Genomic DNA, 57,671 nt, shown 5'->3' on the forward strand with positions numbered 1-57,671 from the left:
TCAAGATGAGATTTCCCATAGCGTCAAGCTAGTAAGATCCCTGAAAGATGATCAGGTTGATAGGTCAGAGGTGGAAGCGTGGTGACATGTGGAGCTGACTGATACTAATCGATCGAGGACTTAACCAAGTCATTATGATTATTCGGTTTTATGTTTACTTCTTCTGCATTATCTAGTTTTGAGGGAATGAACCCTTAGTTTTTTTAAAAAACATAATTTGAATAACAAGGCACTTTCAAAGTCTGCTCCTGCGCCAAAGCTTATTCGAGGAAGCTGTTTTTCAGCTCGTCGCAAGCCAGCAGGGAAGATTATTCAGTGCAGTAGGCTCGGTAACAATGGCGAGAAGGTCACACCCGTTCCCATTCCGAACACGGAAGTTAAGCTTCTCAGCGCCGATGGTAGTTGGGGTGAAAGCCCCTGTGAGAGTAGGACGCTGCCGGGCAAGCGAAAGACAACCTGAAAAATGGTTGTCTTTTTTGTGTGTAGATATAATGTTTTTTCCTTTATACTATTGCTTGTACTCTGCATTATAAGAATTTTCCCCGGAATGAACAGATAGCAAGGTATCTGCATAACCGACAAGACGATTTACAATTTCATCTGCTAGGGCATATACAAGTTGATAAGCTTCATTTTTCGAGGGGTGTTATTTCCATCCATTTCACCATACTTTTATTATTCCAATAAGATCGAACGATATGATTTTAATTGCTCTGGGACAAACTAAGCTATCTGTAAATTAAGGAGTGAGTAAATGTTTTTGGAAGGAAGTATTATTGCAGGCGAATATGATTCTACTTTGAATGAATTTTCTTTGCAAAGGGTAAAAAGGTTCGAGACTGAATCGATTCTGAAAGAAAATCAGGTTAATCATATACATGAATATTTGAAAAAACATCAACATGAGGAAGATGGCCAAATTATTTCACTTTATGATCAACTGCTTGTCCCTTTATCATCAGATGAAGTTGACCAGTTAATTGAGGACTTGGAGAAAGTTAGATCGATGTTTCATTGAAATTTACAATATGATTTTTAGGTGCAAATAGCAGGTTAAATAGTTGTGCTACATATAATTAAATAAAATGCCTTATGTCAGGGAATGAATTTTTTAAAATAAATAGTCCGGCGGCAATTGCGAGAATGTCACACCCGTTCTCATCCCTAACACGGAGTTGAGCTTCTCAGCGCTGATGGTAGTTGGGGTGAAAGCACCTGTGAGAGTAGGACGCTGCCGGGTAAGCGGAAGACAACCTTAAATATGGTTGTCTTTTTTGCATTTTATAAAGGGTCATTGGCTTTAAAAATGGGGCATCGCGGATATATTGGAATGATCGCGGATATATTGAATTTAACGCAGATATAATCAAATTATCGCAGATATATCCAAGATTATCGCGGATATATGGAGAAACACCGCGGATATAATTTTCTTAGGGTCTGTTTTGTGAAAAGAACACCGAAATTCACCTCAAAATTACGTCAATAAATCTCTATGGGAGCTGTAAAGCTCCGATTTTTACCCTCCGACTACGCCAATAGAGCCTATTGATGCAGTAAACATCAATTTTCCCTCTTCGACTACGCCAATCGGCGATATTGGAGCAATTAACCACCCAAATTTCCTCTCATCTACGCCAATTAGTATACCTATAGCCAGTCAAGTATTTTTTAAAATCCACCCTATCAATCAATTAGTTTCACATTTAATTAAGGTCCATTTTTGGAAAATACCCCCATATTAAAACGAAGTAATTCCCTCATAATAGTCCATCTAAAATAAAAAATCCAATCAAAAGCATCTGAAATTGTTCGTTAACGGGAGATTATGAACTTTTTGTGACACATTTCACATTTCAATGTTTTTTTAATAAAAATGATTATAAGATAGTAATGCGAAGTGTGATTTACATCACTTACAAAAAACAATAATCGTAATTTTGTTATAAACCAAAAGAAAGGGGTATCGCCTTGAAACGAATAGGAGTTTTATTGTCTTTGATTTTTACTATTTTCACAGTGCTTACAGGTTGTGAGCCGTTGCTGGTTTTGGATCCCAAAGGACCACAGGCACAGGTTCAAGCGAATGACATAAAGATATCAATTATCATCATGTCATTTATTGTAATTGCCGTGTTTACCATACTAGCGATTATGTTATTCAAATATCGTGCCTCCAAGCAAAGCAAAGATTACGAACCGCCGCATATTGAAGGGAACGTATGGGTGGAAACGATTTGTGTCGGGATTCCGATTATTATCGTAGCATTCCTTTCCTTTATGTCGGTTAAATCCAACTATGCTGTGGAAGCAGCGCCAAATGGATACGGAAATAAGGAACCGTTAGTTATTTATGCGGCTAGTTCCAATTGGAAATGGCATTTTAGCTATCCGGAGGAAAACATCGAAACCGTCAACTATGTGTATATTCCGACCGATCGACCGGTTGAATTTAAATTATATTCCTACGGACCAATCACAAGCTTCTGGATTCCGCAGCTGGCCGGTCAAAAATATGCGATGTCTGACATGGTGAATACGTTGCATTTGGCAGCCGATGCTCCAGGTGAATATATGGGTCGGAATGCTAACTTTAGCGGCAAAGGCTTCGCAGAAAATACCTTCAATGTAAAAGCGATGCCGCAAAAGGAATTCGATGAATGGGTAGACGAAGTAAAAGATACTGCCAAGCCGCTTACCGAAGAAAAATTCACCGAGTTGTTGGAACCGGGCCATCTTGGCCAGTCCACATATACAGGAACACACCTGGGATTCATGCCGCCGCCTGAAGGGGAAAACGGGGGACACAGTCATGGTTCCAACGGTGAAGACAAAAATATGGAGCAGCATCATTCGAATGAAACTGCTTCGGAAACACAGCATGGACACCATTAATACTTTTAAATAAATCATCCGAAAGGAGCCAGAATAGGATGGAATTCTTTGAACGTTTTGCAATCCCACATCCAAGTGCGCCAATTTACGCTTCGATGGTAGCCATCGCGCTAACCATAGTAGCGATTATCGCCGGTCTTACCTATTTTAAAAAATGGGGCTATCTCTGGCGCGAATGGTTAACGACCGTCGATCATAAACGAATTGGGATTATGTATCTAATCTCAGCTTTACTCATGTTGTTCAGGGGCGGTGTCGATGCCTTGATGATGCGGGCGCAGCTAGCCGTTCCGGACAATAAGCTGCTTGACGCCCAGCACTACAACGAAGTGTTTACAACACATGGAGTGGTCATGATTATCTTCATGGCGATGCCATTCATTATGGCGTTAATGAACTTTGTAGTACCGCTGCAAATCGGTGCCCGCGATGTTGCGTTCCCGAGGTTAAATGCCCTGAGCTTCTGGTTATTCTTCATGGGAGCGATGTTATTTAACATCTCATTCGTTGTCGGCGGCTCGCCGGATGCCGGCTGGACATCGTATTTCCCGCTTGCAGGCAATGAATTCAGCTCATCAGTCGGTTCCAACTACTATATGATCGCGATTCAGATTGCCGGGCTCGGCTCGTTAATGACAGGGATTAACTTTATCACAACGATTTTTAAAATGAGAGCGCCGGGTATGACGCTTATGAAAATGCCGATGTTTACCTGGTCTGCATTAATTACAAATGCTATCATTGTTTTCGCGTTCCCGGTGTTAACCGTGGCGCTGGCTATGGGAACAATGGACCGCCTGTTCGGCACCCACTTCTTTACAACGAATAATGGCGGTATGGATATGCTTTGGGCAAACCTGTTCTGGGTTTGGGGACACCCGGAGGTATACATCTTGATATTGCCGGCATTCGGGATATACAGCGAAGTCATCTCGACGTTTGCTCGCCGGAATCTTTACGGCTATAAATCAATGGTTGTTTCGATGGTGCTGATTTCATTTATGTCCTTCCTTGTTTGGGTACACCATTTCTTCACCATGGGGCAAGGAGCATTAACAAACAGTATCTTCTCGATTACAACGATGGCGATTGCCGTACCGACAGGAATTAAGATTTTTAACTGGCTGTTTACGCTATATAAAGGAAAAATTGAAATTACGACACCAATGCTTTATGCGTTACTATTCATTCCGCTATTCACCATTGGTGGAGTAACTGGGGTTATGCTCGGGATGTCGGCAGCTGACTATCAGTACCACAACACGATGTTCCTGGTCGCTCACTTCCATATGGTTATCATTCCTGGGGTCGTGTTCGCGATGCTTGCCGGTCTTACCTACTGGTGGCCGAAAATGTTCGGTTTCATGTTAAATGAGCGCCTTGGGAAGCTTGCTGCATGTGTGATCGGAATCGGCACACTTGTCGCGTTTATGCCAATGTTCTTCTCCGGCTTAGACGGCCAGGCGCGCAGGATGTACACTTATTCGGCATCAACCGGGTTTGGACCACTTAACATGATTTCATTCGTCGGGGCTATTGGTCTTGCAATCGGATTTGCGATTATCGTTTATAACATCTACTATAGTGTCCGCTATGCATCACGAGATATTGGTGCGGATCCATGGGATGCGCGAACACTTGAATGGGCTACACATAGTCCTGTACCTGAATATAACTTTGCCATCGTGCCGCATGTCAAATCGTCTGAAGCCCTTTGGGATGCAAAGAAAAAGCGTCATATCTTGTTCCAGGGCAATTATGAAAAAATTCATATGCCGAATAACAGCGGCGTGCCGTTTATCATGAGTTCGATCTTCTTTGTTTGGGGTTTTGCGATGATTTTCAGCATGTGGGCAGTTGCCATCATTTCAACAATTGGGATCTTTGCTTGTATGGCTCTCCGTTCGGTGGAAATCGATAATGGACGTTATATTTCTGTCAGGGAAATTGAAGAAACTGAAACAAAATTGCGAGGTGCGAAATAATGAAACTGGATCACTCGCTGCCACTTGAATATCGTACAGAAGAAGGCCAATTGAAAATCTTAGGGTTTTGGATTTTCCTTGGAGCCGAAATCATGCTGTTCGGGACGTTGTTTGCTTCCTATTTTACATTGGTTGACCGCGTAGGAAGCGGACCGTCAGGAGCAGAGATTTTCGAAATTACGCCGGTCTTGATCGAAACGCTAGTGTTGTTAACCAGCAGTTTTACGATTGGGCTTGGAATTCACGCCATGAGGCTTGGCCGCAAAAAAGCGATGCTGTCGTTCTTTGCCATCACCCTATTGCTAGGCCTTGCCTTTCTGGGTGTAGAGATTTACGAATTTGTTCACTATGTTCACATTGGAGCTGGGCTGCAAACAAGTGCATTTACAGCCATTCTGCTTACCACATTGGGAACGCACGGTTTGCACGTTACGTTTGGTCTGTTCTGGGGTCTGTTTATTCTCCTCCAGGTGAAAAAACGCGGGCTGACTCCGGAGACAGCCAATAAATCATTCATTTTCTCGCTGTACTGGCATTTCTTAGACGTTGTTTGGATTTTCATTTTCAGCTTCGTCTACCTGAAAGGAATGATGTAAGATGAAAGAATTATTTCCAATGAAACAAATCATGGGCTTTGTTTTTTCCCTCATGCTGACCGTTGTTGCCCTTGCCGTCTACTTTTTAAATATGTCGTTTGCCACGGGTATGACCATTCTGGTGGTGACTGCATTTATTCAAGCGGCTGTTCAGCTGGTCGTGTTTATGCATGCAGGTGAAACGAAGGATAAAGGCGCGATTTATACCAATGTTTATTATGGTGTAGCGATTGCCTTGGTTACTATTTTTGGTACATTGCTTACAATGATCTGGGGTTATAATTAATTATTAAAAGGAGCGTCTTAACGGGCGTTCCTTTTTTGTTTGGATCGGTGTTATGGGTATTCCTTTAAAAGTTTTCTCTAGCATTTCCTCTGTGGCCACGAAAAATATTCCCATCAGAAAAATAAAAACTGCCCCGATGACTGTGCCAATACCAATGCCTGTAAGCGCACTGGAATTGCTTACAGATAAACTATAAGAAAGAATGATCAATCCGGTAATTAGTACGGTACCGCCAATTAATTTTGCTGCATGTAATATTTTTGTATTTGTCTTCATATTCAACATTCCCCCTTTCTTTATATTATTTATGTTTGTTCACAAAATTGTCAAACTCTTTTTTGCGATTCTCTTGACAATGCTCATATAATTGTTGAAATTGTTTAATTATGACACAATAAAAAGGAAAGGGGTAGATGTTAACAATGGAAACTACAATCAAGTGGACAGGTAAAATGGCTTTTTCCGGCGCTACGCCATCAGGTCATGAAATCAAAATGGATGCGGCAGAAGAAATTGGCGGGGAAAACTCTGGAGCAAGGCCCACGGAATTGCTATTAAATGCCGTTGCCGGGTGTACAGGAATTGATATTATTTCGATTTTACAAAAAATGCGCTTAGAGCCGACATCCTTCGAAATGCAGGTCAAAGGAGAGCGTGCTGACGATCATCCAAAGCGCTTCACCGCTATCCATATCCATTATGCACTAGAAGGTGAACTGCCAGATGATAAGGTGGTCCGGGCGATTCAGTTATCAAAGGATAAATATTGTTCAGTGTCACATTCCTTAAATGCGAATATCACCGTGAGTTATTCCATTAATGGCGTAGAGGGGAAAAATCATTTGTAGCCGAGAGTGCATAGGACAACTTGTACTTGGTTGTCCTCCTGCCCTTATAGGATAGGAGTGTTATACATGGAATTAAGACAATTACAGATGTTTATGGAAGTCGCCAAGCATAAGAGCATTACCAGGGCTGCGGAGCATTTGCATCTTTCCCAGCCGGCATTAAGTAAATCCATTATGGCGTTAGAGGAAGAGCTTGGGATGACCTTGATTATTCGGAGCAACAAAACGAGTGACCTGACCGACGGAGGAAAAGTTGTCCTGGAATATGCTCAAAAAATGACCGCCCTGATGGAGGAAATGAAAACAACATTAAATGATATGACCAACTTGACGAGGGGACAACTTAATATAGGACTGCCGCCGTTTATTGGCAGTTTATTTTTCCCAAGGGTAATGGCGAAGTTTCACCAGACCTATCCCAATATAGAGCTAAACATTGCCGAATATGGCGGGGCAAGGGTGGTCAAAAGCGTGGAGGAAGGGGAAGTGGAGCTTGGTGTCACTGTTCTACCAATTGATGAGGAGCCGTTTCATGTATATCCGATTGTGGAGGAGGAAATGAAACTGCTCGTTTACAAAGATCATCGCCTTGCAGGTAAAGGCGAAGTGAATGTCAGAGATTTAAAACGGGAGGAATTTATTTTTTATCATGAAGAATTTTCTCTCAATCAAATCTTGATGAATCATTTTCGGGCATTTGGTTTTGAGCCGAAAATATTGTTTAAGAGCTCCCAATGGGACTTAATGTCGGAAATGGTAGCAGCCAATCTCGGGATTACGATCCTGCCGCAGTCAATTTGTAACCGGGTGTTTAATAAGGACATTATGGTATTGGACTTAAAACCCACCATCCTCTGGAATCTTGCTGTCCTCACGAAGAAAGACCGTTATATTTCCAATGCCGCGAGAACTTTTATTGAATTTATTTTGCAGGACCCATTATAACTTATGGTTATGAAAATAATTCTAAATATGTATTTTACGAATGAGCGAATTCGTCGTACGATATACCTATCGATCATTTAAGGAGTACACGTGCTCCTTTTTGTTAATCAGGAGGGGTGGTACGATGAAATTCGGTGTAATTATTCTGCAGGTTTTATTGATTCATATCTTTTTATTTTTGGGTGCAGCCGCTAAAGCCATTATTCCACTGCCAATCCCTGCCTCCATGTTTGGCTTGGCGATCTTGTTTTTGGCGCTCTGTTTAAAAATTGTCAAATTGGAATGGGTCGAAAAAGGTGCCAATTGGCTGATGGCAGAATTGCTGCTGTTTTTTATCCCTTCAGCAGTTGGTATTGTGAATTACGATGAAATTCTCAGCTTTCAAGGGGCAGAGATTGTTTTCTTAATAGGAATTAGCACAATCCTTGTAATGGGCATGACAGCATGGATTGCTGAAAAAATAATCGGGAAGAAAAGAGGTGGGCAACATGATGACGGTAATCGTAACAGTCGTAACGTACTTCATGTACCGGTTGGCAAAACGACTTGGAGGTAAATGGAATTTCCCACTGTTTCACCCGTTGTTGCTTGCGCCGATTCTGCTAATTGGATTCATCTCTGTGCTGCAGATGCCGGCCGATGAGTATCTCGATGCGTCCAAATGGCTGACACACATGCTTGGACCGGCAACTGTTGCGTTTGCCGTGCCGATTTATAAAAACCTGCCGGTCGTGAAAAAATATATTTCAACAATCATCATTAGCATCACTTCAGGTACACTGGTGGCGATTTTTTCAACCTTTGCCTTGTCAAAATTATTTCACTTAAACGTGGAGTTTATTACCTCCATCTTGCCAAGGTCAATTACAACGCCGATTGCAATCGAGGTATCGAAGGAAATTGGCGGCCTGCCTGCATTGACGACGGTGTTCGTCATTATTACCGGGGTGATTGGGGGAGTAGTCGGCCCTAGCGTAATCAAATGGCTGTCGATTCAAACACCTATTGCAAAAGGGTTGGCTCTAGGAATGGGCGCCCACGGCTGCGGGACAAATAAAGCGCTGGAATATGGAGAAAAGGAAGCGACGTTTTCATCCTTGGCAATGATTTTTGCCGCCTGGATTACCCTGCTTTGGGGGGCATTATTGATTCCTGCTTTAATTTATATTCATTAACATAACGCTCGGGGGAAGAATCTCTGAGCGTTTTATTGTTCCTATGGGTGTTTAATTCCATTTTCGGTCTAATGATTATAGAAAAATTATGAACGATTAGGATTCAGAGAATATGCAGTTTCTTATGAGAAGTTTTTATAAAATCGACTCAGCTGCCCAAAGAAAAAGACAAACTGATTTCAGTCTGCCTTTTTTTGCTATACATTTTCCGCAAATTCATATTCCGGGGGTTTGACTTTAAAGCCTTTTGTCAACCAGGTTAGGTAAGCGAGACCGATAGCAAACCAGCATAGTCCAAAGCCTAGGGCCAAAGCATCCAGACTAAACCAAAGATAAATAAGGAAGGCCAGCCCAATCAGCGGGAATAGCACGTATCGCGTATAGCTTGCACCCTTCATGGACTGTTTATTTTTAAAATAATAAACAATAACAGACAGATTGACGAACGAGAACGCGGTAAAGGCTCCGAAATTGATCAGCGATGTTGCAGTGACAAGGTCAAGAAATAAAGCACTCAAGGACAAAACACCAATAAAAATAATATTAAACACCGGAGTTTGTAATTTTGGATGGACTTTACCGAACCATTTTTTCGGTATAACGCCGTCGCGGCCCATTGCAAATAGCAGCCTTGAGGCGCTTGTCTGGGCGGCAAGTCCGGAGGCCAGGACCGATATTAACGCACCGCTTGTAAAAACGGATTGGAACAAAAGCCCGCCAATATGAATCGCAATCTCTGGTGACGCGCCTTCAATATCATGAAAAATTGAAACATCGGGATATAGGACCTGCATAAAATAAGTGACTGTGATAAAAAAGGCCCCGCCTATCAAGGCAATCAAAAAGATGGCTTTTGGGATATTTTTCTCGGGTTGAATCGTTTCCTCGGATAGAGTAGTGACTGCATCAAACCCAAGGAAGGCTAAAGCAAGGATAGCGGCCCCGGAGAAAAGTAGATTCATGCTGATTTCTTCAGAGAAAAACGGATTCATGCCAAAGCTAGTTCCGCCGTCACCCAAAATAATTGCTCGGATCGTTAGAAAAACAAAAATAATAGCCACAAGCAGTTGAAATAGGACGAACAAAGTATTTGCGGAAACAGTGATCTTAATCCCGGCGATATTCATCACCGTTATGATGACAATCAACCCGACAACCCAAACCCAAGATGGTACTGCCGGGAAGCTGGCAGACAAATAAATTCCTGCTAACACGGCATTAATCATCGGCAAAAATAAATAATCGAGCAAAGCCGACCAACCGACAAGAAAGCCGAGTTTCGAACCCATGGTTTTTTTAGTATAAGTATAAGCCGACCCGGCATCAGGATAAAGTTTGACCATTTTTCCATAGCTAAGGGCAGTGAATAAAATCGCGATGGTAATTAATATGTAGGAAGCAGGTACATGACCGTGCGTTTCAGCTGAAACAACTCCAAATGTATCGAATACCGCAAATGGTGACATATACGCCAGCCCCAAAAATACGACAGGCGCTACCCCCAGTGTGCGCTTTAATGTTACTTGTGAAGACTCCAATTCTATCATTCCCCTCTCGTTGTGCATGAATATTATTTTAAAAGAATTATTATGCAATGTGAAGATGTTTTTTAAATAAATTTTTTGTGTGATTTTCGTTTATAATGGGGAGGAGGTGAGATTGTTGCAAATTGATCATATTTTGGTAATTAGCCCGATGTACAATCAATTAAGATTACTGATTGAAAAAGAGAACTTGCTAAATCAGTTTCGGTTTTTACCGGAAGGAGAACTGTCGGAGTCCGATTTGCGCTGGGCCGATGCACTGGCGGCGTTTAATTTGAAAGGTGACTTGGATTACAGTCATTTGAAATGGGTCCATTCGCTTGGTGCCGGTGTGGACAGGTTTTTATATCAAAAGCCATGGCCTGAAAATGTTTTGTTAACCAGAACGGTATGCTCTTTTGGCCAAAGAATTGCTGAGTATTGTTTAAGCTACATATTGAAGGATTTACAATTTCACGACGAATTTCATGCCAGACAGCGCGAGAAAAATTGGCAGCCGATGACCCCGAAAATGCTGGGTGAGCAAAAGGTGATCATCTATGGAACCGGGGAGATTGGACAAGAGACGGCAAAGTCTTTATCGCAATTCGGTGTGGAGGTATACGGAGTATCGTTAAGCGGGAAACCGAAGGAATATTTTAAAGAGGTCCTGATGGTTGACTCTCATTTTGGCAAGCTCAGTGAAGTGGATTACCTGATTAATACAATGCCGTTGACAGAACAAACGGCTGGTTTTTTCGATGAGAGGGTTTTTGAACAGGTTAATGATGCGGGATTTATAAATGTCGGCAGAGGGGCGTCAGTCAATGAGGGTGCATTGCTTTCAGCATTGAACAGGAAACAACTCCGATTTGCAGTCTTGGATGTGTTTGCGGTGGAGCCGCTGCCATCAGAGCATCCGTTGTGGAACCATTCTGGTGTAGTGATCACCCCGCATATTTCTGCGGTTACCACACCTGAAGAGGGCGCAGCCTGTTTCTTGGACACATTGAGAAAGCTTGAAGAGAGGAAGCCGCTCGGTAACGTAGTTGACTGGAATAAAGGGTATTAATTCAATGAAAAAGGTACCAGCATGGAGCCCGGTACCTTTTTTGATTTTTATTTCCTTATCCCTGCTTCTTCGGCCAATTTGGTAAATCTGTCTTTTTCCTTTTTTACACTTTTGGCAAAATCGGATGAATTTAAATAAGCAGGTTCAAGCTTGATTTTTTCCAGTTCCTGAAGAAACGTTTCATCTTTATGCATCTTTGCCACAGCTTCATCCCACTTCTTAACTATATCATCAGGAGTTCCTGGTGCGAAGGACAATCCTGTCCACCATTTTACGGTCAAGTTGTCAAAACCAAGTTCTTTTGTAGTAGGGACGTTTGGGAATAATGAATTTCGTTCATCTGAGGATACGGCAAGTAGTTTTATTTTTCCAGCCTGGGCGAGAGCTGCTAATTCTCCAACTGTATGCACGGCCAAAACCACATGGCCGCCAGCGACCTTCGCTGTCGAGTCAGAAGCTCCCTCAGAAGATACCATCGAGGTCTTTTTAAAGTCCACCCCAATGGATTTCAACCATTCCGCAACGCCAAATGCGGAAAATCCAGCTGGACCTACACTTGCCCAAGTTAGCTTGTCAGGGTTTTTCTTGACCCATTGTGAAAGCTCTTTTAGATCCTTCCATTCCGCATCTGATTTTACGCCAAAAGCCAGCGCCCCTTGTGCAACACGGGAAGCAAATTTATTGTCCTTAATAGTTAAAGTCGGATTGGAATTTCCTGCCTCATACATGGTAGTGGACGAATTGTTATTGACCAATACCGTATAGCCATCTGGCCTAGCCTCTTTCAAAGCATATTGGGCACCGATAATTCCGCCCCCGCCCGGCTTGTTTGTAACGACAATGGGCTGACTCCATTCCTTACTTAGGTAGTCTGCCACGGCACGGGCGGCCAAATCGACCCCGCCGCCTGCCGAAAACGGTACAACCAGTTCAATCTGTCTAGTTGGATAATCTATCTTCTTGTTATCATTCCCTGCAGTATCCTGTTTTGACGTTGAATTAGCTGAGCAGGCCGCCAGCATAACTGCCAGAAGGAAGGAAAAAACCAGCGTTTGAGACAATCTTTTTTTCAAAATAAATACCTCCCTACAGTATTTATGAAAATTCCATCTTTTCATTTGTTTCTTGCAGGAGTCGTTTCTTCGTTCGTTTCATCAAATAGATTGATAAAGCTAAGAGGATGACAGCCAATAGTAAAATCGTAAGCGAGATGGGGCGTTGCACAAAGATTAATAGGTTGCCAGATGACATTTCCATCGATTGAATGAATGAACTTTCAATTTTAGAACCTAGAACAATGCAAAGGACAAAAGGAATGATGGGCCAATGAAACTTATGAAACAAATAACCCAAAACCCCAAATATTATGCTAACCACCACATCAAACATGCTGTTACGGACGGAATAGGCACCTAATACGCTTACTAACAAAATGATAGGCGCCAATATCCCAAATGGGACCTCAGTCAGTTTTGCCCACAAACCAACCAAAGGCAAATTTAAAACTAACAGGATGACGTTCCCAACAAACATGGAGGCGATGACCATCCATACCATTTGACTGTTTTGCTCAAACAGAAGCGGACCGGGTGTTAATCCGTAAATCATGAGCGCCGCTAACAGAACAGCCAAAGGCGGTGATGCGGGGATTCCCAGTGCTAACAAGGGAATAAATCCGCCTGAACTGGTCGCATTGTTGGCTGATTCAGGACCGGCAACACCTTCGATTGCTCCTTTACCAAATTTTTCAGGATGCTTGGAAAGTTTTTTTTCAACATCATATGAGAGGAAGGAAGTGATGGTTGCGGAGATTCCCGGCAGGATTCCTAAAAAAAAGCCTAATAGACTTCCTCTTAAAATCGCAAATTTACTTTGATGCAAATCCTGTTTTGTCGGGTACACGCGTTTTATTTTGACTCGCTTAGTTTGCGTTCGGTTTTCCTCCAATCCCTTTAGAACCTCGGTAATGGCAAATAAGCCAATTATGATACTGACCATATCGAATCCACCGGTCAGAAAGCTGAATCCAAAGGTTAATCTTGGCATTCCCGTCGTCATCCCGATTCCAACCAAGGAAACAAAGAAGCCAAATAACCCCATCAGGACAGATTTCCGGAGTGAGTAGCCAGTCAAATTAAAGAGGACTAACAAAGCAATTAACATCAAGGTGAAATATTCGGGCGGACCAAACTTTAGCGCTTGGTCAGCTAAGAAGGGGGCAAATAGGACAAGGCCGATTAATCCGATAATGCCAGCAAAGAAAGAACCGATTGCAGCAATTCCAAGTGCTGAACCGGCCCTGCCCATCTTGGCGAGCGGATACCCATCCAAAGTGGTCGGAACCGAGGATGATTCACCGGGAATGTTCATTAATATGGCGGTTGTCGATCCTCCGTACATCGATCCATAGTAAATGCCAGCCATCATCATTAATCCCTGGGCGGGTTGGAGTACGGTAGTGACCGGTAATAACACGGCAATCGCTGAGGTGGGTCCAAGTCCGGGAAGAACACCGACTAAAGTGCCAAGCAATGAACCCAAGAGCACAATCAATAGATTGGATGGGGTGACAACTTCACCGAGACCACCCCATAAATACATGATGGTTTCCATATTAAGACAAACCTCCTATCAAAACGAAAAAATGCCAACGGGGAAAGGAGTTTTTAAGATAACGATGAAAAGGTAATACATAACAGCAGTAATCAATCCTCCAACCAGGAAGGCATTCATCCATCGGCTTTTGGCAATCAATCGTAACAGGGCAATCGATACAACGAGCGTACTTGCTACGTAACCGAAAAACTCAATGAAAATGCAATAGACAATGAGAGTGATAATGGAAGCAGATAAAGTATGAAGGGTTTTTCCTGTTGGCAATCGAGACATGCTTTCCTGTTTGGTTCTTTTGTCAAAAAACATACTGATCCCAACAGCCACTAAAAATAGTCCGATGAATCCGGGAAAGGCATGGTCACCGGTAACCAAATTCAGGCTATATGGGTATAATTTGTATGCTTCGTACAGGGAGAGCATTCCGATTAATACTGCGATGGAGCCTCCCACTTTTTTTTCAAGTTTAGCTTTGACTAACATATGGATACCTACAGCGTTCATCATACTTAAAAAAATAAAAAGACCGTGCAACGTTCGCTTCCATACATTGCAAGGCCTACAGTGGTCTGTTCGCACCTTTATTATTATAGTTTTATAGGAGGTATATAGCTTTGTATGGGCGCTGTCTAATTGAAATCAGTGGATAAAACGTATAATTATATTTATTTTATGAAGACTTATCTCATAACTAAATAAATGTAAATATCTCGTTAAATCCGAATGGCTTTCGTCTGCAATTTAAAAGGTACCAGCCGATGGCTGGTACCTTTTCCTGGGGATTATGCAATTATTTCAGTTGAGACTCCTTTTGCTTCCTTTTCTTCTGGAATAATGAAGTTTAACAGGAGTGTCGCCAACGCGCCAACTGTCATGCTCGAAGACAGGATGTAACCAACCCAGTCCGGTGTGCCAGCCAATGCTTCTTTAGGCAGAATCGTAACAGCAATGGTTAACAGGATCGGAATTCCGATAATCATCATATTACGGTCGTTAATAATAATGGGCTGAATAACCTTCATGCCATTTGTAACAATGGCAACGCAGACGATCCCAAAGATTCCATTGATAACTGGTTCAGGAATACACGTAATAGCAGTCGAAAGCTTCGGAATAAGACCAAGACAAATTAAGATCCCGCCGGCAACCATCACAACTACTCTGCTTGCAACACCGGTAATCGCCAATAAGCCAGCGTTTGAAGAATAACCTGTCATTGGTGTACTGCCGAACAAGGCACCGACAAAGCAGCCAAGACCTTCGCCGAATGAGGCACGGTTTAGGCGTTGTTCATCCAATTCCTTCCCGGTAACAGTGGAAACCACGAACCAAGTGCCTGTTGTCTCAATTAAAATAATAAAATAAACAAATGCTACTGTTATGATGGCACTAATATCAAAGACTGGCTTTCCAAAAGGAAAGAGAGAAGGGAATGAAAACCATGCCGCTTCCTTTATCGGGGTGAAATCAACCTGACCAAACAAACTTGCCGCTATGGTCCCCACGGCAATCGCCAATAAAACCGATACCAGACGGAAAAAGGTACCGACACCGTGCATTTTTCGGCCTAAAAGCATGCAAAGAACAAGAACCCCGGCAGAAATGGCGGCAATCAGAATGTTATCTCCGATTTTTCCTTCCGCATGATAAATACTATTCATACCAACTGGCATTAAAGAAATTCCCACGATGATAATGACGGTTCCGCCAACGAGCGGAGGAATAAACTTTCTGACGGCTTTTGCGAATAATTTAAATGGATAGCCAAGAATGGCAATCAGAATCGCACCCGGGATTAAGCTTCCGGCAATTGCTCCCAAACCAAGTTTACCCCCGATTGCTGCAATTGCTCCGATTGGTACATAGGAAGGGCCCTGAACTACGGGAAGTTTGATGCCAGTTCCAGTCTGTATCAACGTGGCAATGCCTGTGGCAAGAAAACACATCTGAATAAAAAAGGATGTGTTCTCCGTACTAAGGGAAAGTAATCCCGCAATAATAATTGGCGCAATATATAAGTCCATCGCTAATACATGCTGCATCCCCAAAATAAGGGCTTTTCCAAAACTGACTTTATCGTCGACCCCGACAATAATATTATTCTGTTTTTCCAACGAAATCTCCCCTTGTTCGTATTTAAAACAATTACATTAGGATTATAATGTAAAGTTGAATGGTTTTGCAACTGAAACACGAACATTTATTTTAAAAAAATATTTTGTATTCGTATTTTACTTGACCGATTGATTAGGTGCTAATACAATAAAAGTGAGTCAAACGACAGGGGGTTTCTAAATTGTTAGAGGATAAGGTATTGCAAGAAGATTGGTTAGTCGCTTGCCGTTCAAGTGATGTAGGGGAAAAGCCAATTCAAATCATGTTAATGGGAGAAAGGATTGCTGTTTTCCGGACTAGTGAAGGGGTAAATGCTTTCAAGGATTTATGCATTCACCGAGGGGCTGCTCTTTCATTAGGGGAAGTAAAAAATGACTGCCTCGTTTGTCCGTATCATGCTTGGGAATTTAATACGGACGGGGACTGTGTAGCGATTCCGCAATTGCCGGAAGGCCGGTCGATTCCGAAGAAGGCAAAAGCAATAAAGTATGCATGTATGGAAAAGTACGGATTTATCTGGATCAATCTTGGTAATAACAATCCGGAGTTATTTTCCTATAAACAATTTGAGACAGAAGGGTATCGCAATGTCATTTGGGGACCGCAAGAGGTTCAAGCGAAACCACCTCGTATTGTTGAAAACTTCTTGGATGTCGGCCATTTGGCGGTGGTGCACGAGGGATATTTAGGAACCGATAGCCACCGAGAGATTCTCGATTATCGCGTTCATTGGGAGGATGACCGGATTTATTCCGATGAAATTGCAATTTTTCAACCAGATCCGGATGGTACGGGAGTTCCAAAATATGTTTATTATACGTATGAAATTCTGCGCCCATTCACAGTGTTGTTTACTAAAATAGACAAAGAAACGGATCAAACGTTGACGATTTTATTAACGATTCGTCCGGTTGATGAAAATAAATCGATTGCCTATGGGATTCTTACTTATAGTTATGACCCAGAACTGTCCGATGAAGAAATTGTTGCATTCCAGGATATGATTTTTGCCCAGGATAAGCCGGTCGTTGAGAACCAGAAGCCCGAGGAGCTGCCGCTTGATCTACAGGTGGAGCTATCTCTTGTTTGTGACCGGATGAGCATTGCGTATCGTCAATATTTAAGAGAAATTGGTGTTTTGCTCGGAACTGCATAGGCATATAATTGCTTTAGGCACTGGATTAGATTGTGAACTTCAAAATCCCAATATCAGAACATCGCATATTAGACAACAAACGCTCACAGCATAAAAAGCTGTGAGCGTTTGTTATTTAATACATTCACCCTGATAAAGTGGTTGACTGATTTTCCTTTGCTTGATTTTGACTAAATTGCCTCCATAGGTAAACCGAAATTAGTACACAGCCGAGGAATACAAGGAATCCATGGGCTACTCGCAACGGCTGCCCGGCAAAGAACTGTGGGAGAAAGAGTGAAATACCTAAAGCAAAGGGAATACCGCTCCATTTTTTGTGCGTTCCCGATTTCCAAATGGTAATCGCAACTATAATGGAAGCAGCGGCAAGAAGGAGAAGACCGATTATGAATAAAATAAGCCCTGGACCAGAACGTACCACATTTGCCATACTGACTAATTCAGTATTATGTCGAGATAGGGCCTCTAACCCTATAGCGTGAAGGCCGTATGTTTCCCCTCCATAAAATGGTAATGTAAAACCAATGCCCAAAATACATAATACTAAAGATGATTGGGTCATTGATTTCAAAACAGTATCCTTCATTAAGATATGGAGGCCAAGTATCCCTAATGGTAATAAAGTAAATCCAATGATGGCACAAATATGGGCAATAAGCCATTCAGTTGATGCAAAAGCAGCAGCGCCTTCCAGTGACGATTCATCAGAGAAGGGACGAATTGCTGGATAGAGGACAAACAATATTCCAGAAATGAATAGCGATAAAGTACTAAAATACTTCCGAATCATGACTTTGGTTTCCTCCTGAAAAGTTACTAGAGAATTAATATTCTTTAAATATATTCTTCATTTGTAAAAAACTTCCTCTTTTTATTGAGCAGCTAATGGGAGATTTTTGTCTTGTTGAACTCGGTAGTCATTAGGTTGGCAGTTTTTTGTGCTTTGTTTATAATAATTAGTTAAAAGCTTGTCTAAAAAATGAGGTAATCGCGAATGAACTTAAAATATCAATTAACTCGTGCCTTTTTTGTTAGTCTTATTTCGTTAACGGCATTTGCTTCGATGGCCGCTCTTGTGAGTGCCGATAAAGTTGTCCGATTTGATATGGCGATCATAGCAACTGTTCAAGATTTGGAGTCTCCTTGGTTAACATCAGTGATGGAGTTATTTACATGGATCGGTTCAACGAAGGTTGTGGTTGTCATTTGCCTGGTGATTATCTTTTTTCTGTATAAAGTGTTGCACCATCGTTCAGAATTAATTTTGTTGATTGCTGTAGTGGTCGGTACGCCAATCTTGAACCACTATTTAAAAGCTTTTTTTCACCGGGCCCGGCCTGATTTCCATCGACTGATTGAAATTGGCGGCTACAGTTTCCCAAGTGGACACGCGATGAATGCTTTTTCAGTATATGCGATTCTGGCCTTCCTGTTGTGGCGGCATATTCCTACTCGGCTTGGGCGCAGTGTGCTGATTCTGTTTAGTGGTTTTATGATCGTAATGATTGGAGTGAGCCGCATTTATTTGGGGGTTCATTATCCGAGTGATATCATCGGTGGATACTTCGCAAGCGGGTTTTGGCTGACAGCCGCCATTTGGTTCTTCCAATGGTATAAGGAAAGGCAGCCGCATCTCAAGGCGGTGGAATTGCAGCGGAATGAAGGCTAGGTAATCTTTATTTTCTCATAAGTGGAGTAATTACGGTGAACAATAATAGGGATTCTATCCCTAGGAGTGAAACCAATGACAGAAAAAAATCCTATTGAGTTTACAGGTAAAGTCCTTGACCAAAGAAACAACCTGACTGGACCGGATGACGGTAAAGCTACATACCCTGAACGGCCAAAAAAAGTGGCGATCAAGCAGCAACATAATAAAAAATAGCGGTCAAAGGCTGTCGTTGTGGCAGCCTTTCGTCTATTCTGGCTGCAAGCATTAAAGTTTCTTTCCTGGGTTCACAAAGGTACTATAGAGATGTAACTTTTTAGAAAGGAAAAATTGTTATGTCAAACATTCATATACCATTATCAGTATTAAATCTGGCACCCATCCGCGAAGGACAAGGTCCGAAACAAGCCATTGATGCAATGGTCGACCTTGCTCAATCAGTGGAAAAAATGGGCTACAAACGCTATTGGATTGCGGAGCATCATAACTCCCCAACGCTCGTTAGTTCAGCAACAGCCATTTTAATAAAACATACATTGGAACACACAAGTACTATTTCAATCGGTTCCGGCGGAATCATGCTCCCTAACCATTCACCGCTGGTGGTGGCGGAGCAATTTGGAACGATGGCAACCATCTACCCTGGACGGGTGGAATTGGGGCTCGGGCGCGCACCTGGAACAGATATGCAAACCGCAAGTGCGTTAAGACGCTCCAAAAATGATTCTGTTTTTACCTTCCCGGATGATGTCCAGGCGCTGCTAACCTATTTTGGTCCTGAAGATGAACAAGGATACGTTAGGGCATATCCCGGAGCCGGGACCGAGGTTCCGATTTATATTCTTGGCTCATCCACCGATTCCGCCTATTTGGCCGCAAGCTTGGGGCTGCCTTATGTATTTGCTTCTCATTTTGCACCAAGATACATGGAAGAGGCGATTTCGATTTACCGCAACAGATTCCAGCCGTCCGAGTACCTAGATAAGCCATATATGATGGTTTGTTTAAATGTCATTGCAGCAGAGACGGATGAGGAGGCTAGATTCCAGTCTACAACGATGCAGCAATTTTTCTTGAACGTGGTCCGTGGGTCAAGGATGCCGCTGCGGCCGCCGGTTGAAAATATGGATTCTATTTGGAATCCAATGGAAAAGGAAATGGCCAGCTCCATGACGAGTGTGACGCTGTTAGGAAGCAAGGAAACGATACGGCAACAGCTGGCAAGCTTCCAGGAAAAATACAATGTTGATGAGATTATGGCTGTGACCTATATCTATGATCCGGAAAAACAAAAACGGTCGTATCAAATCCTAAAAGAAATAGTCGATGGGAGATAATCGAACTCAGGGTAAAGTGAAAAAACTCTTGAAAAATGAATCAGCTTGTACTAATATTTAACATAGTTTCCAATTCAATATATTGTTGGATTCTAAAATGATAAACCTATATATTGTGTCTGCGTTAAGAAAAGATGCCGATAACGGCTTAATAGGGAATCCGGTGAGAATCCGGAACTGCCCCCGCAACTGTAAATGCTTACGAAATGAACAAACCACTGTATAAGAATGCTGGAGAATAGGCGCTTATACGGGAAGGGTTCAAAGTAGGATGATGCATGAGTCAGGAGACCTGTCTTTCTTAATATGTTTCAACTTCTTCGGGGATTGAGAAGATGAAACGGTTGCGACAGGGGGCTGCAGTATTGTGTTTCATGCACTCTTTTGTTCGAATCGTTTCATCCGCTCAAGAACCGCTTGAGCGGATTTTTTTATTTAAGGGGGAAGAGAGTCATGAGAATTCAGATTGAGAATGAAAAGAATGATGTAATCGAAACTATCAAGAAAGCGTCGGAAATCTATCAATTAGATATGACCGAGCTTCAAAACCGTATCCACAAATTGGATGTCACCCAATCGGAAGCCAACGAGCAAGCATTATTTTATGCCGTTAATCAAATTTCGATGGATCAGCCAGATTGGACTTATGTTGCAGCCAGACTTTATTTAAATGAATTGTATCATAAGGCGGCTGAGAACAGAGGATGCGACCCAGCAAAAAAATACGGAGACTTTTACAGCTTAATTCAACAGTTGACTGAGAAGGGTATTTATTCATGCGATCTAGTAAACACATACAATAAAGAGGAAATCGACGAATTGGCGAAGGAAATCGTTCCGGACCGTGATTATTTTTTTAATTACATTGGTTTATTTTTACTTGCAGACCGATATCTGGCAAAGGATCACGAGAAAAATATATTTGAACTGCCTCAGGAACGTTTCATGATCATTGCTATGACGTTAATGAAAGACGAAAACAAACCAAGAAGGCTAGAACTGGTCAAGGAGGCCTATTGGGCGCTTAGTAATTTATACATGACTGTCGCGACTCCGACGTTAGCCAATGCCGGAAAAAGTTTCGGACAGCTGTCATCTTGTTATATTGATACCGTCGATGACTCTTTGGATGGGATTTATTTAAACAATTGGGACATTGCCCGTCTTAGCAAGGATGGCGGCGGCATCGGGATATACTATGGTAAAGTTCGTGCTCTCGGTTCCAATATTAAAAAATTCAAAGGCAATTCCTCCGGTATTGTGCCATGGATCAAGTTGGTAAACGATACTGCAGTAAGTGTTGACCAATTGGGACAGCGACAGGGAGCTATTGCCGTTTATTTGGATATTTTTCATAAAGACATCATGAACGGGTTCTTAGATTTAAAGACGAATAACGGCGATGAGCGACGCAAGGCACATGATATATTTACCGGTGTGGCTGTACCAGATTTGTTCATGGAAAAATTGCAAGAGACCGATGAAGCTGGCAGAAGTATCGGAGAATGGCACACCTTCTGCCCGCATGAAGTAAAGCAGATAATGGGATGGAAGGATGAGGCGGGTAACCCGCTCGGTCTCGAAGACTTTTATAATGAAGTCGACCGAAACTATTTCTCGGAGAAATATCAAGAGGCGGTCAATCATCCGCTCCTGCAGCGAAAAACGTACCGAGCGATGGATATCATGGCGCGCATCATGATGGCACAGTTGGAAACAGGTACCCCTTATATGTTTTACAGAGATGAAGTAAATAGAGAAAATCCCAATAAGCACGTAAGAGGCAGGGGCCGTACCTCGATTTATTGCAGCAACCTATGTACGGAAATCACACAGAATATGTCTGCAACAACGATTATCAGTGAGTTCCAGGATCAGGACGGAAATATTGTTATAGTCCGGAAGCCAGGAGAATTCGTCGTTTGCAATTTGTCTTCTATTAATCTGGCAAAGGCGGTACCTGCTAATGTATTAGAACGATTGATTCGTATTCAAGTCAGAATGCTCGATAATGTAATTGATGTGAACAACATTTCTGTTGGCCAGGCCCGGCATACAAATCAAAAGTACCGTGCCATTGGTCTTGGTACCTTTGGCTGGCATCATTTATTGGCGTTAAAAGGCATCTATTGGGAGACAGACGAAGCGGTTCAATATGCCGATGAACTATACGAACATATCGCCTACCTGACGATTCGCTCCTCAATGGAACTGGCTAAGGAAAAGGGAGCATATAGTCAATTTCACGGTTCGGAATGGCAGACGGGAGTTTATTTTGAACGGAAAAATTACCACACCGAACGCTGGCTCTCGCTTAAGAAGGAGGTCGCCGAATTTGGGATGCGGAACGGCTGGTTAATGGCAGTTGCACCGAATTCTTCTACTGCAAAAATTGGCGGTTCGACGGATGGGATTGATCCGCTCTATTCCGTTGAGTATGCAGAAGAAAAGAAAAATTTTAAATTGAAGGTGACGGCACCGGATTTAAACCATCGGACCTACGATTACTACCGAAGAGCCAGACATGATTTGGATCAAATATGGAGTATCAGGCAAAATGCTGCCCGCACTCGTCATATTGATCAGGCAATCAGCTTTAACCTTTATGTTCGTCATAATATCAAGGCCAAGGATTTGTTGAACCTTCATATGGAAGCTTGGAAGCAGAGGTTAAAGACGACTTATTATGTACGGAGTACGTCACAGGCTGAAATAAACGAATGTGAGGCCTGCCATAGCTGATAGGGGGAAATCGAATGAAACGTTTAAACAAAATAAAACTGTTAAATCCTCAATTTCCAAACAAATCAACAGGGATTATTAATGGGCAGTCATCTGGTCTGCTTAACTGGAATGATATTGCCTACCCGCAAATGTATGACTTGTATCAGACCTTGTTATCGAATTTTTGGAAGGCGCAAGAAATTAATATGCAGGATGATATTAAGCAATGGGGCCTGCTTACAGATGTAGAAAAAGATGTGTTTTTACGAATCAATACCCAGCTGGCGTCGTTGGACAGTCTGCAAACACCAACGATGACACAGGTGATGGATTATGTGACAGATTCCAGCTTTAAAGCGATTTTTGCGGTCATTGCCCAGCAAGAGGCGGTACATAACGAATCCTATTCGTATATTTTAAGTTCGCTGGTGCCTTTAAGTGAACAGAATGCCCGGTTTAATCAGGCCAAAACCGACCCTATTGTTCAAAAGCGAAACAGCCTGATTTTAACTGCTTATGAAAGATTCCGTGAGGAGCCGACAGCCAAACACCTTTTTGAATTGAGTGTAAATTCAATCAATTTGGAAGGGATTTATTTCTATGCAGGGTTTGCCTTTTTCTACAATCTTGCCCGACGTCAAAAAATGCTGAAGACGAGTACAATGATCAGTTACATCCAGCGGGATGAAATGCAGCATGCCTATTTTATGGCCCAGTTTATCCGGATCCTGTTAACAGAAAACCCAGAGTTGTATACGGAGGAAAATATTCATTATGTTTATCAGGCAATTGGACAAGCGGTGGAGCTTGAGAAAGAATGGGCATCATTTATATTGCGGGATGTGGAGGGGATAAATTTAGAAGAATACAAGCGCTATACTGAGTATCTTGCAAACAAACGGCTACGGCAGCTGGGGCTGGACAATTATTATGAAGAACACCAGAACCCAATGCCGTGGATTCATGTATTTTCTGATGAAATGCTAAATGGCACGAAATCCGACTTCTTTGAACAGAAGCCGCGGACCTATGCAAAAGTGACGCAATCGAATGGTTTCGATGAACTATGACTTTAGCGATTGTCTATGCATCCAAGACGGGGAACACGGAAGATCTGGTTCATTTACTTCATGAGTTATTTGCTGAAAAACAGATTGCGGTCAGCATATATCCTGTGGAAGAATTTCTTATTTCAGAGCTAGGCAGGCTTGATGCAATTGTGGTTGGAACATATACATGGGGAAATGGTAATATTCCGACTGAAATGCTCCCGCTATATCGAGCCTTCGAGCATTATGGGGGGATAGAATTAGTGACGGGAGTTGTTGGCACTGGAGACAGTGGATATCCGAGCTTTTGCGGTGCAGTCGATGAATTCAGGGATATGCTGTTTGTACAGAGTAACTTGGCGGCTACTTTAAAAATTGAAGTACGGCATCAGGAGAGGGATCTTGATCGTTGCAGAAAATTTGTGGACCTGATAGTGAAACGGGTATGTAAGAAGCTTGGTACAAGTTGACTTAAGGGTATTAAAGGTCCTCCATATTTTGGAGGACCTTTTCTGGTTAATTCATGATGCGCATTAACTCCTTTTCCAAATCCACCGGTTCGTTTGCATAATTATAAATACCCAAAAACTTTTCGACAGCCACGGGATGGGCAGAAATAAGCTTGTTCACCATGTCTTGCTGCTCGGATACCCGCGCATTCTTGGAAATCTCACAACCCATATAAAAACGGACCATAAATTCCTGCTCAAGTGCCGATTGGTATTCTTCCACCATTTTCTCCCAAGGAGTTTCAAATTCTTTATTTTTAATAAGAATGGAAGATAAGATTTTTGCTCCGTAGACAGCGTCATGAATCCCCTGGGCCATGCTGGGGTCTTTAAAGCAAACGGCATCCCCAACCAATGCCCAGCCCATTCCCATGGCTGTGTACCAATAGTTATCATACCCAAGGATTCCTTTGATCGGTGCTGTTAATGTGGCACCACGTAAACGAGAGCCAAGACCGGTGTTCGGAAACTCTTCGATTAGCAGTTTTCTCAACGCTTCTTCAGGGTGACTCTTCATCCTTTTTACCATTGCCACATTTTCTAATGGAAATATCCCGACAACAGTGCAAAGGTCATGATTGGTCGGAAACAGAATGGCAGTATGGTCCTTAACTCTATATACCTCAAATTTCCGAACATTATCATATTGAAACCCGCTGAAATACCCATAATAGATCCCCAGTTTGGCAGGTGCGCGCATTTTTTCCTTGCTGCCGACCAGTCCTCGGATAGTAGAGTTGCGTCCATCACCACCGACTACAAGGTTGGCATGAAACTCGTGTATTTGGCCCTGACGGTCGGTCCCTTTCATGCCTGTAACGGTTTCATGATCGTATACGATATCTGTTACCCGAAAGCCCTCGAGAACAGTCACATTTCGAGACGATTTGGCTTCATCAACGAGTATGGAGTCAAGGAGGGTCCTCTTGATGCAATAGCAATTTTTCTCACCTTCCACTTCAGGCATTTGTCCTTCGATGATGGTATCTTCAAATTGAAATTTAATATCGCGAATGGGTGGCGCATTTGTTTCCAACAACTTGTCCAGCACACCCAGTTCCCGAAACAGTGCAGTGGTGTTATTGAAAAAGGTGTGGGTGGATAACGTATCGCTGGGGAAAACGGCTCGATCCACCAATAATATTTTGAACCCTGCTTTCGCGAGGAAAATGGCAAGAGATGCTCCAGCACACCTCGCACCTACAACAATCACATCATATGTAGTATTCATTGAATCACTCCCGTGAATAAACTCTCCATAAATCGTATGGGAATTTTCCGAAAAAAGTACTTCATGATGAAAATGTCGCAAGCATAAAGTTGGAAAAATTTAAATCACGTTTAACACGGGAAAAAAATCGATAAACTTCGATTTCCTTTTTTATTTTCGAGGCGATCTTGCTTGACAATTCTGACTATTTATCACATTGTTTATATTAATGAAAAAATGGGGGGAGGAAAAGAAAAATAACATGGGATTACATCATAATTTTGAAAAGAAACAGATAGCTGAATTCCCAAGACAGGAGGGGATCTTTCAAAACCTGAACAGTCAAAACATATCCTCTGGGCTGATTTCCAGTACGCTGGTCATGACAGGGCCAGCGATCATCATTTTAGAGGCAGCGGCCGCCGGTCATTTTACTGCCCAGCAGACCATCAGCTGGATGTTCGCCGTCTATTTCTTTGGCGGACTATTCGGCATCATCATGCCGCTTGTATTTCGTACCCCGATTACGGGTGGTCACTCGATAACAGGGGTGGCTTTCTTAGCAACAATAACTTCGCAATTTACCTACCCTCAATTAATCGGAGGTTACATCATTTCAGGTTTGTTGATTTTTCTCATTGGCATTTCAGGCCTTTTTACAAAAATTATGAACTGGGTTCCAAAAGAAGTGATTGCGGCCATGCTGGCTGGATTGGTGACAAGTTATGTTGTCAGGATAGTCCCATCACTGAAGGAAATGCCATGGGTTGGGGGAGCGGCGCTGATCAGTTTTATTCTGGCATCGAAGTATGGTAAACGGATTCCGCCGATCTTGGCCGCCGTTGTGGCTGCCTTTGTCGTCCTTTTATTTACAGTAGACTTGCACATCACATCAGCAGCAATCGCCTTTTCTTTACCTTCACTGCAAACTCCGGAGTTTTCATGGATGGGAGTTGTTACCATTGCCATTCCACTGGCGATGCTCGTTCTGAGCAATGATGCGGCTCCTGGAATCGGAGCGTTAAAGAGTTCTCATTTTGAGCCACATACTAGCAAGGTCATTACCTTTAGCGGAATATTTTCGATTTTCGCCGGTTTGTTCGGAGGACAAAGTGCAAATATAGCGGGAATGATGACGACCATCTGTGCCGGACCGGATGCGGGGCCAAAGCCGAAACGGTACATCGCCTCCATTGTTTCCGGAATCGTGATTCTAATCTTCGGCATTTTTGCCTGGAAGATTGTCCCGTTCATTCAGTCCTTGCCACAGGCCTTTGTTTCGATGCTAGCCGGTTTTGCACTGATTGGGGCACTGCAGTCTAGCTTGCAAATGGGGTTTTCCGAAGCGCGCTATCGATTAAGCGCCTTGTCTGCCTTTGTCATCGCCCTTTCAAATGTCTCTTTCTTGCAAATCAGTTCTCCTGTATGGGCGCTTTTGTTTGGTGCCATGATTGCGCGGAGTGTTGAAAATAAGGAAGTTGCCTAGCAATGATAGTAATTATCAGACTATATTCTCAATTCTAAAAATTATTTTGAAAAATTACCCAATTCATGATTAAATAAAAGCAGACATATCAGATATGTGATATCTGACGGGAAGGTGGTGATTAGGTGAAGGTAGAAAAAATCTCAACGAAAAAGGTGTCAGAATCTGTTGAAGAACAACTGGAAAAAATGATCCATTCTGGCATGTTTAAGGCTGGTGAAAAACTTCCTTCCGTTCGTGAACTTTGTGACCTGTTTGGGGTCGGCCGATCCGCTGTGCGTGATGCGATTACAACCTTAAGCGGCAAGGGAACAGTTTATGTGAAACGAGGAGAAGGAACCTTTGTTTGTGAATTCGATTCGAGCAAATTGTTTAATCAGCATATGCTGCTGTCCAGCTCAAGGGATATAAGGGAAGTTTTTCAAGTAAGAAAATTATTAGAAACTGGAATGGCTGAAATGGCTGCAGTTAATCGCACAGAGGATGATTTACATATTTTGAAACACACACTCTCCGGTCAAGCATCAAATCCTTGGGAATCCGATTACCAGTTTCATTTAACAATCGCCAAGGCAACAGGCAACGAGATCCTCATCCAATTAGTCCAATTTATTTCCACTACCATGAAAAAAGTGATGATGGATTTTCATCACTACATCCAAAAAGACGATAATACAGTGAACTTAATTTCCTGCCAGCACCAGCAAATCATCGAATCGATTGAAAAAAGAGATCCCAAAGCAGCAAAGCAGAGTATGAGCAACCACTTAAATACTGTGGAAGAGCTATTACAAGGCAGTGTATTGTCAAACCAATAAAGGCAGTGCTTTTTGAAACTGTTAGAAACGATGTTTCTTATTGCGGAACAAAGAGAGGTGTGTGTGAATGATAACAGCAGAACTTCTGGGAGACTTGAAAGCTATTTTACCAGAGGAGCGAATAGCAGCGGAGGAAGAGCAGGGGCATCCTCTAGGTAATAGTGCAAAAATAACAGTCTATCCGAATTCAGAAGTGGAAATCGCCAACATTTTACGATATGCCAATGACAATGGAAAAAAAATCTCCGTTGTCGGTGGTGGAACAAAAAGAGGTTTTGGCGGGTTAGTGGAGTATGCCGATATCGGGCTGTCTTTAGCAAATTTTAAAGGCATCGTCGAGCATGTTGTTGGGGACATGACCCTGACCGTGAAAGCGGGAACCCCTGTGAAAGAGTTGCAGGAGTATCTGGCCCAGTACAATCAGAAGATAGCCATTGATGTCAATTGGCCTGAATATGCCACCATTGGCGGTGTCATCGCCGCAAACGATTCCGGTCCCAAACGTCTTGGCTATGGTTCAGCAAGAGATGCCGTGATTGGCCTCCGGACTGTATACCCCGATGGAACCGTCATCCGGTCCGGAGGAAAAGTGGTAAAAAATGTGGCCGGCTATGATATGAATAAGCTGTTTATTGGCTCAATGGGAACACTTGGCGTGGTATCGGAAGTGACCTTAAAGCTCCGGCCGAGGCCAAAGTACGAAAGTCTTGTGCTCCTGAGTTTCCCAGAAGGGGACCTTCAGGGAATCCGTTCATTCGCGGTCAAACTATTAGACTCGATGATGGAACCGGTGGCGCTGGAGCTATTGAACCCATCACTTGCAAAAAAATTAACGGGCCAGCACCGTTATACGTTGGCCATAAGCTTTGAGGATATCGAAAGCTCTGTCCACTATCAAGGGGAGATGATTATAAAGATTCAGCCGGCACAAACGGAACTAAAAATTCTCTCGACAGAGGATGCGCTAGTCTTTTGGAATCAATTCTATCAAATTTCACCAAACGGTGCAGCAGACCCGGACAGCCCGCAAACCGAGGCTGCTTTAAAAATCGGTGTTGTGAACCTGGATGTTGTCAATGTCATCAGCGAGTGCCAGCTGCTGCAGGATTCCCATCACGTATCCGTTCTGGCACACGGGGGGCTGGGGCATGGTCTCTGTCAGGTGAATTTAAAAGGACCTAGCGATGATATTGTGTCAGTTATCAATTTATTAAGAAATGCAGCGGAACAGCTTGGCGGGTATGCCGTTGTGAAGCATTTGCCTTTCTCACTTCGCCAAAAGGTGAATGTTTGGGGAGAAAAACCATCCCATTTTTTCCTCTTAGAAGGGATTAAGACAAAAATTGATCCAAATAGAATCCTGAATCCTAGCAGATTTGTAGGAGGGATATAAAAAGATGAGTTTAAAAGATATGGCATTAAAGCAAAGTCCGGCGTGTGGAACAGGCAGTTTGGGAAATTATCTTTGGAGTGACCCGCCAGATGAGAGCAAATGGGCAGACTGCGTTCACTGCGGGATGTGCCTGGAATCCTGTCCTACCTACGAACAAACTGGAATGGAGCAGCACTCCCCACGCGGACGTGTTTATTTGATTAAGTCTGTTGCAGAAGGAAAGCTGGAAGTGAACGAGCAATTCATGGATCCCGTCTTTGCTTGTCTAGATTGCCGTGCTTGCACAACGGCCTGTCCGGCGGATGTTGATGTTGGTGGATTAATTGAAGAAGCCCGCGGCCAGATTCGCCAAGCGATGCCGCTTACAGGTGTAAAAGGGGCGGTCAATAAATTTTTTCTAAAAGGCTTGTTTCCAAATCATAACCGCTTGAATGCCGTGGGAAGCCTGTTGAAATTTTATCAGAAGAGCGGAATGCAAAAGGTGGTTCGTAAAACCGGACTAATAAATGTTATGCCCCAGCATTTGGTGGATATGGAAGCCATCATGCCGGAGGTGAAGGAGCCAGTACGCAAAAAGTACAAAAATCAACGTGTCATTAAAGCAAAAGAGGAGACCAAGAATGAAGTCGGTTTCCTGACAGGCTGTGTCATGGATGTCATGTTCAGTGATATTAATCAGTCCACGATAAACGTATTAACCCGTAACGGCAATGATGTGGTGATCCCGCAAAGCCAAACCTGCTGCGGCGCTCTGCATATTCATGCGGGTGACCGTGAAACAGGGAGAAAACTGGCAAAACAGAATATCGAGGCGTTTCAAGATGTTGAAAAAGTGGTTGTCAACGCAGCAGGTTGCGGTTGCATGATGCAGGAATACACGGAATTGTTCCGCGAAGACCCTGAATGGCGCGAAAAAGCCGAAGAATTTTCTGCAAAGGTCGAAGATATATCTAAATACTTGCATGACACAGGCTATGAAAAGCCCAAAGGGGAAATCAACACGCGAATTACCTATCATGATGCCTGTCACTTGGCGCATGGTCAGGGAATCCGCCAGGAACCGCGTGATTTGTTGCTGGATATACCTGGAGTGGAAATGGTCCACATGCCTAATGCGGACCGTTGCTGCGGAAGTGCCGGAATTTACAATATTACGAACCCTGAAATGGCCGGAGCCGTTCTTGAAAGCAAGATGGAAAATGTACCGGATGACGTTGAAATGATTTCGATGGGGAACCCCGGATGCATATTGCAAATGTCCATAGGTGTCCAAAAGTACGGCAGGAATCAAAAGATTGTCCATACGATCCAGCTTCTTGACTGGGCTTATCAAAAAGGCGATGCTGCTGCAAACAAGGAGGGGAAGTAAATGGCTGCAAAGGGCATTGAATCAAACGATAAGCATATCCTTAACCTGGCGGCAATCGTGGGCGGGGAACGGTCGATCCTTTACCACAAGGAAGATTTGGTCGCTTACGATTGCGATGGCTTTACACTTCATAAGCATTTGCCGAAAGCAGTTGTGTTCCCGAAGAATGCTCAAGAAGTGGCGAAGTTAGTAAAATATTGCTCTGATAACCATTTGCCTTTCCTTGCCCGCGGGGCTGGTACGGGTTTAAGCGGCGGCGCGATCCCCTTAAACGGCGAGGTCATTATTAGTCTGGTCAGAATGAAGCGCCTGCTTAGCGTCGATTTGGAAAATCGCCGTGCCGTTGTTGAACCAGGCTTTGTCAATTTGAAGTTGACGAATTCGATTTCCGATAAAGGCTATTATTATGCACCGGACCCTTCCAGTCAGTATTGCTGTACGATTGGCGGAAATGTCGCCGAAAATGCCGGCGGAGCCCACTGTTTGAAATATGGGGTCACGACCAACCACATTCTCGGGCTTGAGGTCGTGCTGCCCAACGGGGAAATTATTGAAATTGGCAAAAACGGAATCCCGGATTCTCCCGGATATGATTTGCTCGGGCTTTTGACTGGCTCAGAGGGAACGCTTGGGATTGTGACTAAAATAACGGTTCGCATTTTGAAAAATCCGGAGGCGAAGCAGACGGTCCTCGCTTACTTCGATAAGGTTTCGGACGGAAGCCAGGCCGTATCAGACATTGTCTCAGCAGGGATTGTTCCGGCAGCTCTTGAAATGATGGACAAAATCGCCATCGAAGGGGTGGAAGCGGCTGCGTTTCCAGTCGGGCATCCAAGGGACATCGAGGCAGTTCTTCTAATCGAGGTCGACGGGATTTCCGCAGGAATTGAAGAGCAAATTAACCAAATTCTTGAGGTTTGCAAAAAAAGAAATGTCCGCGAAGTGAAGGTCGCCCAAGACGAACAGGAGCGCGGCAGATGGTGGGCAAACCGGAAAACAGGCTTTGGCGCGATGGGAGCGATATCGCCAGACTATTTGGTACAGGACGGCGTGATTCCAAGAAGCAGGCTGCCAGAAGTGTTGGAGCGGATTAACAAAGTAAGTGAGGAGTACGGCTTGCGCATTGCTAACATATTCCATGCCGGGGACGGCAATCTTCACCCGCTTGTGCTGTTCGATGCACGGATTCCGGGTGAGTCCGAAAAGGCTTTAAAGGCTGGAAGTGCCTGTCTGCAGGCGTGCGCCGATGTAGGCGGAACGATTACGGGTGAGCACGGCGTTGGCATTGAAAAAAGAGAAGAAATGCGATTTGTGTTTAAGGATGAAGAAATTATTGCGCAAACCGACATTCGTGAAGTGTTTAATCCCGATAATCTATTAAATGCCGGGAAACTTTTTCCGTCACCCGGTCGCTGTGTAGAGATAAAGACGGAGATGAAAACGGCAGCTTCAAGGTAAAAAGACAGAAATAGCACAAATTTTGCAATTATTATTGAAATGGACGCAAGAAACGTGCTATCTTTTTTTAAAGAGGAAAAGAAACGGTGTTTCGTAATAACAAACACCAAGATATTTTTCATATAATAGAAAAAGAAACCCGAAAAATTTTAGGGAGGAGCATTTAAAATGACAAACTATGTAAAAGCGGGGAATCTTCAAGTAGCGTCAGAACTCTATGACTTTATTAATCTGGAGGTGCTGCCAGGGAGCGGAGTGGAACAGAATCAGTTTTGGGCAGATTTTGGAACATTGGTCAAAGATCTGACGCCAAAAAACAAGGATTTATTGGCACGCCGTGATGAAATCCAAGCGAAACTGAATGCATGGTATCGTCAAAATACTGGAAACTTAGATTTCGCCAAGTATAAAGCATTTTTAGAAGAAATTGGCTATCTCGAACCAGAAGTGGAGGACTTCCAAATTGCCACTGAAGGAGTAGACGATGAAATTGCCCTTCAGGCCGGCCCGCAGCTGGTAGTGCCTGTTAACAATGCCCGCTATGCTATTAATGCGGCCAATGCCCGCTGGGGAAGTCTGTACGACGCTCTTTACGGAACAGATGCGATTAGCGAAGAAGATGGCGCAAACCGCGGCGGCGGCTACAACCCGGTTCGCGGGAATAAAGTAATTGACTTTGCGAAAGAGTTTTTAGACCATGCGGCACCGTTAAGTGAAGCATCACATAGGGATGCTGCCCAGTACAGCGTCTCAGGCGGCAAGCTATTCGTTACGCTAAAGAGCGGCAAAACAACAGGCCTGGCAGATGAGTCCCAATTTGTCGGCTATAACGACAATCCTGAAAGTCCATCTGCGGTACTATTGAAAAATAACGGTCTTCATATCGAGATCCAAATTGACCGGAGTCACCCAATCGGAAAAACAGACGCTGCTGGGGTAAAAGATATCCTTATTGAAGCAGCAATCACAACCATTATGGATTGTGAGGATTCCGTTGCCGCCGTCGATGCAGAAGATAAAGTGCTTGTATACCGTAACTGGCTTGGCCTGATGAAAGGTGACTTGTCTGCCACATTCGTGAAGGGCAACAAAACGATGACGAGAACCCTTAATCCGGACCGCACTTACACCTCACCGGATGGCAAGGATTTAAGCCTGAACGGCCGTTCGCTATTATTTGTCCGTAATGTCGGTCACCTCATGACGATTAATGCGATTCTAGATGAAAACGGCAAGGAAATCCAAGAAGGCATTTTGGATGGTGTTGTTACAAGCCTGATTGCGAAACATACCCTTTTAGGCAATGGTCAATATCAAAACACGTCAAAAGGTTCTATTTATATCGTTAAGCCGAAAATGCACGGTTCAGAAGAGGTGGCCTTTGCAAATGAATTATTCGACCGTGTCGAAGACATGCTCGGATTGCAGCGGAATACACTGAAAATTGGGGTCATGGATGAGGAACGCCGGACTTCCTTGAACTTAAAAGCATGTATTCGCCAGGTAAAGGATCGAATTGTCTTTATCAATACCGGCTTCCTGGATCGTACGGGAGATGAAATGCATACTTCTATGGAAGCAGGCCCGATGATCCGTAAAAATGACATGAAAGGGTCAACATGGCTGCAGAGCTATGAACAGTCAAATGTTAGTGCGGGTTTGGCGACAGGACTTCCAGGCCGTGCCCAAATCGGGAAGGGAATGTGGGCAATGCCTGATTTGATGGCAGAAATGCTGAAGCAAAAAATCGGCCATGTGAAAACGGGTGCTAATACGGCATGGGTTCCGTCACCTACTGCCGCTACCCTGCATGCTCTTCATTATCATCAGGTTGATGTAGTAGCCGTGCAGGAGGAGAAGAAGCAGGAAATCAAGGACTTAACCGATGAGATCTTGCAAATCCCGGTTGCAGAAAATCCAAATTGGAGCCCGGAAGAAATCCAGCAGGAGCTTGACAACAATGCCCAAGGGATTTTAGGATACGTAGTCCGCTGGGTAGAGCAGGGTGTCGGCTGCTCAAAGGTACCGGATATTAACAACATCGGATTAATGGAAGACCGTGCTACGTTACGGATTTCTAGCCAGCACATGGCTAACTGGCTTCACCACGGCATTTGTTCAAAAGAGCAGGTATTAGAGACATTAAAACGCATGGCTAAGGTCGTAGACGAGCAAAACGCCGCTGATTCTGCCTATCGTCCTATGGCGCCTGATTATGAAACATCAGTAGCGTTCCAGGCTGCGTGCGACCTTGTTTTCGAGGGATATAATCAGCCAAATGGCTATACAGAGCCAATTTTACATCGCCGCCGCATTGAGGCGAAGGCCCAATTTGCGGTTAAACAGTAATTGATTATTGGATAGTAAAATGGAGCAGCTTTCCTTTACGGGCTGCTCCATCCTTACATAAGCTAAAACAAATAATCCAGCATGTTTTTTCGAGGAGGAAGAAGAAAACGATGAAATTTACAAGATTTAAAGTAAATGGTGACGTGTATACAGGGGTCATAAGTGAAACGGTTATCAAAGAAATCAACGGAGATTTATTTGGAGACTGGGAGTACACGGGAATAGAATTTTCTATAAAAGATGTAAAGCTGCTTGCACCGCTTGAGCCTAAGCAGATTATTGGAATCGGGGCCAACTTTGTTTCTAAAACTGAAGATCTTCCAAGTGATTTGCCGGAAATTCCGGTTTTCTTTTTCAAGCCGACTACATCTGTTATCGGGCCTGAGGACGAAATCATCATTCCTCAGGGAATACAACAAGTGAAATTTGAGTCAGAGTTAGCGGTTGTCATCGGTAAAGAAGCAAAAAATGTTCCTGAATCAGATGTATTGGATTATATTTTTGGCTATACAGTGGGCAATGACGTTACTGCGCCGCAATTTTTCCATCAAGATGGTCATTGGACGATCGGAAAGTCGTTTGATACGTTTACCCCGCTCGGCCCCGTAATTGAAACAGAGCTCGACCCATTTAATATAAGGGTAGAAGCAAGGCTTAATGGGGTTGAAAAGCAAAACAGTCCGACTGAACTGATGATTGTTCCGCTTCGTAAAATGATTTCGTATCTTTCCAAGGTGATGACTTTAAAACCTGGGGATGTAATCTTGACGGGAAGTCCTTTAGGAGCAGAATTTGTTGGTGAGGGCAGCGTAATTGAATGCGAAATTAAAGAAATCGGCACCCTTCGAAATACATTTATTACCGCAAAGGAAACCGTAAAAGTTTAATCGCGTTTTCGTCAATGTCCGGCAGTTATAGACTTTGTGCTATAATGATAGGAAATTTGCTTCTTCAATTACGGGTGCTACTAGAGCTAGAGGTGAAGATTTTGGAAAGAGAAAATATGGTAAAGTCTGTGAGCCGGGCATTGGATATTATTAATATAGTAGGTTTAAAAAAGGATGGACTAGGTGTCACAGACATTTCTAAGCAGATGGATATTAATAAAAGCTCCGTCTTTCGTATTCTGGCTACACTTGTCCGATATGGATATATAGAGCAAGATGAAGAAACAGGGCGCTATAAACTGGGATATAAGTTTTTGGAGATTAGCTCAAAACTATTAGAGTCGATTGATTTGAGGGCAGAGGCGAGACCGTTTTTACGGGAACTGGAAAAAGAAACAAACGAGGTCATCCACTTGGTTGTTTATGATCAGGGTGAGGTCGTGTACATCGAAAAATTAGAGGGAAATGAAACACTACGGATGCATTCCAAAGTCGGAAAAAGAGCCCCAATGCATTGTACCTCGGTGGGGAAAGCCATCCTTGCTCATTTGCAGGCAAGCGAAGTTGCGGATATACTTGATCGCAAAGGGCTTCCGGTGCATACGGATTATACCATTACCGACCGTGACATGTTCCTGCAGGAATTGGCCAGCGTTAAACAAAAAGGCTATGCACTTGACTTGGAAGAAAATGAATATGGGATTCGCTGTATCGCCGTCCCAATTTTTGATCATCTGGGAAAAGTTTGTGCAGCCATTAGCCTTTCCGGACCTACAATCCGCATGACGGATGAAAGGTTAGAACAGCTGAAGCCAAGAATGATGAAAATCGGAAGACAGATTTCGGGGAGACTTGGTCATTCAGGACATATTACTTAATTCAGGAGTCAAATACGGTAAAAAAATTATTCGGTTAAAGATCGAATAATTTTTTTGTTCGTTTTTGTCGAAACTCTATGACGAAATAACTAAATATTTGGAATATTGTTGCAACTGTCGACAGGCATTTGTATAATGAATTATATAAATGCATAATTTTTCATAAAAATGAATGAAAAGTTATGATTAAAAATAGAGTGGGGGATGGTTAATGGGTACGGGAATGTTATCTTTTTTATCACTGCTGCCAATTATTGTTGTTGCTATCTTTTTAGTCGGACTTAGGTGGCCAGCAAGTAAAGCGATGCCGATTTCTTTTATCGTTGCAGTGGGTTTGGCCTTATTTGTCTGGCAAGTGCCGGGAGCTCAGGTAGCTGCCGCGTCTATTAATGGACTTGTGACAGCAGGTACGCTCTTATACATTATATTTGGGGCGATTTTGTTATTGAACACGCTGCAGGAAAGCGGCGGAATTAGAGCCATTCGTCAGGGATTTACAGATATTTCACCAGACCGCCGTATTCAGGTTATTATCATTGCCTGGTTATTTGGTTCCTTTATTGAAGGGGCTTCGGGGTTCGGTACACCAGCAGCTGTAGCAGTTCCGTTAATGGTCGGACTAGGGTTTCCGGCAATGGCAGCTGTTATCGCTGGAATGGTGATTCAAAGTACACCAGTTTCCTTTGGTGCTGTTGGTACCCCTGTTCTTGTTGGAATTCAAACAGGTTTATCCGCAGACCAGGGCATCACAAATGATTTTTTGGCACTAGTAACGGCAATTGGCGGGAAGGTCTCCATCCTACATATGATAGCCGGTACACTTGTTCCTCTTTTCGTCGTTGCATTAATGACGAGATTCTTTGGTAAAAACAAATCCTACACAGAAGGAATTAAGGTTTGGAAATTCGCCTTATTCGCCTCATTCTCCATGACTATACCATACGTAATTGTAGCAAATACACTAGGACCGGAGTTCCCATCGATGGTCGGGGGATTAGTTGGTCTAGCCATCGTTGTTTCAGCAGCCAAAAAAGGCTTCCTTATGCCTTCAAAAGAAGAGGCTTGGGACTTCGAGGGAAAATCAAAGTGGGACCCAGAATGGACGGGCAACATTGAAATCAAGGATATTGCCCACAAAAGTGGCAACATGAGCATAATGCGTGCCTGGTCACCGTACATTTTAGTAGGCTCGTTCCTAGTATTAACAAGATTGACAGTACTTCCTTTAAATGGTTGGATGAAAGCTTGGACTGTTTCTTTTAATAACATTTTTGGGTCAGAAATCAGTGCCAGTTTTCAACCGTTATATCTGCCGGGAACAATCTTTATTCTCGTTTCCATTCTTACCTATTTTATTCATGGTATGAATGCAAGCGCATACAAAAAAGCGTGGGCTCAGTCCGGTAAAACCACTGTCGCCGCTTCAACAGCATTGATTTTTACGGTGCCGATGGTTCAGGTGTTTGCAAACACAGGCGGTGGAGCGGCGGGCTTTGACAAAATGCCAATTGAATTGGCCAATGGCGCCGCTGCGCTAGCTGGTGAATTCTGGCCGTTCTTCGCCACCTTCATTGGCGGGTTAGGTGCTTTTATTGCCGGCAGTAACACGGTAAGCAATATGATGTTCTCATTATTCCAATATGACGTCGGTTCCCAAATTGGTGTTGACCCAACGTGGATTGTCGCTCTTCAAGCAGTAGGTGGAGCGGCAGGCAATATGATTTGTGTCCATAACGTGGTGGCTGCTTCAGCAGTAGTCGGCTTGGTCGGTAAGGAAGGGACAGTCATCCGAAAAACACTATTGCCATTTGCATATTACGCATTAATTGTAGGAGCTATCGGATACTCGATTGTATGGTATTCAGAAAAGGGCTTCTTTAATGTTGGTACATTTGTGGCAGCAGCCATCGCCGTTGCCGCGATTTACATTATTGCATCCAATAAAAAGAGGGCGGAAATTCTGATTAGTAATGGGAACTCATTTGGCGCGAAATAAAAATAATATTTACTGACTGGACGATTTCAGCCGTCTAGTTTTTTGAAAATCATGATTAGCGATTTTAAAATGGGAATCGATTCATTTCGATTTCCTTTTTTCATGCTTTGAACTGGGGACAACTGATATAATAAGGATAATTTTAAGTAAGATAATGAAGGTGAAGAGTGTGGGGCGTTCATTTGCCAAATGGTATGATTTTTTTATGGGGCCATTAGAAAGAAACAAGTTTAAAAGTATTCGAAAAGAACTGTTATCACAAGCGACAGGCACCGTTCTTGAAATAGGAGCGGGGACTGGGATTAATTTTCCGCTTTACGGAACCGTTGAAAAAGTGACGGCGATTGAGCCAAGCCCGTACATGATAAAGAGTTCCCAATCTAGACGAGAGCAAGCAGTGGTCCCCATTGAAATGGTACAGGCGGGTGCCGAAGTTCTTCCATTTGGGGCGGACACCTTTGATACCGTCGTAGCAACATTGGTTATGTGTACGATCCCCAATCCGGAAAAAGCCTTTCAAGAAATGAGGCGGGTATGCAAACCAGGAGGGAAGATTCTTCTATTTGAACATATCAAAATGGAAAATCGGTTTTTAGCCACGTTGCAGGACTGGTTAACTCCGGCATGGAAAAAAATCTGCGATGGCTGCTGTTTGAATCGGACCACTCTGGAGTTGTTGGCTGATACTGAAATTATTGAATTAAAAAAGTATTATAATGGCCTGTTTGTTTTGGCAGTGGCCGAAAATGGTAAGTAGGATTTTTTAATTACAATTTATTTCAATATATTTTTTGCAATAGAAAAAAGGCGTAAATATTTATCAAGATATTTACGTCTTTTTTGTTACCATTTTTCTATATAGTTTATAGTGAGGTTTGTGTAAGAAAGGAGATAGGAAAATGGGGGATAGGCGTTCAGCATTGCTGGTCATTGATGTCCAAGTAGGGCCAATGTGGGGAACATATAAGAGGGATGAAACGTTTTCGGTGATCAAAACTATGATTGCGAAAGCAGAGCGGAAGGGTGTGCCTATTTTTTATATTCAATTTGAGGGGCCGGAACATGATTTGTTGGCTAGGGGATCGCAGTTCTGGCAGTTTGAACCGGGTATTGCTCCGCGAAAGCAGGATTTCGTCATTCATAAACGGGCTGCGGATTCTTTTTTTCAGACAGAATTACAGGAAGAATTACAACGGCAAAACGTAACGCATCTTTTTGTGTTAGGGGTGCGGACGGAATATTGCATAGATACGACCTGCCGCGCCGCCTTGTCGTTAGGATTTGATGTTACGCTTATCGCTGACGGTCACACGACGGTTGACGAGCTCATTCCAGCGGAGCAAATAATTAACCATCATAATCATGTATTAAGCCGTGTCAGCACTCCTGAAAGGAGCATTATGGTGCAATCAGCGAATGATGTTGAATTTGATTGAAGAAGAGGCAAGCCTGCCTCCTGTTTTTATCGAAACGCACGTAAAAATAATTCCTTAAAGGCATCGGTGGCTGGTGAAAGTATACCTTTTTTGTTAAGAATATAAAAATACCGCGTTAAAGGAACTCCGATGATTCTTGCTTGTTTGAAGATGCCAAGTTCGGTTTCTTTTTGGATGGCGGTTCGGGAAAGAATCGCGACCCCCAGACCGGATTGAACAGCGGATTTGATTGATTCGGTATTTTCTAGTTCCAATACAATGTTCAAATTTTCCGGATTGAGCTGTTTTTTTAGTAGATTGGCTTCGAGAACCTGCCTTGTTCCCGAGCCTTTTTCTCTCATAATAATCGGCAGGCCAAATAGTTCCTCGGCAGAAATCTCGTCAAATAAAGAGCTCACGGATTGCGAAATAACAACTAGTTCATCCTCTACAAACGGGATGCTGTCTAATTTTTCGTGGGGGATTGTTACTTCGATAAACCCTAGATCAATTTCACCGTTCAACAATTTTTCCACGATTTGATGAGAATTATCGACTTTCATGCTGACATGGACGTGGGGATATTTTTTTAAATAATCTCCCAGATAATGCGGCAATAAGTATTCGCCGATTGTCAGGCTGGCACCAAGGCGAAGGTCGCCGTGAATCGTTTCCGAGAGCAGGACGAGCTCCTTTTCGGCTTTGTTCACCAGCTGAATGATGTCTTCGGCATAATGAAAAAGAATTTTCCCCGCATCGGTTAATTCCATTTTTTTTGTGTTGCGGTCAAACAAGCTTGTATTTAAGTAGTCTTCGAGATGTTTGATTTGCAGGCTGACGGCTGGCTGTGACATATGAAGAATTTTCGCCGTTTCGGAAAAATTCTTTTTCGTGGCAGCCAGGTGAAACACCTTTAAATGTTCAAGATTCAATGCACATTCCCCTTATAGAAGGTACAAAAGAAAAGGACCAAGAGCCGCTAATGCAGCAAACCCAATAATCCCGATATACACTGGTTTTACCCCGGTCCTTTTTAATTGTGAAAAATTGATACCTAGTCCAAGTCCGGCCATGGCCATTGACATCAGCAGGACACTTGTTGATTCAATTCCATGGACGACACCTTGCGGCAATTTGATGAAGGTATTTAGCAGGCTAAATCCCAAAAATCCAAAAATGAACCACGGCACGGGTAAATCCTTTAACCTTCTGCTTTGTTTTTGGTTGTCGTCCTTATTATAAAGGAAACCCATGACAAGTGCGACAGGAATCAAGAGTGCAACTCTTCCAAGCTTGACGACGATTGCCGTTTCGCTGCCAACATCACCGGCGGGAGCGGCAGCAGCCACGACATGCGCCAATTCATGAAGCGTCGAGCCGACTAATACGCCATATAGCTTGGCATCGAGCCCTATCATGGGAAATAGGATGGTATAAACAATAGTGCCGATCGTGCCTAAAATGGCAACGATGGCAACGGCAAAGGCAGTTTGGTCTTGTTTTGCTTTTATTAATGGAGCGACGGCGACGATGGCCGCTGCCCCGCAAACCGCGGTACCCACCCCGACCAGGGCGGAAAGATTCCGGTCGACACCCGCCAGTCTGCCTAAGCTGACAATGAGTACAATAGTAAAAATGATAACAATCATATCAATTAAAATAACTGAAAGACCGGTACTGATGATTTGCTGCAGGTTCAATCGGATTCCCATTAGAATAATTCCAGCGCGCAATAATGTTTTACTGCTAAAAGCAATTCCTGGTGTGTAGTCCGTCGGTATGTTCATCATCCTGTTCCACGTCATCCCCAGGAGGATGGAAACAATCATAATACCCATAATCGAGAAAAAGGGCAATGCGGCGATTTGATTGGCGACAATAGCTAGAACAAGAGTCAATACTACTCCTCTGGAAAGGGTTTTTACTTTTCCCTGTTTTGCATTTGTGTTTGATTTGACTTGATGTGTGGGTTTGACTGCTTTCAGTTCCCCATAAGACAACGAATTCATCTCCCTTGAAGTTGTGTAAATTAACCATACCATGGGAAACGCGGGCTTTTTATACGAATCTATAATTGCGGTTATAAATATTATTTATAGGTTGAGGGGAGAGGGATTGCGACAGGGAGAGCTAGGATGAAGGAAAGAATCGCCGGATTGCAGCTGAAAATGTCCTTCATCATTGGGATGAAGGACAAATTAGTAAGGAAACTAGTTTAAAATGTCCTTCATCAGCCTTATGAAGGATAAAATCTTAGTGGAACAATGTCCAAATGTCTTTCATCGGCGTTATGAAGGACAAATTAGGCCGTATGCTTCTTGAAATTGTCCTTCATCGCCTAGCAATACCTAACTAGTGGACATCAAATGAAAGTTTTTGAACTCGAGTCTTTTTGAATGGTCTAGCTGGATTATCTCTCCTAGCTCCAGATGGATTCTGGTTTTAAATAATGGGCCGTCAAACACGAAGGTATGGTATTCACCAGATTCGCCCATTGGGCAGATTGGCGCATGTTGAACATCCTGTAAAAAGGATTCATTTACTAATCTTCCAAGCCAGGATTCATCTAATACATCTTCACGAACACGAATTACTACTGCTTGATACCGGGATTGGACAAATTGTTGCAGCGATTGTAAGGCGGCATCCTTTGTTGTCCATAGTGGATACAGCGCTTCGACTCCTGCTACGGCAGCCACCTTTTCGCCCCATTCTCTGTGGCCTTCCAAATATAGGTCCCCAAAAGCAATTCCGGTAATCTGATAGTTATTTTTTAATGATATTATTGCATTGATGAACTGCTCAGTATAGGTTTCAAACGTGGATTCGATAAAGTGGACAGGGATGGATAATGCTTGCCCTTGTAATTGAATCATTTCTGTACGTTCATCATGTGCAAAGGTCCTGTCCCCATCCTGCGGCTTGGTTGTGACTAACGATATAACTTCATAGCCTTGTTGAATTAGTGTATCCAAGGCCAAGCAACTGTCCTTTCCTCCACTCCAAGACAAAACAATGCGCTTATTCACAAAATCACCCTTATAAAAATTGTTTATTGATAGTTTAACATAAAAACAACACTTGTTCGGAAAATAAAGGTAAATTTGAAGTTTTGTAGAAGTAATATAAATACTAGTTTTTAAAGTGAGGTGGGCAATGGTGACCGATTTAACTTATGCATTTTTAGATGAATATGGAAACTATAGTTTTGATTTTAATAAAAATGGCGTTTCGACCCACTTTATTATTGTTTCCATACTAGTGAAAGATTCAAATAAAGAAATGCTAGAATTGGAAATGGAAAAGGTTGGTCGAGAGTTTTTTCAGAATCGAAAAATAGATAGCGATTCCCTAAGAATCCAAATTTTAAACGAGCTAAAGGACTTGCCTTTTTCAATATACGCCTATGTTGTTGATAAAAGAAAAATAAGGGGAGACAGCGGCATCATGCATAATACCCCCTTTATCAAATATGTAAATCGAATGGTGTATGAAGACTTAAATAAAACATTTAAACAGCTTGATTTGGTGACGGATGAAAAGGAACCGAAACCATTTATCCGTGAGTTTAAAAATTATATCGAAAAGCGGACAATTCCGGATTTATTCAATTATTCCTTATTTGGATTTAACAATGGTCAATCCACGAATCTCATAAAACTGGCCGGCTTTATTGCAGAAACCATAGCCAAAGGCTATGACCGTACTTATTTTTCCGAACAATATCGTACCTTCCTCAAGATCATCAGAAATAAAATAGCTGCTATTAATCTTTTGCCTCTAGATTATAAACACTTTCTTTATGATTATAAATCCGAAATCCCAGACTCCAGATTTGATGAAATTATTATTAAGCAAGCTGTAAATTTGACCTATCAATATATTGAAAAGAATCGTAAAAGTGAAGAGGATGAGGAAAAACTCCGGCTTGATTTTCTTAAGTTTCTTTTATTTAACTTGAAAGAAAATCCAGTTGAATATGTGTATACACAGGAAATATTGGATAACTTGAATGCCATCCGCGATGTGAAAATTAATCAGCATTATTTTCGCTCCAATATTGTTTCGAAGTTGCGCGACTGCGGGTTATTAATTGCGAGCAGTCATAAGGGTTATAAGTTGCCCGTTTGTTTGAATGACTTGTATGACTTTGTCAATCTTTCAAGCTTAACGATTCACCCGATGCTTCAACGAATATCTAAATGCAGGGATCAGATTCTTGTTGCGACCAATAATGAAATCGACATTCTTGAACAAAAGGAATATGGATATCTGAAACAAATTATTGAATTGGGGAAAATGAGGGTAACTTAAATTTCAAGACATTCACAAAGCTGGAAATAGGATAAGTACTCCTTTTCCAGCTTTATTCTTTAAGTAAGGCAGGTAATTTCCGATTCATGAACTAATTCTACCTTGTAGAGGCCGCCTATTTCTTTGATTTCGCAATAACCGGAGCTGTATTTAAATAGAATTTCATATTTTTTTCCATTATAAACTACTAAACCTTTATTCTTCATAATTCTCCATCCTTTATCTCTCTTAAAATAATTGTAAAGTGCTTACCTTTAAGATTTATGAAGTCTGCTTAAAGATTATGTTAATTTTTTGGGGAAAAATGAAGAATAGTGAATGTCGTTTACCGGACTATTCTGTTTTAACTTTAATTTGTGTAACTTCATTATAGCCATACCCCTTACGATTCCAGAATGCTTGGTCGGGCTGTGATTGGCCGTTTGAGTCGAATGCGCGAACTTTGATTGTGTACTCCTTATTTTTTTCAAAAACAGTGGGATGGGACCATTTCACCCATTGGTATCGTTTTGGATTTTCGGATAGAGCAGCCTTTGTCCAAGTTACTCCATTGTCTAGACTAATTTCGACAGCGGTAACCAAGCCTTCACCGGTCCAAGCCAAACCAAAGATATCGTGTTGGCCAGGTTTCAGGATTTGCCGATTCAGGGGCTGTTGAATAATCGTATTGACATGGTTCGTCGTGACTGGAAATGAATCCAGGTTATCATCCTTATGTGGGTGATAGACATAATCATCAGTTTGGAACGGACCGGTAAAAGCGTCATCAATGACATGAATAGTTTTTAGCCACTTTACCGAGGCCATTCCATACCAACCCGGTACAATCAATCGATAAGGAAATCCATGCTTCGGTGGTATCGGCCGCTGGTTATATTCCCAGGCTACAATGACATTCGGAACCAATGCTTTTTCTAGTGGAAGACTTCTCTCAAAATGAACATGCTTTCCTTTCTTGTTGCCGGCATCTGCACCACGAAACACGATTTCACGGGTCCCATTGTTGATTCCTGCCAAGGACAGGAGATAGGAAAGGGGGACACCCTTCCAAGTTCCTTGACTGATGGCCCCGTCTTTCCATTGGTCGCCAAACACCTTTGGCTCAAAGTAGGCCCGCTTGTTTCCGGAGCATTCCACTATGCTAGTTACAGTTCGGGAGGGCAATGATTTAATTTGGTTGTAGTGTAAAGTAATCGGAGTCTTGACAGAACCGATGATGGAAAGGGAGTAAGACTGATCGGTGATGGCGGGATAGGGAAAATGGTTCCTCCGGTACATTTTTGATATGGGTGTTTCTAGCCCTTCTAGAAAATGAATCGGCGTTTCCTGGTTTTCAGGATATAAACTATGTGTCATCAGGTGTGGCTTCACATTAAAGAACTGTTCGTTTGGATCCAATAAACACACTCCTTTCCTTCAATAATTGTATTTACTAGATAGAAATTTTATCCTAATAAAAAAATCCACCTTGAGGGTGGAAATGTTTTAAAACAACTTCATTTGCTCCGGCTTAGGCAGCGTCTTGGCATTGTTATCCAATTCTTTATAGCCCATCGATTTATAGCCTTTTCTTCTTTTTTCAAACATTGCTTTCAATATTGGTTGTTTATGGTCGACATAATCAATGACTTTCACCCGTGATTTGTCATCATGCAACCGATGCAGCCTGCCGACATACTGCTGCAATGTGCCTTCCCATGAGAGTGGCATGACTAAGAATAAGGTGTCTAATCGTGCATGATCGAAGCCTTCGCCAATATATTTTCCCGTTGCAATGACTAATCTTTCCTCGTCATCAGCTAATTCCTCTAGCCTTTTTAAGTTTTCCCTTTGCTCCTTTTTGCTCATTTGTCCGTTCAAAAGAATTATATTTTTAGCGAATCCGGTAAACTTGTCCTTTAAATCGTTGGCATGCTTGACTCTTTCAGTTAATAACAAAGGTACTGAGCCTTGATCCAATTCTTTTAAAACATCATCAAAAATCATCTGGTTTCGATGGTCGTTTTTTATGAGTTCATTAAAAATGAATTGGATATCTTTATTTTCTTCTTTCATTTTAAAGTTTGTGTACCGTGGTACCAGGATATGTTCAAACGGACGAACCTTTGCCTGATTTTTTGCCGTAACTTTATATCGAATTGGCCCCAATTGCATTGTCATAATCGGTTGCAGCCCATCTTTTCTTTTTGGAGTTGCTGTTAAACCGTAAATATATTTTGCATTAACCGCCTTTAATACTTGCTCAAAACTAAAGGCAGAAATATGATGGCATTCATCAACAATGACTTGGCCGTATTGAGTAACGAGCTCTTTTATTTCTCCGTTATAATATAGACTCTGAATGGTTGCAATATCAATTATTCCTGTCTGCTTATTTTTCCCGCCGCCAATTTGGCCAATTTGCTTCACTTCTAAATTTAAAAAGCTGGACAAACATTGTTTCCATTGGTCGATTAATTGCTTTCGATGAACGATTACCATTGTATTGACCTTTCTTTCGGCAATCAGGGCAGCGGCCACTACTGTTTTTCCAAATCCGGTGGTGGCGGACAAAATTCCATTATCGTGTTCCAACAATCTTGAAACAGCATTTTCTTGTTCAGGTCTCAATGTTCCGTGGAAATCAACGGATATTTCCAGTCCATGATTAGATTCATTAAGAAATTCTATATCGATTGAGTGCTCAGTTAACAGGGAAATTAATTCCTCCTTACACCCACGAGGCAAAATAAGGGAGTACGGGGTTTCCTCGTAACATTTTATGGTTCTTGGAATTCTATTTGTAGATAGTCGTTTTGCTTGGGCTTTGTAAAATTCAGGGTTGTTACAAACGGCCAAACCCATCAGTTTTTGAACAAATGAAGCAGGCAGTTTCGCTTTCTCAATATATATGCCATTTTTTTCGATGACAATTAATTTTTTGGGACGTTCATTTATTTCTTGTTTTGGTCTTATTTCTGTTTCTGGTTGACGATAATCCTCTATTATTTTCAGAACTTCATTTAGAGTCATTTTTCTGACCTGTTGTATATAATGCCACTGATCTTGGTAGGGGACAAAGTCTTCGTTAACAAAAACGCTGTTTCCGCTTTTTCTTGAATTTCCCTGTAAAGGCAGGGCAATTAAATTTCCAAGCCCCACTTTAGAAAGAGTATCTTGATTCGGAAAAAATCTGTCAAACGATTTCATCCCTAAATCATGCTTATTTTCAATAGTACGAGATAATAAAAAATTCCCCAGTTTTCGAGCAGTTGCAGCCGGAATGGCTTGTTCGAAAAAAATCCAGATATGACAGCCGTTCCCTGAACGCGAACGTTCCAAACTTGCCGGTACATTCAACGCTTTGCACATTTCAACGAAGGCCAAAGCATCCCGATGCCAATTATTTTTATCAAAATCAACTGCCAAGAACCAACATGTTTCATCTTGTAATAGGGGGTATAGGCCGATAGTTTGTTTCCCTAATAAATGATTATAGAGGACCTGATCGGTTAACGGCAGATATTGGCCAGCGGCCTTTTTAGCTGGGGAGTACCCCTTCTTTCCATCGCTTGTTTCCCAGCGGACCGCGTAAACATCAGTTCTCCCTCTAAAAAATCTTTTATAAATCTGGATACGTTCCATGATTTTCGCCTTTTTGGCTTGCTGCTTCAAATCATCCGGTGGAGATGTTGGAAACTTTATATTATGAGATTTTAATATTTCTTTTAGTCGGTAATTTTCTTGCCTTAAATTTTCGTTTTCTATTAATGCTTGCTGAAGCTTTAGTTCAAGGTTTTGCATAGGTATCCCTCTATTAAAATGGTATACAATAATTATAGCCAAAAATTGCATAAACTAAAATTGTAGATAATGGAATGGCGCAATAATGCAAAGGCTGCGGCCGATTACGTGCAAATGAAAAGTTCAGTATGAACAGCAAATAGGAAAATCTTAATTAACACTTGAAGAAATTGAAGGAAAATTAATAGAGAAGAAAAATAAAAAGCGAAGGCACGGCCAGGTTATTGGCAGTATCTTAGCTTTTTTTGATGCCAGACCATGAAATCTAGATTGTGAAATTTTAATCCATGCGAAATTAAAGTTTACCATAAAGGAGTAAAATTGGAAAAAAATACTTGAAAATGAATCGAGTGTCATTTATATTATAAATAAATGACACTTGATTCATTTATTTTCTTGGAGGGTATTTAGCAATGCCAAAGGTGACTGATGAACATAAGGAATTTCGCAAACAGCAAATACTCTTGGCCAGCATGGAGGTGTTTAAACGGAAGGGATATGAAAAAGCGACACTGAAGGATATTGTTGAACAGGCGGGTATGAGCCGAGGCTGGATTTATTTGTACTTTACCGATAAAAAACAGATTTTTGAAGCTTTGTTAACCCATCTCGATGCTGAGCAGGAACAGAAATTTGCGGAAGTGATAACCTCTGACGACACAGTTTTTTCTGTCTTAAGTAGATTTTTTGAAGAACTACGACTAGAAATGACCTCTGAAGATACCCTTTACCCAGCGATTTATGAATTTTGGATTACTAGCTGGAGAGATGAGACAGTAAGAGAGTTTTTTGCCAAGCGATATGAGCGAACCGTTGCTATGTTCTCAGACCTATTCCATAAAGGAATCGATTCTGGTGAATTTACTGCAACCATACCAGTCGATGAAATTACGAAAATGATGATGTCTAGTATAGACGGAATGATGGTTCATAGTTTGGCGTTTGGTCTAGCAAGGATTGATATGAAAAAACAGCAAGATCAATTGCTGAGGCGTTTAATGGAGTTGCTGCCTCAATCCAGTATTTAAAATGGAAAGGTTGTTGCCATCGTGCAAAACAAAAAGGTTTATTCATTTATCCTAATTAATTTTCTAATCACCTGGGGTTGTTGGCTTGCGGTTATTTTTCTATTGGAAAGCTCTTTATCGGAAGCCTCCCCTGAATTTGTTATATATGGACTGGGCGGGCTGTTAGGACCAGTTGTAGCCGCGGTTATTTCCCAACGATTTTACGGTTCAAAAGTGGAATTCCGCCAATTTCTTACGGAATTAGTGAAGGTAAAAGTCAATATTAGGTGGTATATCTTTGTGTTGATCGTACCATTACTCTTAGGGATATTTCCATTTTTAATAGATTCCCTGTTTACTGGTAAGATTCAGATGCGTTTTGACCAGCCGTATTATGCAGTCCTGTTAATGCTGCCAATGATGATTTTGGGAGGCGGACTGGAAGAGGTCGGTTGGCGCGGGGTTTTGCTTCCGGAATTTCTGAAAAAGTTTACACCTTTTACAGCAACATTGTTGCTTTCAGTAATTTGGGCTGTATGGCATGTGCCGCTTTGGTTTATATCTGGGACGGCCCAACATGGTTCTAATTTTGGCCTGTTTTTTGTTTCCGTCATGGGGACAGCCATTGTACTTTCGGCTCTGTATATCAGAACTAAAAGTATCTGGATGTGTATCCTGCTTCATGCCTTGTTCAATGCAAATTCTGCCTTTTTTGCGTCATCTGGGGGCCTCCATGCATGGAATGAAACAGTCAGCGTTATAGTTAAGTTAGTAGTTTGTATAGGTTTGTTTATGGTTCTTTTAAAAGGGAGAGTCGCCACAATAAGAGTATCTGGAGGTGTATCGAATGCAAGACATTAAATGGAGAAGCCCTGCTAGTTTGGCCTGTTTAGGTGTTTTTCTAGGCGGGCTTGGTATTTTTTTCTATAGTATTTGGTCAACGTTTCTAAATTAAAAACTCACAAAACAGAATGATTACTGAGCGGTTCACTTCTTTTTCAGAAGGGGTGATCCGCTTTTTCTGTAAAATAGAAGGGAAATCCCCAATAAGAATCGAACATGTTATCAAGCACCATGAATACACTTCTCAAGGATAAGAAAAAAGACAGGGAGTGGGTTAGATGGCGAATAGCGTGAATCGGAAAATTTTATTTGCAAGCAGGCCAAAGGGGATGCCAGATGAGAGTAACTTCAAAATGGTTGAAGAAAGGATTCCGGATATTAAAGAAGGGGAAGTGTTAATCAAAACACTTTATCTTTCGGTTGATCCTTACATGCGCGGGCGGATGTCAGATGCTAAGTCGTATGCCAAGCCATATGAAGTCGGGGAGCCGTTTCTGGGCGGTATGGTCGGAAAGGTCATAGAATCGAAGAATTCCAGATTTGAAGTTGGGCAATATGTCGATGGCCGGCTAGAATGGGCGGAATACAATGTTTCTGATGGAAGCGCCATCCGAAAAATTAATCCGGAATGGGGACCAATCACTACTGCGCTTCATGTTTTAGGAATGCCTGGCTTGACTGCCTATTTTGGCCTATTGTACATAGGGGAACCGAAGGAAGGGGAAACGGTGGTCGTGTCCGGTGCCTCTGGCGCTGTTGGCACAATTGTCGGCCAAATTGCCAAACTAAAAGGCTGCCGGGTTGTCGGGATTGCCGGCGGCGATGATAAGTGTGCGTTTTTAACAGAGGAATTAGGCTTTGATGCTGCAATCAACTATAAAACTACTGAAAATCTTCGCAAAGCGTTGAAGGGAGCCTGCCCGAATGGGGTCGATGTTTATTTCGATAATGTGGGCGGGACAGTAAGTGATGCGGTCATGTCCTTAATCAATTTCCAGTCACGGACGATCATTTGCGGCCAGATTTCCCAATATAACCTAGAAAATCGGGAACTTGGACCAAGAGTGGCGGGTCAGCTGCTGACGACCAGTTCACTGATGAAAGGCTTTATTGTTTCCGATTATGCTCAACATAACAGAGAAGGCTTAACACAGCTTTCGCAATGGGTTCGGGAAGGGAAAATCAAATACCGGGAGAATATCGTCGAAGGCTTTGAGAATACTGTCGATGCGTTCCTGGGGCTGTTCCGCGGCGATAACATCGGGAAACAGCTGGTGAAAGTGGCGGAAGAATAAATGATGGTTGGAAGAGAATGAGTTGCTTTGGACGCTCATTTTTGGAAACAACTTTCTTGCACTGTGTAAGTGCCGATAGAGTTCATTAAAATAGAGTGGCTTAGTTCAAGGTGAACTAAGCCATTTTTTCATTGTTCAATGAGTATTTAAGAACTCTCTAATTTCGTCTGCAGAAATTCCTGATTTAAGGGCTTCTAGAATAAGTGCCACCCATTCCTCATCCAGTTCTGTAATTCTACCGTGGGCATCCATAATTATTCCCTCCTAAAAAAATGGCTATAGTATACCGTACCTGCTGCTATTTCATATCTAATTAGCGAATACTATTTTATTTGGATAAAAACATAGGCCATTGCCCTAATGGAAGGTGGGCTAGTTTCTCGTTGAGTCTCAAAATTTTGTATAACAATAGTCATTTTTGCCTTGTCGTTATTACTTGTAAACGTTGCTTCTTCAACTGAGATAGTGCTGTCTCCTATATAATTTGAAAACTTATCAAGAATCTCATTCGCTTTAAAATAGAGGATGACTTCATTACCTTCGTTCATTAATTTTAACTCTGCTTTTTCATTACCGGCCTCTTTTAAGAGGGTATATTTTTTCCCATCCTTTTCAAACGCAAATTGCTCCTCTACTTTGCCCGTATTTAAGGGAATGTCGATTTGAATAAAGAAATCGTTTCCAGTAATGTTGATTGGCATGGGGTGTTTTACCTGAACAATAGTATAGGGAACATCATCAAATTTACTTGGGTTTTTGTATTCCTCAAAGCCAAAAGTAGGGCGAAAATTCTTATAGGGGTCAAAATTCTTTGGCAAAAACGAAATTTCGTCGGTGTAGTCCATCATCCATAAATACTGAATGGCATTTGTGAGTTTCTCCTTATCTTCATCAGGGATTGATTCCTTTGGGATGACCTCATTGTTTTCGAGCATTCCATTTTTTACAAGGATTTCTTCCACTGTCTTGATTTGGCTATTTTTGCTGATCGTGAATGCGTCGACCGGGGGAACGCTGGATACGACTGAGGACACGATGAGCAGAATGGCGATGACCCCGTTTTTTCGGACAGGCAAGAAACTTAATAAAATTCCGGAAGCGGCAGCAAATATGCCATATAAGATAACATAATAACGCGTATGTGTTAGACCTGTATCTGTTAAGGTGATAAAGGAAGAGATAATTTGTAAAACAACAATCGGCACAAGGATTTTAGGAGAAATTTTTCTAAAGAGGACGGTAAACTTGTTTTCAATGTCACTGGCCAATATGTAGACCAGAATAACCGCAATGGAATAGGACACAATCATTGGTTCGAGCAAGTTATCTGTCCAAAATTCCCCGCCGATATTTTTTGCCAGATAAATCAGCAGAATTAAGGTAAAAACGTTTATTAATGGAATGACAATATAGGAAATCAGTATTTCCAAAAACTTTGGAATGTGGGCGGCTTTCTCAATAACATGTTGTTGATTGTTCAGATTAGCCCCTGAATATTTCGGAATCAACGACAGAAAATACATCGGGGCAAACAGGATAAAAATGATATTTGCCGCTTGCGGGTAAGCTTTATAATCAAGGGAAACAATCAATTGATCAATGGCCCCCAGAATCATGGCGGTGCCTGCAAATATGACACCGGAAAAGAACATGGAATGGAAGAAAGATTTGAAAGCAATCATAAAGCTTTTATTAAAACTGATGTCGCTTTTTATAGTGGGAGTCCAAATGAAGGCGATTAACAGGGCAAACAGGGCGACATAAGTTCTAATTTGAATCTCGAGGCCCATGGCAGAAACGGGCCTAATGATGAGGTAATAACCCGCTGTCAGCACGATTGCTGCGGCCATTAACAATAGACGATGGGAAAGCCTGGAGTAAAACCGTTCATAAGCAACCTGGGATACGGCACCGAGGAATGCTCCCAGCAAAAAGGTCAATAGATATTCAGATTCGTTTTTATCTGTGCTAATCATATAAGCATCAATCATGGAGGCGCCCAATAGGAAAAATGTCGTCAACGGAAAACGGGCAATGGCATCAGTCAATCCTGAGAGTTTATCCTGAAGTTTTTTTATCCACTTCATTTTACTCAACCTCCCTATTTAGTCAACAACGGGCAATGACCCCATGTCTTAAAGGAATCTCATAAAAAAGTCTGGACTCATCTATAAATTATACCATTTTAAATTTTAAGATTATTTGTAATATTTGTGAATAAACGCACAATTTTGTTAAAAATAATTGGGGAATTTCTGATATTGCGGCGAAGTTTATTCACAATTCTGACATATTATTTCAATTTTTTTTGCGTTAATTTATGACAACGTCGGACAAGGTTTGTCTATAAATTCTAGTCAAATTGGCAATCGAATATAGAATATAGGAACATTTTGTAAAAATGTATGAGATACCGTCGATATTTTCAAATTTCACCTAGAGGCGAAGCCTGTTAAAATAGACATATAAAATAATTTTACCTGGGCTTATTGCGAAATTTGAATGAACAGTGGTCAAAAAGTAGCGATTCGAGAGGGACAAGATTCCCATGCGAGGAGGATATATGATGAATTTTAAAGTAAAATTCTGGCGAAGATTGACCAAGAGTCAAAAACTGCAATTGTTGAGGGAAAAAGCACATTTATCGAAGTCAGCGTAATGTTTACTTATTACGCTGATTTTTTTATTTGATATCTAACCCCATGAATGAAAGAAAGCGCCCATTAACAGGCGCTTTCTGAGTTTCTTGTTTATTTTTTCGGAATTTCGCAGCCGTTTTCATCACAATTGAGACCATCTTGTCCGCCTAGAGGGGTGAATGGGCCATCCTGGGCCACAACCTGCTTTAGGGCCTGAACAAAGGTTTCAACCGGCTGTGCACCGGTAAGGGAATATTTTTTGTTAATTAAGTAGAATGGCACACTGCGAATGCCGTATTGCTGCGCTTGAGATTCGTCTGTATAAACAGCATCGCTCATATCCTTGCCAGCCAGGAGTTCCTTAACGGCTTTGCCGTCCAATCCCACTTCCTCCGCCAGTTGAACCAGCGTGTCGTGGTCCCCGATGTGCTTGCCTTCGGTGAAGTAGGCACGCAGAATGCGATCGGTCATTTCCTTCATCAGGCCTTGATTTTTCGCGAACATCGTCAATCGATGCGCATCAAAGGTATTGGTCATAATGGCTCGATCAAGATGGTACTCTAACCCGGCTTCTTGGGCCATTCGCTCCACGTTGTCGCAATTCGCCTTTGCCTGCTCCATGCTCATGCCGTATTTTTTTGCCAGCATTTCATACATATTATAAGGCACGTCTTTTGAAGTAGATGGATCAAGTTCAAAACAGCGATAGACCACATCGACAGGGAAATCAACTTTCTGAATAGCGTCCTCCAGACGCTTTTTGCCAATATAGCAAAATGGTCAAGCAAAATCAGTCCACATTTCAATTAACATCTTGGAAACCTCCTTGGTGATTGATTTTATTTAGTATACCTATTTCAAGCAGAATTGACCAATCATCTGATTCAACCCGGACATAAACACGTAATTTTTCAAGAAAAAAAGTCTAAATTGCCAAAAACTTGAGTATTATCTACTAGACAAGGAGGCGATAATTTGAAATCAGTAGGCATCTTGGGTGTAGGGCAAGCAGGTGGAAATATCGCTGAAATCGCTACGACGATGGGTTTTCAAACGGCTCTGATCAACACAAATCAACGCGATGGGGCCGTCAACACAAAGGTTGAGAAGAAGTATTTTGTGCCTGGCTATAATGGTGCTGGGCAGGACCGCTCCATCGGCTTAAGAGCGGTTCACGAGCATTACCGCGAACTGATTGACTTTGTGAAAAAGTCCTTTAAGAACGTCAAACTGTTATTAGTCGCATTCTCGACTGACGGGGGAACCGGTTCCGGTATGAGTCCGTTGTTAATTGATATTTTGCTAGACCAGCTGCCGGGCATCAACATCGGGGCAATCGCTGTGGTGCCGGAACGGAACGTGCTGGCCGGAAATCGGATCAACGCAGCAGAATGCATCGAGCAGATTTCGAAGATTGAAGGGATTTCGTCCGTGTTTCTAGTGGATAACGACCAAGTGCGGAAAGTCAACCCACAATCCAGCAAGCAGCAAATCTACCTTTCCTCCAATCGTCAGGTCATGGAGGCGATTAGTTACGTCCTGCAGATCACGCAAAAGAGCTCGCTTTACGGTAACTTTGATGAAACCGACCTCATGAATATTTTGAATACCCGCGGCGTCACGATGATATCGTCAACGACGGTAACCGACGCCAAGACGACTGCAGACATTTCTAATAAAATTCAACGTTCCTGGGCAAACACCATTTTTTGTCCAATCGACACCGTCGGGGTGATCCGTGCCGGTCTCATCTATGAAGGGCCGGAAACGGTGGCGAAGCTTATTAGCGCACCGGCCATTTTTGAAGGAATCGGTGAACCGTTGGAACTATTTGAAGGAACGTATATTTCGGATACCGACCCAACCGTCACGATGATTCTGGCAGGGCTATCCTTTCCGCGCCGCCGTTTGCAGTCACTGGAAGAATCTCTTGAAAAAAACAAAGAGCGGCTGCAGTTCCTAGTCAACAAGGAGCATGCAGAAAAATATGAATCGCAGGTTTCCTGGGCGTCCAACCTGAAAGCAAAGCCGCCGGAAAGGAAACCGACGGGTGTAACGTCGAAGTTAACGAAGTATCAGAAATAATACGTTCAGAGCATCCTCTTCATAACAGAGGGTGTTCTTTTTATAGAATTTTAAAACTTGGTTAAATAGAACCAAGTTTTTTTGTATCCATTTTGAAAAAAATGACTAGACTGTATTGGGAAGAGTATTGCCTTAAGGAGTTGAAGGATTGTGAAAGAACCATTCCAGTACTCGGATATTTTTTATAATGAAGTAATTTATTATCTCGAGCAGAAATGGAACCGCCGTCTGGATGCTCATGAGCGTCATGTGCTAATTGAAGGGTATCGCTTTGGCCGGATGATCGAGGCGGAAAATGAAATTCGGATATTGTATGCAAAATAAAAGGAGACTTCCAAATGTATCAAATCACCAATATGATAATCGACGACGATTTTGCCACAGAAGAGTATGTGACAGTTGAATTTCAACATAACCTGAAGAATTATAGTATTACCTTTAAAAAGGCAGACCTTGAAATTATCAATAGCTGGGTATTTGAAGCTGAAACATCCTTCCCGGCGGATCTACCCGAGGAAATTGTTGAATCCATCAGGGAGGATGTTAAAAAACAAATCTGACTATGGCAGCAGTCCTGCGATTTGGAGCAGCGTCAGAACGATTTCGAATAGGATCAATAGGACGATTACCCATTCCACGAACAGGCCGCGAATGGAGTGACTGATGGTGGAAAAGCCATCCATGATATTATATAAAATCTCCGTCTTGCTTTTTAAAATTTTGTAACGGTCACTGAGCTCGAAAAATTCCATCATCTTGTCATAAAATTCGCTGGCGGTACTGCTGGACCAGGTAATGTCCGGCTTGTCCAAAATCATGATATAGGCGAGGGTGTTATATTCGTGCCGAAGTATTTTAGCTGTCGTCCTCGCCAGCTCTTTGTTGCCGATTCTTAGTTTTCCTTTTTCAAGCCGGTCGATCATCGTCTCCAGCCTGTCATGAATTTTTCCCAGCTGTTCTTCGGTTTTTTCCAGGGCCACGGATTTGGCCAGCACGGTGGAAATTAATTCAGGATAGAATTCCTCAAATTCAGGGACCATTACATATTCGTCCGCGAGCTCAAGACTTTCGTTTTCATGGATGTGCAAGCTGTAGTCGTCGGTATAGCGGTCAGCGTTGTTAATCTCCACGTCCGGCTCAAATTTTTGTATGAATTTTAGTAAAATAGTTGTTTCACTTGGGTCGGTTTGGTTGATAAACACCACGCTGCCAAACGAGAAGATCAGCACCATTTGACCGTCATTTATTTCGCGGCCGAGGATGGACTCTAGAACGCTGCCCCTTAGGATGAGGGGCTCCTCCCAGGTGAATTTTTTTGGAATCCCGCAGTGAATCGCGATTTTGTTTAAATCGATTTCATTGACAACGGCAAATGCTTTGAAGGTCATCGCCTTCATCGTGTATCACTCTTTTCGGCTATTTTTTAAAAACATGATCACCAATCGTGATCGTTGTTGCTCTAGAATCGAGCCAGCGGCTGGTGGCAATGACTGGATTATAGAAAAACAACGAATCCTGAGCCAGTGTTCTTTTTTCGTTTAATGCTTCGTATACCGCTTTAATAGAATCTTCGTCGGCAGGCTTATTGATTTGTCCGTTGCTCACTGGTTGAAATTGCCTTTTTTGATAAATGACTTCTTTTATCGTGTCAGGGAATTTGGGGCTTTCGAGTCGATTTAGAACTACACAGGCGACCGCGACTTTCCCTTCAAATGGCTCGGTTTCTGCCTCGGCACGGACAAGTCTCGCCAGCAGATCGATTTCGGATTGGGAAAATGGCGGTGCTTTGACGGCGTTCGTGGTGGTAGCATTAGTCTGGGCTTGGGCATACCGGATTTTCGCTACATCCACCCTTGTTTCGAGGCTTGCTAAGGTTGCGGCCGCTTCGGAATCAGCCTCTATTTTATTTATATGTACAGTTTGTCCAACATATATCAAGTCGAGATTAT

54 protein-coding genes, 3 rRNA genes and 1 riboswitch (1 of these 58 running past the window's edge) are annotated in these 57,671 nt (G+C 42.4%); of the genes, 38 read left to right on the top strand and 19 right to left on the bottom strand.

Annotated elements, in window-relative coordinates:
- From AR334_RS22790 to qoxD, 8 genes are all read left to right on the top strand, one after another.
- A 23S ribosomal RNA gene (locus tag AR334_RS22790) occupies positions 1-128 on the top strand; the annotation flags it as partial.
- A 197-nt stretch (positions 129-325) separates the two neighbouring features.
- Positions 326-442: ribosomal RNA gene (gene rrf, locus AR334_RS22795) — 5S ribosomal RNA — on the top strand.
- 312 nt (positions 443-754) lie between these two features.
- A complete protein-coding gene (locus AR334_RS22800; protein WP_066318663.1) occupies positions 755-1,018 on the top strand; it encodes a hypothetical protein in 264 nt (87 codons plus the stop codon).
- A 106-nt stretch (positions 1,019-1,124) separates the two neighbouring features.
- Positions 1,125-1,240, top strand: a 5S ribosomal RNA gene (gene rrf, locus AR334_RS22805).
- A 731-nt stretch (positions 1,241-1,971) separates the two neighbouring features.
- Positions 1,972-2,895: a cytochrome aa3 quinol oxidase subunit II gene (gene qoxA, locus AR334_RS22810; RefSeq protein ID WP_066318666.1), complete on the top strand. Its 924-nt coding sequence runs from the start codon at positions 1,972-1,974 to the stop codon at positions 2,893-2,895.
- Positions 2,896-2,933: 38 nt separating this feature from the next.
- Complete coding sequence (gene qoxB / locus AR334_RS22815) at positions 2,934-4,880, top strand: cytochrome aa3 quinol oxidase subunit I (RefSeq protein WP_066318672.1); 1,947 nt, start codon at positions 2,934-2,936, stop codon at positions 4,878-4,880.
- On the top strand, positions 4,880-5,476 hold the full coding sequence (qoxC, locus tag AR334_RS22820; protein WP_066318675.1) for a cytochrome aa3 quinol oxidase subunit III: 597 nt from the start codon (positions 4,880-4,882) through the stop codon (positions 5,474-5,476). Before qoxB ends, qoxC begins: the two co-directional genes overlap by 1 nt.
- A 1-nt stretch (position 5,477) precedes the next feature.
- Positions 5,478-5,762 carry a cytochrome aa3 quinol oxidase subunit IV gene (gene qoxD / locus AR334_RS22825; protein ID WP_066318679.1) on the top strand — a complete coding sequence of 95 codons (285 nt, stop codon included), beginning with the start codon at positions 5,478-5,480 and terminating at the stop codon, positions 5,760-5,762.
- Between the two features lie 3 nt (positions 5,763-5,765).
- On the opposite strand, the gene AR334_RS22830 is transcribed toward qoxD, so the two are convergent.
- Positions 5,766-6,038: a hypothetical protein gene (locus tag AR334_RS22830; protein ID WP_066318681.1), complete on the bottom strand. Its 273-nt coding sequence runs from the start codon at positions 6,036-6,038 to the stop codon at positions 5,766-5,768.
- A gap of 146 nt (positions 6,039-6,184) precedes the next feature.
- On the opposite strand from AR334_RS22830, the gene AR334_RS22835 reads away from it, so the two are divergent.
- The 4 genes from AR334_RS22835 (at position 6,185) to AR334_RS22850 (ending at position 8,730) form a co-directional block, all read left to right on the top strand.
- A complete protein-coding gene (locus tag AR334_RS22835; RefSeq protein ID WP_066319267.1) occupies positions 6,185-6,610 on the top strand; it encodes an OsmC family protein in 426 nt (141 codons plus the stop codon).
- A 66-nt stretch (positions 6,611-6,676) separates the two neighbouring features.
- On the top strand, positions 6,677-7,555 hold the full coding sequence (locus AR334_RS22840) for a LysR family transcriptional regulator (RefSeq protein WP_066318684.1): 879 nt from the start codon (positions 6,677-6,679) through the stop codon (positions 7,553-7,555).
- A 124-nt stretch (positions 7,556-7,679) separates the two neighbouring features.
- Positions 7,680-8,111 (top strand): CidA/LrgA family protein, encoded by a 432-nt coding sequence (locus AR334_RS22845; protein ID WP_066318686.1) that lies wholly within the window; start codon positions 7,680-7,682, stop codon positions 8,109-8,111.
- Positions 8,044-8,730 carry an LrgB family protein gene (locus AR334_RS22850; RefSeq protein ID WP_066318700.1) on the top strand — a complete coding sequence of 229 codons (687 nt, stop codon included), beginning with the start codon at positions 8,044-8,046 and terminating at the stop codon, positions 8,728-8,730. Before AR334_RS22845 ends, AR334_RS22850 begins: the two co-directional genes overlap by 68 nt.
- A 197-nt stretch (positions 8,731-8,927) precedes the next feature.
- Here AR334_RS22850 and AR334_RS22855 read toward each other — a convergent pair whose 3' ends face one another.
- Complete coding sequence (locus AR334_RS22855) at positions 8,928-10,268, bottom strand: APC family permease (protein ID WP_253701343.1); 1,341 nt, start codon at positions 10,266-10,268, stop codon at positions 8,928-8,930.
- 115 nt (positions 10,269-10,383) lie between these two features.
- Here AR334_RS22855 and AR334_RS22860 point away from each other — a divergent pair, with 115 nt between their 5' ends.
- Complete coding sequence (locus tag AR334_RS22860; RefSeq protein WP_253701344.1) at positions 10,384-11,325, top strand: D-2-hydroxyacid dehydrogenase; 942 nt, start codon at positions 10,384-10,386, stop codon at positions 11,323-11,325.
- 47 nt (positions 11,326-11,372) lie between these two features.
- Here the strand turns inward: AR334_RS22860 and AR334_RS22865 are convergent, their stop codons facing one another.
- The 4 genes from AR334_RS22865 to AR334_RS22880 all read right to left on the bottom strand — a co-directional run bounded on the left by AR334_RS22865 (position 11,373) and on the right by AR334_RS22880 (position 16,058).
- Complete coding sequence (locus AR334_RS22865) at positions 11,373-12,398, bottom strand: tripartite tricarboxylate transporter substrate binding protein (RefSeq protein WP_253701345.1); 1,026 nt, start codon at positions 12,396-12,398, stop codon at positions 11,373-11,375.
- Positions 12,399-12,420: 22 nt separating this feature from the next.
- Positions 12,421-13,938: a tripartite tricarboxylate transporter permease gene (locus AR334_RS22870; protein ID WP_066318710.1), complete on the bottom strand. Its 1,518-nt coding sequence runs from the start codon at positions 13,936-13,938 to the stop codon at positions 12,421-12,423.
- An 18-nt stretch (positions 13,939-13,956) separates the two neighbouring features.
- Complete coding sequence (locus AR334_RS22875) at positions 13,957-14,421, bottom strand: tripartite tricarboxylate transporter TctB family protein (RefSeq protein ID WP_172799283.1); 465 nt, start codon at positions 14,419-14,421, stop codon at positions 13,957-13,959.
- Between the two features lie 299 nt (positions 14,422-14,720).
- A complete protein-coding gene (locus tag AR334_RS22880; protein WP_156431367.1) occupies positions 14,721-16,058 on the bottom strand; it encodes a uracil-xanthine permease family protein in 1,338 nt (445 codons plus the stop codon).
- 176 nt (positions 16,059-16,234) lie between these two features.
- Here AR334_RS22880 and AR334_RS22885 point away from each other — a divergent pair, with 176 nt between their 5' ends.
- The gene (locus tag AR334_RS22885) at positions 16,235-17,209 is read left to right on the top strand and encodes an aromatic ring-hydroxylating dioxygenase subunit alpha (RefSeq protein ID WP_066318720.1); all 975 of its coding nucleotides are present in this window, start codon (positions 16,235-16,237) and stop codon (positions 17,207-17,209) included.
- Positions 17,210-17,333: 124 nt separating this feature from the next.
- On the opposite strand, the gene AR334_RS22890 is transcribed toward AR334_RS22885, so the two are convergent.
- Complete coding sequence (locus tag AR334_RS22890; RefSeq protein ID WP_066318729.1) at positions 17,334-17,999, bottom strand: hypothetical protein; 666 nt, start codon at positions 17,997-17,999, stop codon at positions 17,334-17,336.
- Between the two features lie 204 nt (positions 18,000-18,203).
- Here AR334_RS22890 and AR334_RS22895 point away from each other — a divergent pair, with 204 nt between their 5' ends.
- The 6 genes from AR334_RS22895 (at position 18,204) to AR334_RS22915 (ending at position 24,458) form a co-directional block, all read left to right on the top strand.
- Positions 18,204-18,878 carry a phosphatase PAP2 family protein gene (locus AR334_RS22895; protein WP_066318732.1) on the top strand — a complete coding sequence of 225 codons (675 nt, stop codon included), beginning with the start codon at positions 18,204-18,206 and terminating at the stop codon, positions 18,876-18,878.
- Between the two features lie 75 nt (positions 18,879-18,953).
- Entirely contained in the window at positions 18,954-19,094 is a 141-nt protein-coding gene (locus tag AR334_RS29660; protein ID WP_156431368.1) for a hypothetical protein, read from the top strand.
- A 119-nt stretch (positions 19,095-19,213) separates the two neighbouring features.
- Complete coding sequence (locus tag AR334_RS22900) at positions 19,214-20,215, top strand: LLM class flavin-dependent oxidoreductase (protein WP_066318735.1); 1,002 nt, start codon at positions 19,214-19,216, stop codon at positions 20,213-20,215.
- A 115-nt stretch (positions 20,216-20,330) separates the two neighbouring features.
- A riboswitch (cobalamin riboswitch) is annotated at positions 20,331-20,530 on the top strand.
- A 138-nt stretch (positions 20,531-20,668) separates the two neighbouring features.
- Positions 20,669-22,957 (top strand): ribonucleoside-diphosphate reductase subunit alpha, encoded by a 2,289-nt coding sequence (locus tag AR334_RS22905; RefSeq protein WP_066318741.1) that lies wholly within the window; start codon positions 20,669-20,671, stop codon positions 22,955-22,957.
- Between the two features lie 14 nt (positions 22,958-22,971).
- Entirely contained in the window at positions 22,972-24,009 is a 1,038-nt protein-coding gene (locus AR334_RS22910) for a ribonucleotide-diphosphate reductase subunit beta (RefSeq protein WP_066318743.1), read from the top strand.
- On the top strand, positions 24,006-24,458 hold the full coding sequence (locus tag AR334_RS22915) for a flavodoxin domain-containing protein (protein WP_066318747.1): 453 nt from the start codon (positions 24,006-24,008) through the stop codon (positions 24,456-24,458). Before AR334_RS22910 ends, AR334_RS22915 begins: the two co-directional genes overlap by 4 nt.
- Positions 24,459-24,504: 46 nt before the next feature.
- Here AR334_RS22915 and AR334_RS22920 read toward each other — a convergent pair whose 3' ends face one another.
- The gene (locus tag AR334_RS22920) at positions 24,505-25,728 is read right to left on the bottom strand and encodes an NAD(P)/FAD-dependent oxidoreductase (RefSeq protein WP_066318750.1); all 1,224 of its coding nucleotides are present in this window, start codon (positions 25,726-25,728) and stop codon (positions 24,505-24,507) included.
- A 241-nt stretch (positions 25,729-25,969) separates the two neighbouring features.
- Between AR334_RS22920 and AR334_RS22925 the strand changes: the two genes are divergently transcribed.
- The 11 genes from AR334_RS22925 to AR334_RS22975 all read left to right on the top strand — a co-directional run bounded on the left by AR334_RS22925 (position 25,970) and on the right by AR334_RS22975 (position 39,777).
- Positions 25,970-27,193: a benzoate/H(+) symporter BenE family transporter gene (locus AR334_RS22925; RefSeq protein ID WP_066318754.1), complete on the top strand. Its 1,224-nt coding sequence runs from the start codon at positions 25,970-25,972 to the stop codon at positions 27,191-27,193.
- A 125-nt stretch (positions 27,194-27,318) separates the two neighbouring features.
- On the top strand, positions 27,319-28,011 hold the full coding sequence (locus AR334_RS22930) for a FadR/GntR family transcriptional regulator (RefSeq protein WP_066318760.1): 693 nt from the start codon (positions 27,319-27,321) through the stop codon (positions 28,009-28,011).
- A 67-nt stretch (positions 28,012-28,078) separates the two neighbouring features.
- Positions 28,079-29,404: an FAD-binding oxidoreductase gene (locus tag AR334_RS22935; RefSeq protein WP_066318763.1), complete on the top strand. Its 1,326-nt coding sequence runs from the start codon at positions 28,079-28,081 to the stop codon at positions 29,402-29,404.
- A gap of 4 nt (positions 29,405-29,408) precedes the next feature.
- On the top strand, positions 29,409-30,773 hold the full coding sequence (locus tag AR334_RS22940) for a (Fe-S)-binding protein (protein WP_066318765.1): 1,365 nt from the start codon (positions 29,409-29,411) through the stop codon (positions 30,771-30,773).
- On the top strand, positions 30,774-32,231 hold the full coding sequence (locus tag AR334_RS22945; protein WP_066318766.1) for an FAD-linked oxidase C-terminal domain-containing protein: 1,458 nt from the start codon (positions 30,774-30,776) through the stop codon (positions 32,229-32,231).
- Between the two features lie 168 nt (positions 32,232-32,399).
- Positions 32,400-34,580 (top strand): malate synthase G, encoded by a 2,181-nt coding sequence (locus tag AR334_RS22950; protein WP_066318767.1) that lies wholly within the window; start codon positions 32,400-32,402, stop codon positions 34,578-34,580.
- Positions 34,581-34,690: 110 nt separating this feature from the next.
- Positions 34,691-35,467, top strand: a complete 777-nt coding sequence (locus AR334_RS22955) for a fumarylacetoacetate hydrolase family protein (RefSeq protein WP_066318768.1) — start codon at positions 34,691-34,693, stop codon at positions 35,465-35,467.
- 101 nt (positions 35,468-35,568) lie between these two features.
- Positions 35,569-36,345 carry an IclR family transcriptional regulator gene (locus tag AR334_RS22960; RefSeq protein WP_066318771.1) on the top strand — a complete coding sequence of 259 codons (777 nt, stop codon included), beginning with the start codon at positions 35,569-35,571 and terminating at the stop codon, positions 36,343-36,345.
- Between the two features lie 211 nt (positions 36,346-36,556).
- Complete coding sequence (locus tag AR334_RS22965) at positions 36,557-38,341, top strand: L-lactate permease (RefSeq protein WP_066318775.1); 1,785 nt, start codon at positions 36,557-36,559, stop codon at positions 38,339-38,341.
- 169 nt (positions 38,342-38,510) lie between these two features.
- Positions 38,511-39,098: a class I SAM-dependent methyltransferase gene (locus tag AR334_RS22970; RefSeq protein WP_066318778.1), complete on the top strand. Its 588-nt coding sequence runs from the start codon at positions 38,511-38,513 to the stop codon at positions 39,096-39,098.
- A gap of 142 nt (positions 39,099-39,240) precedes the next feature.
- Positions 39,241-39,777 (top strand): cysteine hydrolase family protein, encoded by a 537-nt coding sequence (locus AR334_RS22975; RefSeq protein WP_066318781.1) that lies wholly within the window; start codon positions 39,241-39,243, stop codon positions 39,775-39,777.
- 26 nt (positions 39,778-39,803) lie between these two features.
- Here AR334_RS22975 and AR334_RS22980 read toward each other — a convergent pair whose 3' ends face one another.
- The 3 genes from AR334_RS22980 to AR334_RS22990 form a co-directional block, all read right to left on the bottom strand.
- Positions 39,804-40,688, bottom strand: coding sequence for a selenium metabolism-associated LysR family transcriptional regulator (locus tag AR334_RS22980; RefSeq protein WP_066318784.1), 885 nt, complete (start codon positions 40,686-40,688; stop codon positions 39,804-39,806).
- A gap of 12 nt (positions 40,689-40,700) precedes the next feature.
- A complete protein-coding gene (locus tag AR334_RS22985; protein WP_253701346.1) occupies positions 40,701-41,756 on the bottom strand; it encodes a YeiH family protein in 1,056 nt (351 codons plus the stop codon).
- Positions 41,757-42,104: 348 nt separating this feature from the next.
- A complete protein-coding gene (locus AR334_RS22990) occupies positions 42,105-42,785 on the bottom strand; it encodes a diphthine--ammonia ligase (protein ID WP_066318790.1) in 681 nt (226 codons plus the stop codon).
- Between the two features lie 127 nt (positions 42,786-42,912).
- Here AR334_RS22990 and AR334_RS22995 point away from each other — a divergent pair, with 127 nt between their 5' ends.
- Positions 42,913-44,070: a hypothetical protein gene (locus AR334_RS22995; RefSeq protein WP_172799284.1), complete on the top strand. Its 1,158-nt coding sequence runs from the start codon at positions 42,913-42,915 to the stop codon at positions 44,068-44,070.
- A gap of 59 nt (positions 44,071-44,129) precedes the next feature.
- On the opposite strand, the gene AR334_RS30055 is transcribed toward AR334_RS22995, so the two are convergent.
- The 3 genes from AR334_RS30055 to AR334_RS23005 all read right to left on the bottom strand — a co-directional run bounded on the left by AR334_RS30055 (position 44,130) and on the right by AR334_RS23005 (position 47,853).
- Complete coding sequence (locus AR334_RS30055) at positions 44,130-44,276, bottom strand: hypothetical protein (RefSeq protein ID WP_172799285.1); 147 nt, start codon at positions 44,274-44,276, stop codon at positions 44,130-44,132.
- A 127-nt stretch (positions 44,277-44,403) separates the two neighbouring features.
- Positions 44,404-45,477 carry a sulfite oxidase gene (locus AR334_RS23000; protein ID WP_367576371.1) on the bottom strand — a complete coding sequence of 358 codons (1,074 nt, stop codon included), beginning with the start codon at positions 45,475-45,477 and terminating at the stop codon, positions 44,404-44,406.
- Between the two features lie 78 nt (positions 45,478-45,555).
- Complete coding sequence (locus AR334_RS23005) at positions 45,556-47,853, bottom strand: DEAD/DEAH box helicase family protein (RefSeq protein ID WP_066318794.1); 2,298 nt, start codon at positions 47,851-47,853, stop codon at positions 45,556-45,558.
- 413 nt (positions 47,854-48,266) lie between these two features.
- Between AR334_RS23005 and AR334_RS23010 the strand changes: the two genes are divergently transcribed.
- The 3 genes from AR334_RS23010 (at position 48,267) to AR334_RS23020 (ending at position 50,998) form a co-directional block, all read left to right on the top strand.
- A complete protein-coding gene (locus AR334_RS23010; protein ID WP_066318797.1) occupies positions 48,267-48,881 on the top strand; it encodes a TetR family transcriptional regulator in 615 nt (204 codons plus the stop codon).
- Between the two features lie 21 nt (positions 48,882-48,902).
- Entirely contained in the window at positions 48,903-49,721 is an 819-nt protein-coding gene (locus AR334_RS23015) for a CPBP family intramembrane glutamic endopeptidase (RefSeq protein WP_066318800.1), read from the top strand.
- A gap of 260 nt (positions 49,722-49,981) precedes the next feature.
- Positions 49,982-50,998: an NADP-dependent oxidoreductase gene (locus AR334_RS23020; protein ID WP_066318802.1), complete on the top strand. Its 1,017-nt coding sequence runs from the start codon at positions 49,982-49,984 to the stop codon at positions 50,996-50,998.
- Between the two features lie 135 nt (positions 50,999-51,133).
- Here the strand turns inward: AR334_RS23020 and AR334_RS29120 are convergent, their stop codons facing one another.
- The 3 genes from AR334_RS29120 to AR334_RS23030 form a co-directional block, all read right to left on the bottom strand.
- Positions 51,134-51,250 (bottom strand): anti-repressor SinI family protein, encoded by a 117-nt coding sequence (locus AR334_RS29120; RefSeq protein WP_082693077.1) that lies wholly within the window; start codon positions 51,248-51,250, stop codon positions 51,134-51,136.
- A gap of 71 nt (positions 51,251-51,321) precedes the next feature.
- On the bottom strand, positions 51,322-53,085 hold the full coding sequence (locus tag AR334_RS23025) for a DUF4153 domain-containing protein (protein WP_066318806.1): 1,764 nt from the start codon (positions 53,083-53,085) through the stop codon (positions 51,322-51,324).
- A 663-nt stretch (positions 53,086-53,748) separates the two neighbouring features.
- A complete protein-coding gene (locus tag AR334_RS23030) occupies positions 53,749-54,405 on the bottom strand; it encodes a DsbA family oxidoreductase (protein ID WP_301337178.1) in 657 nt (218 codons plus the stop codon).
- 207 nt (positions 54,406-54,612) lie between these two features.
- Here AR334_RS23030 and AR334_RS23035 point away from each other — a divergent pair, with 207 nt between their 5' ends.
- The 3 genes from AR334_RS23035 to AR334_RS23040 all read left to right on the top strand — a co-directional run bounded on the left by AR334_RS23035 (position 54,613) and on the right by AR334_RS23040 (position 56,282).
- Positions 54,613-55,722 (top strand): hypothetical protein, encoded by a 1,110-nt coding sequence (locus AR334_RS23035; protein ID WP_066318820.1) that lies wholly within the window; start codon positions 54,613-54,615, stop codon positions 55,720-55,722.
- A 150-nt stretch (positions 55,723-55,872) separates the two neighbouring features.
- Positions 55,873-56,046, top strand: coding sequence for a hypothetical protein (locus tag AR334_RS29665; protein WP_156431370.1), 174 nt, complete (start codon positions 55,873-55,875; stop codon positions 56,044-56,046).
- Positions 56,047-56,060: 14 nt separating this feature from the next.
- Positions 56,061-56,282: a hypothetical protein gene (locus AR334_RS23040; RefSeq protein WP_066318823.1), complete on the top strand. Its 222-nt coding sequence runs from the start codon at positions 56,061-56,063 to the stop codon at positions 56,280-56,282.
- Here the strand turns inward: AR334_RS23040 and AR334_RS23045 are convergent, their stop codons facing one another.
- Both AR334_RS23045 and AR334_RS23050 read right to left on the bottom strand, forming a co-directional pair.
- Positions 56,283-57,119 (bottom strand): RMD1 family protein, encoded by an 837-nt coding sequence (locus tag AR334_RS23045; RefSeq protein WP_066318826.1) that lies wholly within the window; start codon positions 57,117-57,119, stop codon positions 56,283-56,285.
- Between the two features lie 19 nt (positions 57,120-57,138).
- Positions 57,139-57,671, bottom strand: the 3' portion of a protein-coding gene (locus tag AR334_RS23050; RefSeq protein WP_066318830.1) for a cell wall hydrolase. 157 nt of this gene lie beyond the right edge of the window; the window shows 533 of its 690 coding nt (coding positions 158-690); its start codon lies beyond the right edge, outside the window — the gene reads right to left on this strand; the stop codon is at positions 57,139-57,141.

The sequence above is a fragment of the Bacillus sp. FJAT-29814 genome, assembly GCF_001510715.1.
Lineage (GTDB): Bacteria > Bacillota > Bacilli > Bacillales > Cytobacillaceae > Neobacillus.

Bases quoted from the DNA above. Each gene is read 5' to 3' on its own strand.
- AR334_RS22800 (WP_066318663.1), top strand. From the start codon at position 755: ATGTTTTTGGAAGGAAGTATTATTGCAGGCGAATATGATTCTACTTTG.
- qoxB (WP_066318672.1), top strand. From the start codon at position 2,934: ATGGAATTCTTTGAACGTTTTGCAATCCCACATCCAAGTGCGCCAATT.
- qoxC (WP_066318675.1), top strand. From the start codon at position 4,880: ATGAAACTGGATCACTCGCTGCCACTTGAATATCGTACAGAAGAAGGC.
- qoxD (WP_066318679.1), top strand. From the start codon at position 5,478: ATGAAAGAATTATTTCCAATGAAACAAATCATGGGCTTTGTTTTTTCC.
- AR334_RS22830 (WP_066318681.1), bottom strand. From the start codon at position 6,038: ATGAAGACAAATACAAAAATATTACATGCAGCAAAATTAATTGGCGGT.
- AR334_RS22835 (WP_066319267.1), top strand. From the start codon at position 6,185: ATGGAAACTACAATCAAGTGGACAGGTAAAATGGCTTTTTCCGGCGCT.
- AR334_RS22840 (WP_066318684.1), top strand. From the start codon at position 6,677: ATGGAATTAAGACAATTACAGATGTTTATGGAAGTCGCCAAGCATAAG.
- AR334_RS22845 (WP_066318686.1), top strand. From the start codon at position 7,680: ATGAAATTCGGTGTAATTATTCTGCAGGTTTTATTGATTCATATCTTT.
- AR334_RS22850 (WP_066318700.1), top strand. From the start codon at position 8,044: ATGATGACGGTAATCGTAACAGTCGTAACGTACTTCATGTACCGGTTG.
- AR334_RS22870 (WP_066318710.1), bottom strand. From the start codon at position 13,938: ATGGAAACCATCATGTATTTATGGGGTGGTCTCGGTGAAGTTGTCACC.
- AR334_RS22875 (WP_172799283.1), bottom strand. From the start codon at position 14,421: ATGTTAGTCAAAGCTAAACTTGAAAAAAAAGTGGGAGGCTCCATCGCA.
- AR334_RS22890 (WP_066318729.1), bottom strand. From the start codon at position 17,999: ATGATTCGGAAGTATTTTAGTACTTTATCGCTATTCATTTCTGGAATA.
- AR334_RS22895 (WP_066318732.1), top strand. From the start codon at position 18,204: ATGAACTTAAAATATCAATTAACTCGTGCCTTTTTTGTTAGTCTTATT.
- AR334_RS29660 (WP_156431368.1), top strand. From the start codon at position 18,954: ATGACAGAAAAAAATCCTATTGAGTTTACAGGTAAAGTCCTTGACCAA.
- AR334_RS22900 (WP_066318735.1), top strand. From the start codon at position 19,214: ATGTCAAACATTCATATACCATTATCAGTATTAAATCTGGCACCCATC.
- AR334_RS22905 (WP_066318741.1), top strand. From the start codon at position 20,669: ATGAGAATTCAGATTGAGAATGAAAAGAATGATGTAATCGAAACTATC.
- AR334_RS22910 (WP_066318743.1), top strand. From the start codon at position 22,972: ATGAAACGTTTAAACAAAATAAAACTGTTAAATCCTCAATTTCCAAAC.
- AR334_RS22915 (WP_066318747.1), top strand. From the start codon at position 24,006: ATGACTTTAGCGATTGTCTATGCATCCAAGACGGGGAACACGGAAGAT.
- AR334_RS22920 (WP_066318750.1), bottom strand. From the start codon at position 25,728: ATGAATACTACATATGATGTGATTGTTGTAGGTGCGAGGTGTGCTGGA.
- AR334_RS22925 (WP_066318754.1), top strand. From the start codon at position 25,970: ATGGGATTACATCATAATTTTGAAAAGAAACAGATAGCTGAATTCCCA.
- AR334_RS22935 (WP_066318763.1), top strand. From the start codon at position 28,079: ATGATAACAGCAGAACTTCTGGGAGACTTGAAAGCTATTTTACCAGAG.
- AR334_RS22940 (WP_066318765.1), top strand. From the start codon at position 29,409: ATGAGTTTAAAAGATATGGCATTAAAGCAAAGTCCGGCGTGTGGAACA.
- AR334_RS22945 (WP_066318766.1), top strand. From the start codon at position 30,774: ATGGCTGCAAAGGGCATTGAATCAAACGATAAGCATATCCTTAACCTG.
- AR334_RS22950 (WP_066318767.1), top strand. From the start codon at position 32,400: ATGACAAACTATGTAAAAGCGGGGAATCTTCAAGTAGCGTCAGAACTC.
- AR334_RS22955 (WP_066318768.1), top strand. From the start codon at position 34,691: ATGAAATTTACAAGATTTAAAGTAAATGGTGACGTGTATACAGGGGTC.
- AR334_RS22965 (WP_066318775.1), top strand. From the start codon at position 36,557: ATGGGTACGGGAATGTTATCTTTTTTATCACTGCTGCCAATTATTGTT.
- AR334_RS22975 (WP_066318781.1), top strand. From the start codon at position 39,241: ATGGGGGATAGGCGTTCAGCATTGCTGGTCATTGATGTCCAAGTAGGG.
- AR334_RS22995 (WP_172799284.1), top strand. From the start codon at position 42,913: ATGGTGACCGATTTAACTTATGCATTTTTAGATGAATATGGAAACTAT.
- AR334_RS30055 (WP_172799285.1), bottom strand. From the start codon at position 44,276: ATGAAGAATAAAGGTTTAGTAGTTTATAATGGAAAAAAATATGAAATT.
- AR334_RS23005 (WP_066318794.1), bottom strand. From the start codon at position 47,853: ATGCAAAACCTTGAACTAAAGCTTCAGCAAGCATTAATAGAAAACGAA.
- AR334_RS23010 (WP_066318797.1), top strand. From the start codon at position 48,267: ATGCCAAAGGTGACTGATGAACATAAGGAATTTCGCAAACAGCAAATA.
- AR334_RS23020 (WP_066318802.1), top strand. From the start codon at position 49,982: ATGGCGAATAGCGTGAATCGGAAAATTTTATTTGCAAGCAGGCCAAAG.
- AR334_RS29120 (WP_082693077.1), bottom strand. From the start codon at position 51,250: ATGGATGCCCACGGTAGAATTACAGAACTGGATGAGGAATGGGTGGCA.
- AR334_RS23025 (WP_066318806.1), bottom strand. From the start codon at position 53,085: ATGAAGTGGATAAAAAAACTTCAGGATAAACTCTCAGGATTGACTGAT.
- AR334_RS23040 (WP_066318823.1), top strand. From the start codon at position 56,061: ATGTATCAAATCACCAATATGATAATCGACGACGATTTTGCCACAGAA.
- AR334_RS23045 (WP_066318826.1), bottom strand. From the start codon at position 57,119: ATGAAGGCGATGACCTTCAAAGCATTTGCCGTTGTCAATGAAATCGAT.